Origin of the sequence: Anaerococcus degeneri, assembly GCF_017874475.1 — a bacterium.
Taxonomy (GTDB): Bacteria; Bacillota; Clostridia; order Tissierellales; family Peptoniphilaceae; genus Anaerococcus; species Anaerococcus degeneri.
The window spans coordinates 115,343-173,013 of the sequence record NZ_JAGGLO010000003.1; the positions used below are offsets into that span (position 1 = coordinate 115,343).

The following is a 57,671-nucleotide window of genomic DNA, read 5'->3' on the forward strand; positions in this document are numbered from 1 at the left end:
AAGCAAATATCCAATTACCTAAAGATCCTTGTATAACTTCATTTAAACTCATTACCCCTGTCATGGACAACAAAAGAAAGCTAAGAAAAACCGGCCAAATTGTATCTACTATTGAAAGTAATAAAACCGTTCCTATGAAAACTCCTATAACTTTCATCCCCATTGATGTGATTGGCTCAACAGGAGGTAATATCCAAAATATAAATATTACTAAAAGGCAAATAAAAGTTTTTACTAAATATTTTATATCCCATTTAAAACTTTCTTTTTTATTAATCATAATATCACCTATTTTTTGTAATTACCATTTTCTAGTAATAATGCTATACCTTGTCCTCCTCCTATACAAGCACTCACAACTGCATATCTTAAGTTTGGATTTTCTTTAAATTCATATAAGGCTGTTGTTATAATTCTAGCACCTGTCATTCCTAATGGATGTCCTAAAGCTACCGCTCCACCATGTATATTGAAATTGTTTTTATAGTAATCGCTATCTAAATATATCTCTAATTCTTTTAAACATCCTAATGTTTGACCAGAAAAAGCTTCATTTATTTCAAGCATTCCAATATCTTGTTTTAAATCTAAATTGTTTCTTTTTAGAAGGTTATTTATTGCTGGTACTGGACCCATCCCCATGTAGGCTGGATCTACGCCAGCAATTTCATAGTCGACTAATTTTCCCATTACCTCTAATCCATGCTCTTTTGCATAAGATAAGGTTGTTAAAATTTCGAAAGCTGCCCCATCGTTAAGGCCAGAAGCGTTTCCTGCAGTCACTGTGCCATCTTTTTCAAACACAGGTCTAAGTTTTGCAAGTTTTTCTAAAGTTGTATCAGGCTTAGGATGTCCATCCTTGTCTACAATATGAGTTTCTTTTCTGGATTTAACTTCTACTGGTACAATCTCTTTGGCAAATCTTCCAGACTCCATAGCTTTCTTGGATTTCATTTGACTTTCATAAGCAAACAAGTCTTGATCTTCTCTTGAAATTTCATACTTTCTTACTACATTTTCGGCAGTATTACCCATATGATTAATCCCAGAATTTGCTCCAGACGCTGTTCTATGGCCTTCATCATTTGCGTCAATTAATCTTGAATCTCCCATCCTAAAGCCTTTAAATCTAGCTTCTTCTGGCAACATATATGGTGCCCTAGATAAAGATTCAGCTCCGCCTACAGCAATTACCTTTTTATTGCCTCTTAATAATTCTAATGCACCAGATACAGCCGATTGCATACCAGAACCACAAATCCTGTTTACTGTCATACCTGTCGCTTCGAATTTAACCCCTGCGTCTATTCCTATTATATTACCCAAATTATTTGTTGTTTGTGAACCTGTAACATGACCAACTATAACTTCATCAATATCAGTAATATCTATATTAGCCCTTTTTACTGCCTCTTTTAGGGCGATTACGCCTAGTTCTTGCACTTTAACAGTTTTTAAATCTCCTAAATAAGCTCCAACTGGTGTTCTGGCTGCGCCTACAAATACTACTTCATCTTTTAAAAATTCTAACATTATTATTCTCCTTAGTCTACTATCATTTCTTCTAAATTATCGCTGATTACTACATCAGCTTCGACTTCACTAATTATTTCTTCTACTGAAAAATTTGGATTATAAGCGGTTAACAAAAGCTTTCCATTATCAACATTAAACACAGCTTTTTCTGTTACAATCATTGTCGCAGCTTTTTGTGCTGTAAGTGGCAGTTTACATTCTTTTAAAATTTTTGCCCTACCATTATTAGTGTGGTAGCTTGCTATAATAACTTCTTTTGCACCAATACATAGGTCCATAGCTCCCCCCATACCCACGACTAACTTGCCTGGTATAGTGTAATTGGCTATATTCCCATATTGATCTACTTCCATAGTTCCCAATACAGTAGCCGCCAAGTGTCCACCTCTAATAATCCCAAATGAAATTGATGAGTCAAAGAAGGAAGCACCTTTTTTGTATTTTGTTGGAAATCCTGATGAACTTATAACGCCAGGAATATAGGCTGGATCATCGTATCCAATATCACCTATGGCTCCAATCATTCCATTTTCAGAATGAATATTTATATTTTGTTCATCCGTTACAAATTTTGATACTAGTGTAGGAAGACCAACTCCTAGGTTTACATAAGAATTATTTTTTAATCTAACAGCAATATTTTTTGCAATAATTTCTTTCATTTCTTGCTTACTTAATTCCATCATCTCCGCCCCCTTTTACAATATAATCAATAAAGATTCCTGGGATTTTGACATCATTAGGCTCAATTTCTCCATTTTCAACTATTTCATCAGCCTGCACAATAGTTATATCAGCAGCTGTTGTCATCATTGCTGAGTGAGAAGTTGCTGAACCAAAAAATATCACATTCCCCATTTTATCTGCTTTTCTAGCCCTAACTATACAAACATCAGCTCTTAGAGGTTTTTCAAGTAGGTAATCTTTACCATCCACATTTATAATTTCCTTACCTTCTGCTATATCAGTACCTATCCCTGTAGGTGTTAGAACCCCACCTAAACCAAAACCGCCTGCGCGAATTCTCTCAACAAGAGTACCTTGAGGAACAAACTCAACCTCAATTTCTCCTTTATTAAACTGATCAACCGTAAATTTATTCATTCCGATGTGGGAAACGATTGCCTTTTTGATGCAATGATTTGGTGTTAGTATCCCAACATGTTCGCCTGGTATATTTAGATCTCCCGTATCATTGCAAATCAAAGTCAAATCTTTTATCCCCTCTTTTACTATTCCTTGGATAATTTCATTTGGTGCTTCAGACCCAGCAAATCCACCTATCATAAGGGTTGAACCAGATTTAATCATAGAAACAGCTTCATTCATAGAAATAATTTTGCTACCATCCATATAAGTAACCTCCTTCTTATAAAATTATTATTTTCTTTTTGATATAATAATTGTATAATGTATGGTAAAATAAAACCACGATATAATAGTTATGAAAACCATAACCTAGCTTTATGCAAAAGGAGGTATAAATGGATATTAACCAAATGAAATACATAATATGTATAGCTGAAAATAATTTTAATATCACTAAGGCTGCTGATAAGCTATATGTAAGTCAGCCAGCTCTTAGCAAAACAATAAAGACTCTTGAGGAAAATTTAGGCATAGATATCTTCAAACGTAAAAAAGGTAGACTGGTTGATTTTAGTGATATTGGAAAAATACTATATCAAAATGCCTTAGAAATTATAGACCTTGAAAATAAAATTCAAAAATCAATACTAGAATACAAGAAGAAATCAAAATCTTACATATCTATTGGGATACTCTCAGTATTTATGCCTATTGTATATAAGCAAATAAACTCTATACTTAATAAGTACTTCCAAGACGAAGATCTTATGATAGATATAGTTGAATACAATTATTGGGACCTTATAAAAAAATTTGAAGATGGACAAATTGATATTATTATAACTATAAGTACTTTTTAAGAAAATGAAAATATTATCAATAAAAATATTGTAAATAGTTCTTATGTGGCAATATACGATAAAAATAAATATGAATTTGATGATAAAATAAAATACTCAGACTTAAACAATAAAAACCTCATATATCCGTCTACCCTAAGCAAATCAAAGTTATTGATAGATGAAATGCTTGATAAGTCAGAAGTAGTCAGCAAAAGAAAAATCCATCTTATGGATCCCCACGCTGTATTAGAGACTTTGCTAAATACAGAATTTATTGCAATTTTGCCAGAATTTTTTTATACTTTACTCTATCAAAAATATGGACAATCATTAAAAACAAGTAATTTCACAAATCCAATATCTTGGCAAATGGATATAAGTGCAAATAAAGAAAATATTAAATCAAATGAAAAATTTAATAATATTTTTAATGAACTTTACAGAAATTTAAAAACCTTGTAAGCATCCTGCTTATTAAATTAAAACAGTGCATTTTCATAATTTTGATTTGATTAGTTGAAAATAATAATACTAGCTTGACAAAAAAGGTCTGTTGCAAAATGAATAAATCGTCCCCATATCATCATAGGATCTCCATGAGCCGACGGACTATTTTCTCGTGAAGTTTCGCCTCCATTAGCCGGCGGGTCACATGTGGCATGTCTGCAATAAGAGGCATACTATGAGAGAGCCCTATGATGATGGGACGATAATTATTCACAATTTGTAAAACACCCTTTTTTTCTTACCTTATAAAAATATTCAAATCCAATTCATAAGAAAGAATCTTAAGTAATTCCATGCCCCTTACGGAATTTCCTGTTTTATCTAGTCTTGGTGAATATACTCCTATGCCGCATAGGCCTGGGACTATGCCGAGTATTGCCCCACTTACTCCTGATTTTGATGGGATGCCTACGTCCATTAGGTAGCGGCCGGAGTTTTCGTACATACCGCAAGATGACATTTGGCTTACTATGATAGATACTATTGATTCTGGGATTAAATCCCTGGTTTCATAAAGACCAAAACCTTTATTGGCAAGTACTGCCCCGAAGTGGGAGAGGTCCACGACATTTGTTCCTATGGAACAAGATCTTATATAAAGGTCCAAAATCTCATTTGGATCTTCATTAAAAATATCCTTTGATTTTAGATAATAGGCTATGGCCTTGTTTCTGTCAGATGTTTCCATCTCTGACTTATAAATATCTTCCATAAGCCTTGCCTTATCTGTCCCTGAAATCATCTTATAAAAATCAAGTATCCTCTGAAATTTATCTTCCGCATCCCTTCCCCTTATCATAGAGGAAGTTGTGATTGCACCTGCATTTATAAATGGATTTGCTGGTTTATCTGTAATTGGCACAAGTGAATTAAACTCAAACTTGGTTGGCTCGCTGCCGACCTTTGAATAAACTTCTCCTATGGTATTATCGTGGAGGGCAACTAGGAGGTCCAAGATTTTAGAAATCGACTGGATTGAAAATTCTTTGTCAATCTCTCCATAGCTGTAGGTATCCCCAGTTGTAGATGTGATGGCAAGGGCAAAAGTCTCAGGGTCCACATTTAACAATTCAGGTATATAAGAAGCCACTTCACCTTGGCCAATAAATTTTTCACTCTTAACAATAGATTGCCTAATTCTCCTATCAATTTCATTTCTATCAAAAAACATAAAGTCACTCTCCTAAATAATTATCACTTACTATTATCCTACTCTATTTTCAATTTATATTAATTTACTTAAGATTGCTATATTATCACAAATACTTATCATTCTCATTCATATCTATAACTAAATCAAACTTATCTTTGTAATCACCTATATCATGGCTTACATAAATAAAAGTTAAGTCTTTATCATTTAAAAAGTAATTTAATATATAGTTTCTTAAATCTTTCTGAACTTGGTTTAGACCTTCGTCAATAACTAATATCTGCTTGTCCCTTACAAGTGCCCTTAATAAGGCAATTCTTTGTTTTTCTCCTCCTGAAAGAGATTGAGATGTTTGATCTGTTTTTGAAATTTCATCATAGTGGACTAAGTCAAAATACTCTTTAAAATCGTTAAAATCTATTGGAGAATAAAGACAAATGTTATTTTCAGGACTCATATTAAAAATATATTGATTTTGGTTAATTATTGAAAAATAATTGCTCAGATACATATAATCCAAATCTTTTATACTATATCCATTAAAATATACCTCTCCCTCAAAATCTTTAATATTGCCTGTCAAAATTCTCAAAAGTGTGGATTTTCCACTACCATTATTTCCCTTTATCAATACTTTATCAGCCTTATTTATTTTAATATCTCTTAAATTGATATTTAAATTGTCAGGATAGGAAAACTTAAGATTTTCAATTTCTATATTATTAAAATCCTCAGCATTATTTAATTTTTTTATCTCTTTAACTTTTTCTATTTTTTTGCCATATCTTTTATCTATTGTCTTATAAGCCACTCTACCTGAATTTAGAGTATTTATAGAAGTAATCAACCTGATTAATGGGCTTATAATTATATCAGAAAACTGTATAGCCGCTATGAAGGCGCCGACAGTCATCTTGCTATTATATATAGACATGGATCCATAGGCTATAAGAATAAATAAACCCATGTATGAAACAAGGCCTATACATATCTCTAGAAGACTTTCAAACTTTCCTAATTTCATTTCTGACCATAATTTTTTACTCAAACTCTTATTTACTTCATTCTTGAAAGCGGATGTTGCTAGCATATTCTTTATTACATTTATACCTAAAGTGTAATCTAATACCTTGCTATTGAAATATTTGTTAAACTCAATATTATTAGTCTTGTATTCTTCAATCTTATTCCTAAAAAAATAAGGTATTAATAAAGTCATTATATTAGGCGCTAGAATTAATACAATGAGCACAAAGTCTAAATTAATTATGGCAAAACTATAGATGAAAATATTAATCAAAAGAATTATTATGTCTAATTTATTAATGTAATAATCATTAATAAAATCTTCAATATTTGTATTAATATCAACATTTATACTTGCTAAAATAGTCGTGGTTTTTCACTAATGATTCGTCACTGTCCACATAGTCTATAATTTGACTTATCATAAGTTTTTTTATACTTACTTGTAATTTTATCATGAATATTTTAATGCCATATTCAGATAAAATAATTCCTATGATAGCTAGACCGTATAAAAGTATATAGGTTTTTATTGTTGAAAAGTTTTTATAATTATCTATTATATTTTTTATCAAATATGGCTGAATAGAAGCTACAACAGCTAAAAAGATTGATAAAATAATATAAATAAGTGAAATTAGTTTAGTTTTTCTATTTTTATAAGTCATAATTCCTCTGCTTGTCTATTTGTAAATTGCTATCAAGCTGTCATGGAGTATTTTACAAAAGGTTAATATATTTAGCTACTCCTATTAATGTACTTTATGAGGATAAATGATACAATATTGGGTATAAATTATAGGAAATAAATCATGAAAGGAGCTTTTTATGAGAATTATTGATATATTAGAAAATGAGGCTTGGGTTAGGTCTTATCCATTTATAGATGACTTTGTAAAATCAGACTACTTTGAGATCTTGAAGGATTCTTACAAGAGATTAAATACCCATATCCTTTTTGATTCCCATATTCACGGCCAGGACCACATTGAAAGGGTGATTTTCTTTGCCCATCTTTTGGCTTTCCATTATAAACTTGACCAGAGGGATACAGATGTCCTAAGAAATGCTGCTAGTCTTCACGATACAAAAAGGGTCAACGATGGTTGGGATACAGAACACGGTCACAGGGCTGCCTTAGAATCAATTTCTTATTCCTATGCAGATAAGGCTGACGATAGGGTTATCCAAGCTGTTATTGCTGCACATTCTACAGATGATAAAATAATGGATGAGACAATTAGGGAATTTATAAAAGATACTGACGACTTTGAAAGGACAAAGAGACTTGCCAAGCTTTTTAAAGATGCAGATGGACTTGATAGGGTAAGGATTAACCACCTTGACCCGGCTTATTTGAGAAATGACTTTTCAAAGGACTTGGTTGACTTTGCCTATGACCTATATGACCGCTTTTAGCTATTGACTTTTTCTCCAAAAAATTATAAAATTGTAGTGTATAAGGAGAATTATATGCTAAAAAGACCAAAAGCATATCTCGCTGGTATATTTTTAGGCCTGGGCCTCTTATTTCCAAAGACCGCTCTTGCGGATTCTGTAATGATAAATAAAGAAGTCACCGATTCTTCAAACTTCTATACCGAAGAAAATGGCGGACTTAGCCCAAATGCAAGTATCGATACTACCGACCTATATAATATGGTTAGCGAGGATAATTTTTATTATAAAATAGAATATGAGGGAAAAATTGGTTATGTAGAAAAAAATCATTTCTACAAACTAAACCACACCAGCCTTGTCAGGGATGCGAATATAAAAAAAGATCCTTCTGATGATGCTGATGACCTCACTTCCTATAAGCTTAAAAAAGGAACTAAGGTCACTATCCTTGAATTTATAAATATAGATGATTTTGTAAAAGTTTCCTATGAGCAAAATCGCTTTGACAATAAATTTATAAACCTAGCCGACAGGGTGACTAAGGCCAAGAAGGGGTTTGTAGAAACCCTAACCCTTGACCCAGTTCCTGTTGAAACCATTGGAAGAGATGACATAAGAACTGTTACCGTTGACGATGAAGTGGCAAATGCAGAAGAAAAAATCGGTTACGTCCACTTTAAGGACCTAGCCCTTTCTTACAGGGACCAAGAAATCATTGATAAATTTTATGACTATTATAATTTGCTAAATGCGTCAATGACCTACAGGCAAACCCCTATCTTTGACCAGGGTCCAGTTTATAACCTAAGCAATGGTGAGACCTACGAAGCAACCAGCGATTTACCAGAAATAACTGTCCACATGACAGGTTCTCAAACTGGTATCGACCTATATTCTTATGCAGTTAAGTTTTTGGGCAATCCTTATGTTTTCGGTGGCGAAGACCTTTATAATGGAATTGACTGCTCAGGCTTTACCATGAGAGTTTACCAAACAATTGGCATTAGCCTTCCACACTTTGCCCAAAGCCAGCAAAGGTATGGTATTGAAGTGCCATTTGGCCAAGAAAAGGCCGGAGACTTGGTATTCTTTGGAACAAGCCTATACAACATAACCCACGTTGGTATAGCTGATGGCTACGGCAACATGGTCCACGCCTCATCTCCAAGGACAGGCATAATCATAAGCCCAATTAGAAACCCAATCTCAATTAAAAGAATAGTGAACTAAAAAAATTGCTGAACGAGGGAATTTCCTGAGTCAGCAATTTTTTATTTATTATTAGTTATTTGAATTGTCAGCTTCTTTATTAAAGACAGAAATTATAGAATTAAAAACATCCTTTAGGAAGTTTATAAACTTATCAAGTAGGCCTGAGTCTTTTGCATCTTGGGCAATTTTTTCAAAATTTTCCTTGTTGTCTTTAGCAAATTTATCTATAGAATCCTTGTTATCTTCATAAAATTTACCAGCTTTGCTTCCAATATCTTTAGCAAGTTTAAAAAGATTGTCCTTTACTTCCTTGCTATCGATGGCGGAAGTATTTTGGTAAGAAGAAAAATAATTTACCAAGACATTAATATTATTTTCTGAAAGGACCTTGTCCATATCTACATTTTTAAGGGCATTTATTACATATGTCCCTATTTGTTCTTCTGAAGCGGTCTCGCCATTTTTTTCCTTATATTCAGCTAGGTTTTGCTTTACTTCAATCACAGCTGCATCTAGTTTTTTGCTATCAAATTCAGGATTGCCTTCGTTTTCCTTTGAGACTTCTATCACTGTCTTTAGCTCATCTTGGGCGGTTTTTGTCCTTTCTGGGTCAAGATTTTCTCCATGGAGTTCTTCTGATTTATAAACACCAACAAGGGCAGATTCGCCAGTAACAGGTTTTGGACTTGCAACGCAAATTTCCGCATCGGTAATACCTGCAGTAATGGCTGCATTTGTGTATTGGGCTTCGGTAATTTGGTTGATGTTGCCAGGAGTCTTGATCATAACCCTGATACCAGAACCTTTTTCAAGCCTTTTTACAACTATGGATGAAATCATGTTATAATCATCAGTTCCATAGCCAAGATATTTTTTAAGATCAGCACCGTTTACAGTACCAACATTTAGTTCACTTGCATCAATTCCTACAGCATTGTCTACAATTTTTCTTTGTTGGTCATTTAAGGCGACACCATAAATTACATCGTCCTTATTTTTATCAAAACCTGCCGCAAAGGCAAGATTTGATAGGATTAGTGAAAAGGCCAAACATAAGCCAAATATTTTCTTTTTCATTTATTTTAGTCCTTCTATTTTTTCTACAATTGGATTTAACATTTCATTATTAATCTCAGTTGCCATTCCTGCATCAATTTTAGATGCAATTGTTGGGTCAATTGGAAGTTTTACTAATGTATCTACTCCGTATTTTTTAGCAACTTCTTCTATATTTGACTTGCCAAAAATTTCGTGCTTACTTCCACAATCAGGGCATTCAAAGTAGGACATATTTTCAACTATGCCTATAATATTTTTGCCCATCATCTTGGCCATCTTTAATGATTTTTCTACAACCATCTCAACAAGGCCTTGAGGAGTCGCCACAGCCACAACCCCGTCAATTGGAAGGGATTGGAAGACTGTAAGAGGCACGTCTGCGGTTCCTGGAGGCATATCTACAACCATGTAGTCAATTTTCCCCCAGTCAACATCTGTATAAAATTGCTTGATGACCCCTGTCACAATTGATGCCCTCCAAATAACTGGATCAGTTTTTTTAGGCAAAATCATGTTGGTTGAAATAATCTTAATTCCATTACAAGCCTTGGCAGGATCCATAATTCCCTCTGCTGTACCACTGACAGCTTCATCAATACCAAAGGCTTCGGCAATTGATGGACCAGTGATGTCTGCATCAAATAGGCCCACTTCATAGCCTTTGTTTTTAAGGCTTACAGCAAGTTGGCTTGCCACAGAAGACTTGCCTACCCCTCCCTTACCACTCATAACAGCGATAATCTTTCCGATTTGAGTGCCTGGTTGGGTTTCTATTTTAAATTTATCAAAATTCATTTTTTTATTTTCCATTTTATCTCCTAATTCATTTTTATTTTAAAAAGACAGAAAGCATAATAACTATGCTCTCTTAATTATATGATATTTACCTTAAATTTCCATTAAAATTTTTGTAAGCTTTGGAGTTTTCGTCCTTGGCAAAATCATAAAATTTCATTATTTTTAATAATTTACCAAAATAGCTTGACAAGAATTTAATTGAGGTGTAAACTTATCCTAACGACGAAGATAAGAAGAGTAACTAAAGAGACTGATTCAAGAGAGTCCCGGCTGGTGTGAGGGGATATCAAAGACTTTAGCGAATAAAGGCTTGGAGTCTTCTCGGGGAATTGATCCGAGAACGAGTTTTGCACGTTATAGCAAAGGAGTATGATTGTACTTTTAGAGGTGTATTTTGTGAAAAATACATAAATTAAGGTGGTAACGCGATTTTCGCCCTTATTATCCAGTATGGATAGTAAGGGCTTTTTTAAATCTACAATCAAATAAATTTATGAAAGGAATATTATGAAAAGACTTGTTAATTTCTTACTTGCAATTATTTTCTTATTTCCAATTGGAAATTCTTATGCAAGCGAAGACGTACTTAGGGTTGGTATGGAGGTTAACTACGCTCCTTACAACTTCTCAGAAACAGATGATTCAAACGGAGGCTATCCTGTAGCCAATTCACCAGGCGAATTTGCAAATGGTTACGATGTGAGATTTGCAAAAAATATTGCAGATAAACTTGGCAAAAAACTAGAAATCTACAAAATCGAATGGGACGGACTTATCCCTGCCCTAACCAGTGGCAAGATTGATGCCATCCTTGCAGGTATGAGCCCTACAGACGAAAGACGCCAGCAAATCGACTTTTCCCTTCCATATTACAGGGCAAAGATGGTTATGGTTGTACCAAAAGATTCAAAATATATAAACGCAAAGTCAATCAACGATTTTGATGGAGCAAAGATAACTGGCCAGCTAGGCACCTTCCACGCTGACATGGTCGACCAAATGGCGGGAGTTATCAAGCAAGAACCAATGGATTCATTCCCAACTATGATTGCCGCTACAAACGCCGGAACCATCGATGGTTATGTTTCAGAAGAAGCCGGAGCAGAATCAGCTATTTCTTCAAATCCAAACCTCACCTATATCAAATTTGACGACGAAAATAACTTTAAAACTTCAGATTCTGATACAACAATAGCGGTTGGTCTTGTAAAGGGCTCACCATTGACAGAGGAAATCAACAATTACCTAAAAGACCTTGATATTGACAAGGTCCAAGATGAGATAATGACTGAAATGGTAGAAATCACTACCAAGGACGAAGCACCAAAGACCTTCATTACAGAAGTTAAGGAAATCTGGGGCAAGTATTCTTCCCTATTCTTAAAGGGTGTTGTAAATACACTTTTCATTGCGATTTTATCAACCATCCTAGGTTTTATAATCGGCCTACTTGTTGCTATTATTAGAAGAATAGATGTAAACAAAAGGACAAATCCTGTTGGATATTACTTCCATAGACTTGTAAATGTCTTGCTATCAGTCTATGTCGAAGTCTTTAGGGGTACACCAATGATGGTTCAATCCGTGATCATCTTCTACGGCCTAAAACAATATTTCGACATCGACCTATCAACCATGTTTGCGGCGATTTTAATCGTATCAATCAACACTGGAGCCTACCTATCAGAAGTAGTCCGTGGTGGTATCAATGCGGTAGATAGCGGACAGTTTGAGGCTTGCAAGGCCATTGGTCTTACAAACTGGCAGGCAATGACTGGTATCATCCTCCCACAAACAATTAGGACCATCCTTCCATCTCTTGGAAATGAATTTGTAATTAATATCAAGGATACATCAGTTCTTAACGTAATCTCTGTTACAGAATTATTCTTCATGTCTAAGTCTGTTGCAGGATCAACCTACCAATATTTCCCAACCTACCTAATCACAGCAGTGATTTACCTAGTCCTCACCTTCACCATTACTAGGATCCTACTCCTACTTGAAAGAAGGTTTAACGATAGGGACTTTATATTAGAATCATCAACAGGAGCAATAAATGTCAATACTCAAGGTAAATAATTTAGAAAAAAAATTCGGCGATAACCTAGTCTTAAAGGATATAAATATGGAAGTTGAAAAGGGCGAAGTAGTCACAATCATAGGCTCATCAGGTTCTGGTAAGTCCACCCTTCTTCGCTGCCTAAACCTCTTAGAAGAGCCAACAAGTGGAGAAATTATCTATGAGGGCGAAAATATCCTAGACCATTCCTTTGACAGGAGAAAATATAGGTCCAAGGTGGGCATGGTTTTCCAAAACTTTAACCTCTTTGCCAACAAGAATATCCTAGAAAATTGTATGGTTGGCCAAGAAAAAGTCCTCGGCAAATCTAAGGAAGAAGCCAAGGCCACAGCCATAAAATATCTCGAATCTGTAGGCATGGCCCAATACGTAAATGCTAAACCAAGCCAGATTTCTGGTGGCCAACAACAAAGGGTCGCCATAGCCCGTGCCCTTTGCATGGACCCAGATGTCCTTTTATTCGACGAACCAACATCCGCCCTTGACCCAGAGACAGTTGGAGAAGTGCTTGAAGTTATGACCAAGCTTGCCAAATCTGGTATGACCATGGTTGTAGTAACCCACGAGATGGACTTTGCAAGAGATGTCTCAGACAGGGTACTTTTCATGGATAAGGGTATAATCCTAGAAAGCAGTTCTGCTAAAGAAATGTTTGAAAACCCTAAACATGAAAGGACACAAGAATTTTTAAAGAGATTCTTAAACAACTAATGATAATAAATTTTAAAAATAAAGTCCACCTATTTGGTGGCAAGAAAAAAAATATAAGATCAAATATTAGGGTAGATAAGCCAGGGATTTTCTCTGCTTATCTACTTTTTAGTGGGAGTAAAAAAGACCTTCTAGTGATTGGAGTTAGTGATGAATAATACCCTCGTACTCATGGTTCTAAACCTTATTGGCAAGCTCTTTTCCTTTTTTAGGGAGATGGTTTTTTCCTACTTTTATGGGACAAGTGCCATCACAGATGCCTTTAACACATCGACAACAGCAGCGACCTTGATTTTTTCAGTCATCACCTATGCCCTATCAAAGACCTATATTCCAAGCTTTTCAAAGATAAGTAAGGAAAAGGGCGAGGAGGCTGGAGATGAATTTACCAATAAACTCTTAAATTTTTCCCTATTTTTGTGCACCACCATCATGATCATAGGCCTAGTCTTTGCGCCTTATATAGTAAAGATGTTTGCTATCGGCTATGATGGAGAAAAACTAAAAATCGCTTCGCTTTTTATGAGGGCGGTGATTTTAACCATGTATCCAAATATTTATGCGGCTATCTTTTCATCCTACCTACAAATCAAGGGTGATTTCATAACCCCAGCCCTACCCCTCCTTATCCTAAATATAATTTTAGGAATCACAGTGGCGGTTTCAAAGGGCAATATTTACATCATGGCAGCAGGAATTTTCCTAGCCTATTTTGTCCAGTTTGCAGTATTTCCAAAAAAAATTAAGGAGAGTGGTTTTAAGAGAAAAAGGGCCAAGGCAAAAATTGATGAAGACATCAGAACCTTGATTAAATTATCAATTCCTACTATTTTTTCTATGGCAGCAGTTTATATTTCAACCATAGTTGACCAGTCCTTTGCCTCAATCGTTGCAAATGACGGGGGTGTGTCAGTTATAAACTATTCGCTAAAGATTTTAAGAATTGTATCATCGACCTTCATAGTGCCATTTCAAATCACAGCCTATCCTATAATTGGAAAGCTCGCTGCAGAAGGCAATTTCGACGAGGTAAAACACATCACCTCAAAGACCATGGTCAAGATTATGATTTTATTTATACCATCCCTTGTGGGCCTCATGGTTTTATCAAGACCAATCATTTCCTTTGTCTACATGCGTGGAGCCTTTGGCTATGAAGATATGGTAAGAACTGCCGATGTGCTTTTCTATTATACAATTTATCTTATAGGACCTGCGGTTGCGGACCTTTTGTACTTGTCATTTTTCTCTGTGCAAAATACCAAAATACCTACCATAATCTCCTTTATCCAGCTATCTGTAAACGTCTTTTTGGACTTTGCCCTAAGTAGAAAATACGGCCTAGTGGGACTTGCCCTAGCGACAACCCTAAGCCAGTTTGTCCTAGTAGGACTCGCAAGCTTTATGTATGTCAAACACTTTGGCAAACTCGATAATGCCTATATAATTAAAAATATTGGCAAAATAGGATTAGGAGGTGTGGTCCTAGGATTTGTAGCTTACTATACCTACAAACTAAGACCATCAAACCTCTGGCTCTTAGTCACAATCCTCCTTGCCTCACTAGTATATCTAGCCATCATCTTGGCCCTAAAAGTGGACGGCCTTGATGAGATAAAAGAGAAATTTACAAAGAAAATCAAAAAATTCAGATAGGAAAAAGCCCCGAAGTGGGGCTTCTTCTTATAATTTCTTATCCTTCATCAACTCCAAGGTCACCAAAAATGACTTGTAAAACCTATCTATAGGCAAAAATTCTTTGTTGGAGTGGAAGTTGTGGGCGCCGGTGAAGTAGTTTGGTGTGAAGATTCCAACCTTAGATAGGTAGGACCCGTCGGTACCTCCTCGCATCGGGATTATTTTAGGCTCGATTTCAAGCTGGTCAAAAATTTCTTTCAATCTCTCTACCGCAACTTTATTTTCATCATTCATAGAATCGGCTATATTATCGTAAACGTCTTCGATTTGGATTTCTATGTCTGCTTTTTTGTATCTTTCCTTTAAGAGGTCGGTTATTTTATATAAATAAGCCTTACTTGCCTCAAATTTCTCCCTATCGTGGTTTCTTATATTAAAATCAAGGCTTAAATTCAAAACATCTGAATGAATATCGGTCACCCAAACATAGCCCTCCCTATTTTCTGTATTTTCTGGCATTTTCGCCCTGTCAAGCATGGAAATAAAATCGTGGGCAATCATTATTGGATTTACTAAATTACCCTTGGCACTCATTGGATGGGCTGGAACTCCCTTTATTTTCAAAGTCCCGCTTGCAGCGTTAAAGGTTTCGTAAATGAGTTCTCCAAGTTCGCAACAATCTATGGTGTAGGCATAATCTACCTTAAACTTGTCAAAATCAATCTTCCTAGATCCTCTAAGGCCAATTTCCTCATCAGGGACAAAGGCAATGTGGATCTCTGCGTGGTCAATATCGGGATTTTCCTTAAGATACCAGAGAGTAGTCATAATATTTGCAATAGCCGCCTTATTATCAGCCCCAAGTACTGATGTACCATCTGTAAAAATTATGTCATCGCCAATATAGGCTAGGACTTCTGGATTCTCCTTTGTAGAAAAAAACACATCCTCATTTAGTCTTATGTCAGAACCGTCATAGGATTTTATGATTTGCGGATGAATCTTATCAGACAAACCAACATCCACAGTATCAAGATGGGCAACCCAACCAAGAGATTTTTGACCCTCTCCCCTCCTAGGAAGCCTTGCTTGAACGACCCCAAAATCATTGATAGATATATCTACTAATCCCAATTCTTTTAGATCCAAACCAAGGACCTTGCCTAATTCTAACTGTCCAATAGACGAAGGCACTTCCTTATTTTTATCATCAGACTGGCTAGGAATACCAAGATATTTCAAAAAATATTCCACTAGTTTTTCTTTAATAATTTTTTCTTCCATAATTTCCTCGATTTAAGTAATATGCAAAAAACCACAGCCAAGCTGTGATTTTTGCCTTTTTTATTTTGATTTTCTATAGGCCAATATCTAGGCTCTGAACTTTTTTGTCGTAGTCTATATAATATAGTTTACCCTTATAAACCCTAAATCCGTAGGATTCTAGGTCTTTTTCCACAACCTCTCCTGTCAGATAATTTATTATATCCATCTTGAATAGGTAATCAGCGTTGTCGAATTTGACTGGCTCTTGGATTATTAGATTTTGTCCAATTAGGGTCATCCTTTTTTCATCATTAATAGTGTATTTCTTGTCTTTTATTTCAATTTCATCGTCATTTGATTTAAATATTTCATATATGGCTTTGCCATCTTCAAAGTGTTTGGATGACAAGAAGAAATTTGCCTTAGTGTTTTCTTCTACAAGTTCTGCTTTTTGGTCATAGCCCTTTTCTAGGTCAAGTTTGTAGAGGTTACTCTTTTGATCATCTTCCATTTTTGTAAATAAAATTTCCTTATCGCTTATTCCCTGGCCTAGCAAACTTTCATTTCCTTTTGTATGGGTTGCCTTGAAAACTTCTAGCTTTCCAGTTTTAAGATCTACTAGACCAATGCCGGATTTTTCTGGTATGAAATTACTATTTTTCTTCATATCATAGTTTTCGTAATACTGGTACCTGCCATAAATTTTATCATCTATCATGGCTAATGGATAGAAAGTCTCACCTTCCTTAAAGTCATACATAAGTGTTAGGTCTTGGCCGTTGATTTTATTTATAGAAAATTTCTGGTCTATTACTGAGCCTGCAACAAAAATATTGTTTGAAAATGGAACATAGTCCATAAAGTAGTCTTCGCCATAATCTTCTAGGTCAGTTAAAACATTTTTAACTTCTCCATCTTTTACTGTTACTAAAGAATAGTAGGAGAAGAAATAATCATCTGCTGTGAGGGCTTTTTTATCTTCTTTATCGGCCTTCTTTTGGTCTTTTTTCTTGGATTTTTTATCTTTTTTAGGTTGTTTTTCGTCTGATTTTTCTTCTTTTGAGTCTTCTTTTTTATTTGAAGATTCTACAGGAATTACTTCTTTCTTGATTTTATCGTCCGGATAGGTCCTATTTATGTCTTGGTCTTCTTCATTTTGGGCACGATTTTCGTCTGTTTGGGTTTCTTCTTCTGGTTCTTCCTCAATATTTTCAGAAACTTCTTTTTGGTTTAAGGCATCTTTCACCCTTGGGTCATCTAAATCTTTCTCATCACAAGCCACAAGGCTTAGTGCCAAGAGGGTTAATATAATAGTTTTTTTCATTAGTTACTCCTTAAAGCTTCTATGGCTGATAGTTTGGTTGCACGTCTGGCTGGGATATAGCCAGCTAAAACCCCAACTAGGGATGAAAATCCAACTCCCACTATAGCTAAAAGTGGGCTAATGGCAATCATATTTCCACCTTGTCCGCCTACATCAAATATCATTCCTCCGTCCAAAAATCCATTTAATACTTTCCCTACAACTAGAGATATAATTAGGCCTATCACACCTCCAAAAAATCCAATAAAGCCAGATTCTATTAGAAACATTCCCCTAATATCATTGATAGAGGCTCCGATTACCTTCATCACACCAATTTCCTTTTGTCTTTCATAAATTGACATAAGCATTGTATTTATTATACCAATGGCGGATACGATAAAGGCCACAGATCCGATGCCTCCAAGGATTAGGGTCACTTGCATGGTTTGCTTTTTGATATTTTCGGCAGATCCTACTTCTGATTGAGTGTTGTAGCCGAGTTTTTTGATGTCATTTTCGATTCTTTCTAGATTATTTACATCATCGACTATTACCCTAAGATTGTCATACTTGATTTTGTCTGATTTCGCCACTATTGGTTGGCCTTTTTCATCATAGGACATATCTAGTTGAGGCGATTGGAGTTTACTATCTTCTTTTTTGAGATTTTTATAGAAAGTCTCATTAGCATAAGACGACCAGCCCTTGAGTATGGCCTTAGAATTGAGCTTACCAACCGGTTTTATTTTGACATCAACAAATGTCGGCTTATTTTCTTGATCCTTATTTTCATTTTCATTGCCAAAATGAACCCCATCATCGGATTCATCCTTATATCCTAGACGCAAATAATAATCGTGGCTACCATAGTCAAAATCTCCCTCCATTGGCATTGAAGTCCAGCCACCGTCAGGCATCCTTTTGATTTTTTGCACATTTGCATTTTGTCCAAGGACAATTCCATCCTTATCTGATGGCGAAAGCCCCTTGCCCCATTCAAACATATCGCTTGTTAAGAGCTTGAAAACATCATCCGGTACTACTTCAAAAGAAGTATTTAGGACATAATCGTCACCCTTATCGACCATCACCTCGCCCCAAAATTCCTTTGAAGGGACAACCGCCCTTACTCCCTTGACTTTTTTGAGCTTGTTTATGTCTGTATCCTTAACGTCCATATTTGCCGCAGGATTATCGCCTACAATTGTAATTGATGTTAAGCCGCCAAAGGATTCAATCATTTCCTTTTGGGAGTTTGATATTCCTGTGGCAAAGGCGAGCATGAGTATGATTGATGTGGCGCCGATTACTACTGAAAGAACTGTCAAAATAGTCCTTGATTTTCTACGAGATAGGTTTCTTAGGGCCATTAAGATCCTGTCACTAATCTTCATCGTCTATCAACAACTCCTCGTCTTCTTTTTTCGCTTTTTTCTTTTTGTAAAGAATCGCTGCAAGGATTAGGATTACAATCAATCCAACCCAAACAAAAGGTGATGTAAGAACTGAACCCCCACCCATATTAGGGTCTTCTGTTCCCATTTCTCCTGTCATTTCTCCATTCATGTCAGCTCCCATATCTTCTGGCATGCCTTCCATGACTTCTTTCTTAAAGTCCTTGGTTTGGGTGTGGACCTTGCCTGTAGAATCTTCATAAGATACCATAATTTGGCCCTCAATTTCGCCAGTCCTTGTCGGTGTGGCTGTAAAAGAGAAAGTCTCTTGGGTGCCGGTGTTGAAATTACCTATAAATTTCCTGTCATTTTCGATTTTAATTCCCTTGCCGATTACATCGCACATGAAGGTATTTAGATTATCCTTGCCAGTATTGTAAATATTTATCGACATTTCAGTTGGGTTTCCAACCATTAGCTCGTCAGTTTTTACTTCACTCATAGTCACTCCCGCCCTTTGGACAACAGGGATGCCTATGGCTTCTGTAGTTTTGTATTGGTTGCCATCTGCGTCTTCGTATTCGATTGAAAGATTGATTACGTAATTACCTGCAACTGCATTTGGCAAAACATTCATGGTGATGTGTTTGTTGGCTGTATTCCAAGGATATAAAGCTGCCACATAAAAAGAATTTGATTGGTTAACTGGAGAAAAAACCGACCCGTCTGAAACCATAGCATTATTACCACCTGAATTTTGTGGTTGGGCTCCGAGGTTTTGCTCGATAGTAGCCTTTAGATTATAGATTGCGTTTTTTGAGTTTGTATTATAAAGACCGAATGAAAGGTCAAAGTTCTTGCCAGCCTGGGCTATTTGTGGGTTTAGCTGGTAGTAGGAGACCATTATCTTTGGTTGGTTTTTAACGTTTGTTGACGCTTCCACTTGGTTGTTTTCGTTTTCGTTCATCTATAATACCTCGTCTATACTTAGTTTTTCGTGGACCTTATCAAGTTTGCCATCTCTCATAAAGAGGGTCCTGTCGGCAAATTCTGTCATTTCTTCATCGTGGGTTACCATTATGAAGGTCTGGTCATTTTCTGTAATTATATCTTTTATTAATTGCATGATTTCAAAGGATGTCTTTGTATCAAGGTTTCCTGTTGGCTCATCTGCAAAAATTATAGAAGGTCTGCCAACAAAGGCTCTGGCTATTGAGACTCTTTGCTGCTGACCACCTGATAATTCGTTTGGCTTATTATTCATCCTGTGGGAAAGTCCAACTGCTTCTAGGATTTTCTCCGCTTCTTTTTTTCTCTCACTTGCAGGAACTCCCTTAAAGGTTAGTGGCAAGGCCACATTTTCCCAGGCAGACAGATAAGGCAAAAGGTTATAAGACTGAAAAACAAAACCAATATTTAGGTTCCTAAATTTGGTAATTTGAGCTTCGCTAAGCTTTGTTAAATCTATATTTCCATAAGAAATTGTCCCCTTGGTCGGTCTTTCAAGGCCAGCCAGCATATTTAAAAGGGTCGATTTGCCAGATCCAGATGTGCCAAGAAGGGCTATAAATTCGCCCTTGTTGATGTCGATATTTATCCCATCCAAGGCCTTAATTACAGTCCCTCCTAGCTTATAATATTTTTTTAAATTTCTAACTTCTATTAGACTCATTTTCTTCTCTCTTGTAATGTGGGTTTAGATTTTTCATATAAAGGTCATATTGGTCTTGGTCAATGACTACATCTAGTTCTCCCACAGTTTCAAGAACATTATCTTCAGTGAATTTTTTCTTGAAATTATAAAGTCCGTCTGAGCCGTCTGTTTCAAAAATTCCGCCCATATCGTAATATCTTATATTATTTTCTATACAATATTTGATCTCTTCAAAATTAAGCTGGTAATTTTGACCCATTGTCTTGTACTCATCATTTGACCCACCATAAAGGGATGTCGCCCTATTTCCGTAGCAAAGCAGAAGGGATGAGCAAACAGGCATATCTTGGTAATAGCATACTGAAAGTCTTATTTGGTCTTTAAATAATTCGTATAATTTTTTAAAATACCCATAAGGTCTGTAACCAATATTTGCCCTAATGGCTGTTTTTTCTATTTCTTCATAGAGTATATCAATACCTTCTTCATCTAAAGATTTTGTAAAAATCCCATCTCTATAAGATTTTCTAAGATGTTTTCTAGTATTTTTACTAAAGCTTGATAGGATTTCTTCCTCGCTCCTGCCATTTATATCAAGGACCATATTAAGCAAGGGTTGGCTAGACCTTTTCTTATCTCGTCTAAAAATAAGACCTGCATTATTAAATGATTTTTCCATGTCAGCATCATAAGGCAAGTATGGGTCTATCCTTAGCAAAAATCCATCATTTTCCCTGGCAAAATCACTTGCTTCTTCTATTAATTTGATGAAATCTTCGAGATTTTTAGGGTCGCAAACTGGACCTCTTGGCCCATAGAAGAAGTTTTTGCCTACTTTTTGATCTTTTATATAGATAACAGACAAGGCGGCTTTTATCTCGCCAGCTTCTTCTATATAAAAATAGACACTTTCCCAATTGCTTTTAAGATCAGCCCACCTCATATCCTGTTGGAAGTGGCCATAGGGGGAATTTTTCACAAAGTTATTATATTTTTCTACTAAAATTTTATTTTCTTTATCTAATATCATTTGTCTTCCATTCTCGTTTTAAATGTTTGGTCTACAGTCTAACACTTAATACTATTTTATCATAGGATCTTCTTACTGACAATAGTTCTCGTTTAATTATATCCTGACACTTGTTAAATTCGCCTTAATTTTTTTGTTTTGAAAGAAAAAAAGACCTGGATAAGCCAAGTCAAATTTAAAAATAAGATATTTTTTCCTTACCATCTCTAAAATCCCAAAATACTTCCTTGTATTCTCCTTCATAGATTTTTAGTATATGGTCCATGGACATTGACTTTGGATTTGTGTTTTTAAATTCTTCATAGTCCATCCAAAAAAGCCTGCCTTCCCTATTTTTTTCTACCAAATTTCCCTCAAAATCGCTAGTTTCATAGATCAGACCAACGTCTTTTCCCTCATCTGAAATCCAGGTGATGATACCAATAAGTTTTGGGTTTTTTATATCAAGATTTGTTTCTTCCTTGGCCTCTCTTATGACGGAATCTTCAAAAGATTCGCCGATTTCTACCTTGCCACCAGGAAAGGTGAGCCCTTCCCAGCCATATTTCTTAACCTTATCTAAAACTAAGACTTGACCAGTTTTTTTATTATAAATTTTTACCATATTCATTAAAACAATTTTCATATTATCTCCTAAGAAAATTATATGGCAAAGAAAAAAGCCCGCAAGTCCTTGCGAGCCTTACTTCCTTTTATCTATAGTCTTTCTAGACTAATTTTGATTTCCTTATCGTTAAGTTCGATTGGATTTACATCCAAGTTTGTTTTTTCTAACTTATCGGCAAGGGTTTCTTTTTTGATTTCTTCTGCAAACTTATCTAAAGATTTAGCAAGGTCATCACCAGCTTCGTAGGAAATATTTATCCTATCGGTTACCTCAAAGCCAGAATCCTTTCTTAGGTTTTGGATTTTTGAGATAAATTCTCTAGCATAACCTTCGTCTTTTAGGTCCTCGGTGATTTCTGTATCGAGGATTACAAAGACATTGCCGTCAATTTCAACATCAAAGCCTTCCTTGGCAGTAATTCTTATATCTAGGTAGTCCTTGGTAACTTCAAATTCTTCCCCGCCGATTTCTACCTTAACAGGTCCCTCATTTACCTGGTTGATGAAAGACTTGGCATCAGTTTGTCCAAGGTATTTTGCAAAGTCATTTACCTTTGATTGGAAAATCCTACCTACAACTCTAAAGTCTGGTTTTAGGAAATAATCCATAAAGTCTGATAGGTCGTCTTCAAAGTCAACTTCCTTGACATTTAGTTCTTCTTTTATTAGTGGAAGAAGCTTTTCAAGCCTATCTTTGTAAGAACCGTCAACGATTATCTTTGAAAGTGGTTGGCGTACCTTGATTGCTTCCTTTTCTCTTGAAGCACGGCCAAGATTTACTATCTTTCTTACAAGGTCCATATCAGCTTCTAATTTTGTATCAATTAGGCTTTCATTTACTTGAGGTAAAAGTTCTGTGTGAACAGTTTTCTCTCCAGTTAATTTTTGGAAAATTTCCTCAGCTAAAAATGGTGTAATTGGTGCAATTAGCTTAGTTAAAGCTACAAGGACATCGTAAGTTGTTTTGTAAACAGATTTCTTAGAATCAGTTAATTCTTGTGACCAAAATCTCTTTCTATTACGTCTGATATACCAATTTGATAAATCTTCTACAACAAAGTCAGAAATTTCATGAACTACCTTGTTGTATTCAAATTGTTCCATTTCTTCGTAGTATGACTTGATTAGGGAATTTAGTCTTGAGTATAACCAACGATCAATCCCATCTACTTTTACTCCATCAAAAGACTTGATATCAGCTAAGGTTAGGTCATCTGTGCCTGCATAGAGGCTAAAGAAGTTATAGACGTTTTCAAAGGTCCTAAAGAAGTTGTTTTTAACTTCAACTAGGCCTTTTTCGTCAAACTTTGTTTGCATCCAAGCTGGAGATACGTAGAGAGAATAAAATCTCACAGCATCTGCCCCATACTTGTCGAAAAGTTCGAATGGGTCTAGGGTATTACCTCTAGATTTTGACATTTTTTGGCCGTTTTTATCAACAACTAGGTCGTTTACAAGGACATTTTTATATGGAGCCCTGCCCATGGTTATAGTTGAAATCGCCATCAATGAGTAGAACCAACCCCTAGTTTGATCAATTCCTTCGCAGATAAAGTCTGCTGGGAAATATCCTTCTTCAAAAAGTTCTTTGTTTTCAAATGGGTAGTGAAGTTGGGCAAAAGGCATGGCGCCTGAGTCAAACCAAACGTCTAATACATCTGGAACCCTGGTCATAGTGCCCCCGCACTTGTCACACTTGATGTGGACATTGTCTACATATGGTCTGTGGAGTTCTATATCTTCTGAAATATCTTCGATTGCACGTTCTTTAAGTTCAGCTCGGCTTGCAATTGTATCTGTGTGGCCGCATTCACATCTCCAGATATTTAGAGGTGTTCCCCAATACCTAGATCTTGAAATTGCCCAGTCTTTGACATTTTCTAGCCAGTTTCCAAACCTCTTATCCCCGATAGTTTGTGGGAACCAAGATACTGTTTGGTTATTTTCTACCATATTTCCTGAGAATTTAGACATTTCTATATACCAAGATGGTCTTGCGTAATAAATTAGTGGTGTATGGCATCTCCAGCAGTGTGGATAGTTGTGTTCCATGGTTTCTTTGGCAAAAACCTTGCCTTCTTCTTGTAAATGTCTCCAGATTGCTTCGTTAGTGTCGAAAACAAATTCACCCTTCCATGGTGTTTCTGTAAACCTACCTTCAAGGTCAACTGGTTGGATAAAGTCTAGGTCGTATTTTCTACAAGCTTGGTAGTCGTCCTCACCAAAGGCAGGAGCGATATGAACTATACCTGTACCATCTTCCGCAGAAACATAATCAGCAAGAATAACCTTAAAGGCCTTTCCTGGTTGGGTCTTTACATATGGCATCAATTGCTCATATTCCAATAGTTCTAGGTCAGCACCCTTCATTTCCTCGATAAGATCATAGTCTCTCTTATCCATGAGTTTCGCCATCAAAGATTTTGCCATGTAATAATAGGACTCATCTTCTTTGTCAAACACTTTTACATAGTCAAGTTCTGGATTTACAGCAAGGGCAAGGTTTGATGGCAAGGTCCATGGAGTTGTGGTCCATGCTAGGAAATATTCATTGTCAGAATCTTTCTTTTTAAACCTAACTGTAAGGGTGATTGTCTTTTCAAATTCATAACCTTGGGCAACTTCGTGGCTGGCAAGACCAGTACCACATCTTGGACAATATGGCATAACCTTGGCACCTTCGTAGATATAGCCCTTTTTGAAGGCTTGGTCTAATAGCCACCACTCAGTTTCTATGTAATTATTATCCATAGTAACATATGGGTGGTCCATATCATAAAGGAAAGCCATCCTATCTGACATGTCTCTCCACATATCAGAATATTTCCAAACTGACTCCTTACATAGGTGGTTGAATTTTTCTATACCGTATTGTTCTATATCATTTTTGTCATGGAAGCCTAGTTGCTTTTCAACTTCGATTTCTACTGGGAGTCCGTGGGTGTCCCAACCAGCTTTTTTAAGAACCTTATAGCCCTTCATATTTTTATAACGGCTGGTCATATCCTTTAGGGTCCTTGCTATAACGTGGTGGATACCTGGCTTGCCGTTGGCAGTTGGAGGTCCGTCATAGATTACGTATTCATCTGCATTTTCACGTGTCTTAAAGGTTTCCTCTAAAAGGTCAATTTCATTCCAATAGTCTTTTAATTTGGCTTCTCTTGCCTTTACATCTTTGGAAATTACTTCTTCAAATTTCAAATCGCACATAATTTTTCCTTCCTAATAAAAAAGGACCATCCATACAGACGGTCCACTTATTTCCTAGTTTGCTCTTAAGGCTTGGCATTCCTGATAGGCTAATATTTTTCACCTGTCAAACAATAAAGTGATTTTCATTTATAAAGCCCCTAGCATTCTCACCAACCATGCCTCTCTGAAAGTTTTTTATAAATTACTCTTCTTTATATAGTCAATATTCTTCCTCTAATGTACTATTTTACCCGATTTTTGTCAAATATGTCTTATAATCTTAAACTTTTCTAAAGTGAAAATATCAAAATCGTCCACATTAGCGAGATCTTTTGCATCTTCAAACATTTGATAATCTGTCTCGTAGTCTTCCCTAAAAACCATACCAGGATTGTTGGCATAGGAAAGTAGGAGGCCTGAATAGACCCCAAAATCTTCGATATTTTCGATTTGCTCTACCTTATTTATTTCCAAAACCTGGATATAAATATCATCTAAATCTGATAATTTAAGGGCAAAGGCATTGTCAAATACACCTAGATTTACAACTTCATAGATAATATCTAAGGCAATATTGGCCCTGGTTGGATAAATTGAACCTGATCTTTCAAGTCTATCGCCCTTGGTTATTTGAACTAAAACTCCGTTGTGGTTACTTTTGAATTCTTCGTCGTACTTATCAAGGTATTTGCCAGTTTCTAGATAATACCTCAAGGATTCATAGGCTAGGTCTACAAACTTATCCCTAAGCATTTAAAAGCTCCTCTATGTCTTTTGCAATATTAGCAGGTTTTTTCATAGAATCGTATCTTTTAACTGGGACTCCGTTTTTTCCTATCAAAAACTTGGTAAAATTCCACCTGATATTCTTAGATAATTTGCCGGAAATTTGATCTTTAAGATAGGTATAAAGTGGTGCTTCGTTTTCTCCATTAACATCGATCTTATCAAATCGATCAAAACTTGTACCAAAATTTAGGGCACAGAAATTATTAATCTCTTCTATTGTACCTGGAGCTTGACCTGCAAATTGGTTGCAAGGAAAATCTAGGATTTCAAAACCCCTATCCTTATATTTTTTATAAAGTTCTTCCAAGCCGTCATATTGCTTGGTAAAACCGCACTTGGTCGCAGTATTTACTATCAAAAGGACCTTGCCCTTATATTTTTCTAGGCTTACATCCTCGCCTTTATCATTTTTAACTGTAAAATCATAAATTGTTGTCATAATTTCTCCTCAGTCTTTCTTCTATTATTGTACGGTTTTTTTGCTTAAAATCAGGTATCTTGCCAAAGTTCTCGATAAAAAAGACCCTTGCCTGGGCAAAGGTCAATTTTATTAGGATATTGAATAAAATATCGGCCATTGATTCACTAATTACGACCCTCTTTTCTTCCAAATTATTTTTCAAAGCTCGAGTGTTTTCTTTTCCAGGCACCGCTGCGAAACATCCATACAAGGATGTTTCTCGCTCATACAAAGCCAGCCTGATTTTTCAAAACAAGGCTGGGTATGAATTGCAAATCGCTTCGCTACTTTTACCCAATCCTTCTTTCAAATTATTTTTCAAGGTTTGATATTTTTATTTTTCGTACACCGCTGCGAAACATCCATACAAGGATGTTTCTCGCTCATACAAAACCCCACTTGTTTTTTTAAAACAAGTGGGGCAATAAATCGCAAAGCGCTGCGCTACTTTGCGACCCAGTATGCTGGGTTACTTATCCCACGCTGGTAACCAAGCTCCCTTTGTTATTCTTTCGAAGTCTGCCTTTGTTTCATCTGTTTGGTAGTATTTTATGAATTCTTTGTAGGCTTCGTTGTTTTCGTCTTCTTTTCTTGCTGCTATTAGGTTGATGTATTGTTTTACTGATTCGCTCTTTGGATCTTCTACGTAGATTCCTTCGTTCTTATCTAAACCAGCATCTAGGGCGAAGGTGTCGTTTACTACTGCGCAGTCTACGTCATCAAGACTTCTTGCAGTTTGTGATGCGTCCATTTCTACAATTTCAAGATTTTTAGGATTTTCTGTAATTTTATCTAGACCGATGATGTCTCCAGCTTCGCCGTCAACTTTGATTAGGCCAGCGTCTTGAAGTAGGAATAGGGCTCTTGAGCCATTTGATGGGTCATTTGGTATAGCTATTTTTGCTCCTTCTTTTATTTCATCAAGATTTTTAACCTTGTGAGAATATAGGGTTATTGGTGCAAGCATTGTATCTCCTATAGATACAAGGTCGCTTCCCTTATCATCATTAAATTCTTTTAGGAATTTATAATGTTGGTAAGCATTTAAGTCAATATCTCCTGCTAAAAGAGCTTCGTTTGGTTGGTTATAGTCTGCAAACTTTACTAATTCAACAGTATTGCCTGTACCTGCTTCATATCTTTTGATTACTTCTTCTAATACTTCGTTGTATTCACCAACAACACCTATTTTGATGTGAACTGGATCAGTTGATTTTGCAACATCTCCTGTATCCTTGCTTTCTGTCTTTGCTTCTCCTTTTGGAGTTTCTTCCTTTTTGTCCGCTCCGCTTCCACATGCTGTTAAAGTCACTATTAAGCCTAGTGCTAGGGCTATTTTGCTTGTTAATCTCATTCTTTTCTCCTTTTTTATTAAGCTACATTCCAACAAATTTATTTGAAATCTCCTTTGAGATGATTTCCTTAATGACTTGTCTTTCTAATTAGGTAATTAGCTATACCTTGGATAAGGTAGACAATAATTAAAATTAGTATTACTGATACTATTACGACATCGTCTTTGTATCTTTGGTAGCCCATGGCTATGGCTAAATCGCCTATACCACCAGCACCAACTGTGCCCGCCATTGCGGTAAGTCCCAATAGGGAAATTAGGGTTATAGATGATGCCCTTATCAAACTTGGAAGGCCTTCTCTGAGGTAGACCCTAATGATAATTTCAGTAGGGCTTAGTCCCATAGCTTCTGCCGCTTCAACCTTTCCCCCATCCACATCTGCTAGGGCCTGTTCGACCTGTCTTGCAAAAAATGGGACTGTTGAAAATGTGAGAGGAACTATGGCTGCTGTAGCTCCTATCCTTGTTCCTACTATGACCTTGGTAAGGGGAGCTATAAGGGCTAGTAAGATTACAAAAGGGATGGCCCTAAAAAGGTTGGTTAATTTATCTAAAATACTATAAACCGCCTTATTTTCTAATATCCTATCCTTGTCTGTAACTACCATTATTACACCCAAGATTAGGCCAAGTAGGCCTGCAAAAATTGCAGATACAATTAGCATATAAAGTGTTGCCTTAAAATCACTTACAATCCTATCTTTTATAGTTAGGGAATAATCAAAAAATCCCATCCTTACCTCCTAATATTTCTAAGTTTGTGCCCTTATCTTTTAGATAAGTACTAACTTCTACCAACTTATCGTCATCGCCCTTAAAGCTTACGATCAAGTTGCCGACTGGTGTTCCATTGATAAATTCTATATTACCTGCTAGGATATTGGTCCTAACTCCAAATTTTTCGTATAATTCATTGATAATTGGTTCTGTGGTTGATTGGCCCAGATATGATAATTTTGCTAGGACCTCATCATCCTTTAGGATTCCAACGTTGGACTTAACTTCCTCAATTGTTTCAGCAATATTTGTAGAAGTCTCAACAAATTCCCTAGTGAGTTTATTTTTTGGATTTGAAAATATATCCAAGGTCGACCCAGATTCTATAACCTTGCCATCTTGCATGACTGCACATTTATTGCAAAGGTCTTTGACCACGTCCATTTGGTGGGTAATTATTACTACGGTTAGCTTTAATTTATCATTTAAGTCCTTAAGCAATTTTAAGATTTGCTTAGTTGTCTTTGGGTCTAGGGCACTTGTGGCCTCATCACAAAGTAAGATCTCTGGTTCTGAAGCAAGTGCCCTTGCTATGGCGCACCTTTGTTGCTGGCCACCTGATAATTCGCTTGGATAGGAATCAGCCTTATCCTTGATTCCTACTGTATCTAAAAGGTCTAGGGCCTTTTGCCTTTTTTCTTCCTTGGTCAAGGACTTATCTTTTTTTATGGGAAATATTACATTATCTATAACTGTAAGGTTGTTTAAGAGGTTAAAGTGTTGGAAAATCATGCCAATCTTTTTTCTCCTTGCCCTTAAGTCCTTATTTGATAAGTCTAGGAGGTTTTCTCCGTCAATTAGGGCCTCGCCACTGGTTGGCCTTTGGAGGAGGTTTATGGTCCTAACAAGTGTTGACTTGCCAGCTCCGGAAAAGCCTACAATTCCAAAGGTGTCTTGTTCTTTAATTGTCAAACTAACATCATCTACTGCTTTGAATCCATCAAAGTCTACTGTTATATTTTTTAATTCTATCATTTATCGCTCTCTTTCAAAAAATCTATAGCAAACTTAATTGCAAGGCCTAGGCCGCAGTCAATTCCCCTTTCGTCCAGGTCAAATTTCCCTGTGTGAAGGTCAGATGCCTGACCTTTTTCTTCATTTCTAGTACCGAAGTTTATAAAAATACTTGGGCAAAGTTTAGAATACCCATAAAAGGATTCTGAAATCCAAAGCTTTGGACTATCAACAATAGGATTTTCAAATAAGCTATCAAGACTTGCCTTAACTTGCTTTGCCAAGTTTTCATCATTTATAACCGGCTCTGCCACTATTCTTGTATAATCGTTAAAGACTACAGAACAGCCGTGGGTCTTGGCGGTAAGGTCTGCTACATTTTTCACTAGGTCTAATGCCTTTTTACCTTCCTCTAGGTCGAAAAATCTTAAAGTTCCCTTCACATTTGCCCTATCGCAAATGACATTGGCAGCCTGTCCGCCATTTATAGCTCCGATTCCAAGGCTAACTGGCTTTTCCAAATCTAACTGGTTATTCCAAGCAGAATTTAAGGCTGTTATGATATGGGCAGTGGCTATCAGAGGATTTACTGCCTTATCAGGCCTTGAACCGTGACCGCCTTTGCCGATTACATCAAAGTCTACTCCGGCACAACCCGCATAGGCAGGACCTTCTATTATGGAAAATTTACCTACATCTAGGCTTGGACTTTGGTGGTTGCCGTAAACTCCATCAAGACCCTTATCTTTCAAATGATCTAGCATTGGGCCAATACCTGCCCCAGTTTCTTCTGCTTCTTCAAAAATGAAGTAGATTTTCCCGTCTATTTCATCTGCCAAATCCTTTAGGATTTTCCCAGCCATAAGGGCTATGGTCATGTGGCTATCGTGGCCACAAGCGTGGGATACGCCTGGATTTTTAGATACCACCTTCTTTTTCTCTTTGAGATTGTAAGGATCTTCCTCGATTGCAAGAGCGTCAAGGTCAGTCCTTATACCAAGAGTCTTTCCAGGCCTGCCTGTGTCAAGTAGGGCTGTAAAACCAGTTGAACCAGGCACATCTTCTACAACAAAGCCAAACTCTTCACACTTTTCCTTTAAATACTGACTTGTTTCAAACTCCATACTTGATAATTCTGGATTTTCATGCAAGTATCTACGGATATTTACAATATCATATTTATTAAGTTTTATTTCTCCCTTTATCTTTTCAACTAAAGTCATTTCTTCCTCGATTTCATAAAAAAATAACGTCCCATATTCCACATAGGAATATAAGGACGTTTAAATCGCGTTACCACCTTATTTTATGCTTGGTCACCCAAACATACACTCATCAAGTACAAACATACTCTAATTCTATAACGGGAATTCCCGTATGGATCTCATATCGACCCATCCCATCCAAGGCCATCTTCATCTAGCCGCCTCTTTGCTCCTTTTCACCAACTGGAGCTCTCTAAAAAAGATTCTTCTAAACTACTCTTCTTGTCAAATGGTTTTGTAAAACTTTTATCTCGTTGATAATGGTATAGTACCACTTAAAAATTTTTCTGTCAAATATATTGCCAAAATAATTTAAAATTATTCGGGAAGGCTGATTTTTTCAAGGATTTTATTCATCTTAGCAATAGCAATCCCATAATTTGTCATAGGAGTCCCGGCTTCTTTTGCCTTGGCCACCCTATTTAAGACATGGGTCCTATTAAACATACATGACCCGCAGGCTATGATTAGGTCATATTTTTCGTAAGCTATAGGATCATTGCCCCTAACAAAATCTATGTTTATATCTGGGTGAGTTTTCTTTATAAGCCTTGGAATCTTAACACTTCCTATATCTTCATCGATTGGCGGATGGCTGCAGGCTTCGGCTATCAAAATATTTTTTATATCCTCATCCAAAACATTGGCTGACTTTACAAAATATTCTAAATCGCCCTTAAAGGCAGAAAATAAAACCGAAAAACTAGTAAGTTTCACTTCATTTGGCTTTTTTTCGTAAACTTCTTTAAAAGCCTGGCTATCGGTAATAATTAGGTCGATTTTATTTAGGCTTTTAATTGTTGTTTCAAAATTTCTGAGGTCAGTGCAAATGGCACTGGCACCCTTATCGATAATTTCCCTTATGGTCATAACCTGAGGTTTTATAATCCTATCCTTGGGAGCTGCTGCATCTTGTGGCATAACAAGGACAACCATGTCGCCTTTTTTAACCAAATTTTTTGTAATGCTTAGGTCTTCTTTTTTGTAAAGAGCTTTTATTTTAGAAAAAATTTCATCCCTTGATTTTGTAGATGAAAGGTCAACTCCTATTGGGTTCTTATTGGCAAAATCATTTAAAATTTGATTTCCCTCACAAGTATCCATCTTCATTGCAAGAAAAATTACCGGTTTGTTTTTAAACTCAGTAATGATTTCCAAATCATCTTCTGGACTTAGGACATAGAGAAAAATATCAACCTTATCAATTTCCGCCAATGTCTTTTGGTACCTTTCCTTGCCAAGCTGAGTTTCATCTGCCGTACCTGCTGTGTCGATAAAAACAACTGGCCCGAAATCTGTAATTTCCATTGCCTTTCTAATCGGGTCTGTGGTTGTTCCTTCTATCGGTGAAACTATAGCCACATCTTGGCTTGTTAGGTAGTTTAGAAGTGTGGACTTGCCGGAGTTAGTCTTGCCGAAAATCCCTATGTGGACCCTTTCGCTATGGCCAGTCTTAGATATAGATGTCACGTTGACCCTCTTCTACACGCTTAATATTTTCCCTAGTTTCCTCTCTTACATCTGGGTTTGGGATGTTTTCTAATTCTCTTTTTATTAACTCATCTGCATGGGCTGCGGTTTTTTCACTAGCATAGTCAACTGCGTATTCTTTGAGGGTTACAAGGGCGTTTGGATGACAAATATTGCCTATTCCGTGTTTCTTGACCATGCCCATAAAGACCTCGCCAGTCCTGCCTTTTCTATAACAAGCAGTGCAGAATGATGGAACGTGGTCCTTTTCGATTAGCCAGTTTACGACCTCGTCAAGTGTCCTATTATCAGCAAGCTCAAATTGGTCGCTTCCCTTAGTTTCGTGGTCTGTATAGCCACCAACAGATGTCTTTGATCCACCGGAAAGCTGGCTGATTCCAAGGTCTAAGAGCCTATTTCTCATAGCCTCTGACTCACGAGTTGAGACAATCATACCTGTATAAGGTGCGGCAATCCTGATGCAAGCAACAAGTTTTGCAAACATATCATCTGATAAGGAGTTATCAAAATCACCTGGGTCTATATCGTCAGCTGGCTGGATTCTTGGTACAGAAATTGTGTGAGGCCCAACATTAAAACGTGCTTCCATGTGTTCTGCGTGCATAAGTTGGCCGATAAATTCATATTCATAAGAATCAAGTCCATAAAGAACGCCCATGCCTACATCATCAATTCCGCCTTCCATAGCCCTGTCCATGGATTCTGTGTGGTAGGCATAGTTTGATTTTGGACCGAACTTGTGGAGGGCTTCGTAGTTTTCCTTGTTGTAGGTTTCTTGGAAGAGGATATAGGTGCCGATTTCAGCTTCCTTTAATTTCCTATAATTTTCCACAGTAGTCGCTGCGATATTGACATTCACACGTCTAATCGCCCCATTTTTGTGTTTAATATTGTAAATTGTGTGGATAGACTCTAGTATGTAGTCGATTGGGTTATTTATTGGGTCTTCTCCAGCTTCAAGGGCAAGTCTCTTATGACCGAGGTCTTGGAGGGCAATTACCTGTTCTCTAATTTCTTCTTGGCTGAGTTTTTTCCTTGGAATAGTCCTATTTTGACCATGGTAAGGGCAATATACGCAACCATTTACGCAGTAATTAGACAAGTAAAGTGGAGCAAAGAGCACAATCCTATTTGCATAAAATTTGTGTTTCAATTCCTTGGCAAGTATAAAAATTTCTTCGTTTAAGTCATCTTCCTTGCAAGATAAGAGCACAAAAGCTTCTCTGTGGCTAAGGCCCTTAGCCTTTCTAGCCTTTTCCAAAATCTCTGTGATTAATTTTCTATTATAGGCATTTTTCCTGCCATAATCAAGTGTTTCTAGTATTTCTTCGTGATTTATAAATTCTTCTGCATGTATACTAGCAGGATTGTATTTAGTCATTCTTTCCTTCTTTCATATTCTTTTCTAATCTATTTATAATTATAATACTTTTTTGGTCAAATTTAAAATAAAATTGGGATAAACTTAGATTTACTCTAAAATAGATAGTAAAATTTTTTTATAATGAGGTATGATAATAATGTTATCATCGGCCCTTAGGGTGAAGGGAGGTGATTCTATGAAAGAATTGTTCAACTTCATTCTCGCTGTCATGGTACAAGTAGTTGGTAACTGCTTGTACAAATGGCTAGATAACGAGATTAATAAAAGAGATGATAATTAGCCTAAGAAAAAAAGACGAGTCTGCCGCTCGTCTTTTTTTGATTCCATGATTTTGTTCAACTCCATGGTTAATATCATTATACCTATTAATCTTATATTTTCAATACCTTATTAATTTGAAAAGATGAGTTGGTGGCTAGTCTTTTCCTGATTTCATGAAAATGTTCAACCTCATAAGAACATAATGCCTAATAATGTAGCCACTAAAAAAATTTAATTCTTATTCCCCAAAATCCGACACATCTCCTCTTTCGTCCACAACCCTGTATCCGAAGGAGGCGATTTCTTTTTCGAGCTGTTTTTTTGCCTCTGCCGCCTCAAGACCTGTGTTTAGCTTGTTATCGTAAAGGTTATAGGCTTTTTTGGCTTCCTGGGGACTTAGGTTTGGCATAAGAACATTGGCCCCAGCCTTTAGTCCCAATTCCCTGCCCCTTGGATTAACTGTACCCAGGGCTGTGGTTGAAGGTATTAGAGCGTAGGGAAAGACAATCCTCAATATTGAAACAAGCCTCAATGTCTTTGTAAAGGACCCATTCTCAAAATCCTTAAAGGGTGTATCGTGGCTTACTAAATATGGCCCAATTCCAACCATATCCGGCTCTAGCCTTTCAAGAAACCTTATATCTTCAATGAGGTCATCCGTCTTTTGGTAGGGACTTTCAACCATGAAGCCTCCCCCTACCTGGTAACCAATTTTTTTTAGATTATAAAGACACTCTTGCCTATTAGCAAGCCTCATTTGCTCTGGATGGAGCTTATCGTAATGGTCTGGGTTTGAGCTTTCTTCCCTTAAGAGATACCTATCAGCGCCGGCGTCAAAAAAAGCCTTGTAGTCTTCGTAAGACCTCTCTCCCAGAGAAAGGGTTATGGCAACATCTGGGTAAATCGACTTTATAGATTTTATCACGTCCACCATAAATTCCTTAGTAAACTTAGGGTCTTCCCCGCCCTGCATAACAAAGGTCCTAAAGCCCAGCTCATATCCAAAATTAGCCGCACTCAGGATTTGGTCTTTGCCCAGCCTATAACGGTCCACATGGGTATTTGATTTTCTTATTCCACAATAGAAGCAATCATTTTTGCATATATTAGAAACTTCAATAAGACCCCTGAGATAGACCTTATCGCCGTAAATTTCCCTACGAATCTTATCTGCCTTCTCGGATAAGAATTCTGTCATAGACTCATCTTCTATCCATTTTTTAAGTGTATTCCTGTCTATGTGATTGATTTCTCTTTTAATCATAGCCCCTTCTTTATAAAAAAATTAGGAGGTCGTCTGACCTCCTTCGGGTTTGGTAAAATAAATTCACTTATAATATACTCAAAACTTGGCTTTATGCAATATTATTTTTCATTTCTTAAGAGTTTATAGGGGAATTTATAGTAGCGAGGCCTTGGTAAATAGGATATTATAGGCTTTTCCAAGTTTTTTTCAAACTCATCCTGCCATGCCCTTAAAATCTCAAGTCGTTCTTTTCTTTTAGGGCTTTGTGGAATATTTCTCAAAGCCTCCCTTTCTTCAAGTCCCAGATACTTATCCTTAATCAAATTATCTAATAGGATTAGCAATTTTTCATAAATATCCAGGTCACGCTTCTTTAAATAAGCCTTGATAAATTCTTGGTCCCTCTCACTCACATTTGCCCTTCCATGGTAAGATTCAAAATCATCGGTCACAAAACCATGGCCTAGAGCAATCCTTGCTGGATAAAAATAAGATTCAAATCTCAATATCCTGTAGCCTTCCATCATATGGGCCAAATCGTTATAGCCATAGGCCTTGCCAATATCGTGAAGACAACCGACTGCATAGGCAATTTCTGGATCAAGGCCAATTTCCTTAGCGATTTTTTCGCAAGTTTTCCCTATGACGTGGCTGTGGATTATCCATTCGCCGGGATTTTCCCTAAAGGCTTCATCAAGCATGCACCTTACCTTATCCTTGTTTGGTATATTTCCATATCCTTCCTTATACATATTCCACCATCCCATATGCGTGGTCAATTTCTGACCCTATTTTAAAATCAATCTTCTTCGGGCTCTCCTTATAAAAAAACCCAACTTTTTCCTCATTTTTTATCTGATTTTTGTAAATCATTTTTATATAGGAAATCTTTCCCTCATCAAGGCCTGGAATTTCCTTGATATAATCAAAATAAACCCCATTATTTACATGGTGGTTTTTATCAAAGTCTGCCCTTCTAATTGAAATTTCCTTGGATTTTTCAAAATTCCCTATCTTTTTATAATTCCTTTCAGTGTAAAATTCAGGACTTTCCCCATAGGCTTCCAAGACATTATTGTCAATGATTGCCGCCCTTTGTTTATCCTGGTCAAAGAGGATAAAAGTCCCCTTGGCCTTTGCCAAAATTTCACCATTGCCTTCAACAATAAAGTTTCTGTAAGCGAAAAATCTCTTCATGTGGGTAGGAATTGTTGATATTTGAATTTCAAATCCTTCTTTTATCGGCTTTAAGATTTCAATATCCCAGGAATAAAGTAACCAAACCTTATCATCCATAACCTTTTGGTTTTTTTCTACCCTTTCCGCCTGGATGGTTGATATATCAACCATAAGGCTAGTAAGACTTCTCATGGTAATATGGCAATTTTCCCCGCAAAACATTGGGCCAATCTCATAAATTTTCGAATCTTTCATAAGACTCCTCACATAAAAAGGGCAGGAGCCTGCCCTCATTTTTATTTAATCTCTTTTAGTAACTCAGCCAAGGCCTTTAAAAATTGTGGATCCTTATTAAAGTTATTTTCACTTAGGTCTAAGTCCTTATTGCTGTTTTCCACTTCAAGGTCTGGCTTAACACCAATCTTGTTAATCTTGTTGCCACTTGGTGTCTTGTATTCGCTAATGGTAATCTTAGCCCCAGCCCCGTTTTCAAGTGGGAAGAGTTTTTGAACAATACCCTTACCAAAGGACTTGGTACCGACAATCTTAGCCCTGCCCCTGTCTTTTAGGGCGCCAGCTAAAATCTCTGATGCAGATGCAGAGTTTTCATTAATTAGAACTGTCATTGGTATATCATCCATATTAGCATCAGATTTTTCTGTAATAACATTGCCATTTTTATCTTCAGTAGTCACTATAACTCCCTCATCAAGGAAGGTATCAGCTATATTTAGGCAAACATCAAGGGCCCCACCTGGGTTATTTCTCAAATCAAGGACCAAACCGTCAATATCATCATTTTTAAGTTTTGAATATTGAGCCTTGAAATCATCCCAAGTTATATCATCAAAGGCAGAAAGCCTTAAGTAGCCTATATTTTTGCCACCAAGGTTTAAAGTTTTTGTATAAACTGTATCAACAGTCACATCACGTCTTTCTACAAGCATTGGAATTTCCTCGCCCTTTGGGTTTTTCTCACTCACCCTCAAAACTTCAATCTTAACCTTAGTACCTGGTTCGCCCCTTATAAGGGAAACAGCCTTTTCAAGCTCGCTGGCAGAAAAATTAGTACCTTCAACAGACTTGATAAAGTCCCCAGCCTTCATACCAGCTTCCTTAGCTGGAGAATCTTCAAACACTTGGACAACCTTAATCAAGCCTTCCTTAGAAGCAGAAACTGTAACTCCAATTCCCTTATATCTTCCATCGAGGTTTTCCATGAGTTTTGTATATTCATCCTTTGGATAATATGATGTATAAGGATCGCCAAGATTGGCAAACATACCCTTAAGAGCCCCATTATAAAGGTCTTCGTCCTTATAATCAAAAAGGAAGTTTTTATCAATAAGACCCTTTAAAGAATCCATCTCACTAATCAATTCTTTATCTTTTGCCCCCATGTTATGGCCCAAATCAACATTAGAACCAAGCATGAAGCCAGCAAAACCTATCGCCCCAACAAGAACGACGGCCAAAATTATTTTTCCAAATCTTTTCATTAAGTATTAATCCTTTCCAAATGGGACCTAATCCCACTTATACTAATTATATATATTATATCACAATAAATTCCAAATTGTAATAAAAAATAAGGCCCTTGACCAATAATAAATAATTAAGGGTCTTTTTGGGTAAAAATCAAATAAGGGCAAAGGAAGGATAGAAAATGCAAATTACAGAAATTTATAAAAATATTTACCAGGCGGTTTTCCCCCTCACAGGTAATCCCCTCAAATCAATAAATATCTATGTCATAAAATCAGAAGACTCGTCCATGATAATAGACACCGGCTTTAACAATCCTGAAAATAGGGCCAATATGGAAGAATTGATCCAAAGGCTAGACCTAAATCTTCCCAAAACCAAACTCTTCCTAACCCACCTCCACTCTGACCACGTAGGCCTTGCCAAATGGCTAGATGATAAGGGAATTGGAGATATTTATATATCAGAAAAAGACGGAAAAATGGTCGAAAATGGGATAAACAAAGAAGACTTCCAATGGCAAAACATAATAAAAAACGCCCACTTCCAAGGATTGGGACCAGAAAAATTAAAAATCGAAGACCACCCAGGCTATAAAAATAGACCAAAAAAAGCCTTTCCCCACACAAAGATCAAACCAGGCTGGGAAATTTCCATAGGTGACTATAAGTTCATCGCAATCGACGAAGAAGGCCACACACCAGGTATGCTAGGTCTTCATGAAAAAGACGCCAAAATTTTATTCTGTGGCGACCACATCCTAGGAAAAATAACCCCAAACATCACCTACTGGGGCGATGAATTTGGCGATAGCCTAGGGATATATTTAGAAAACATCAAAAAAGTCAAAGACCTAGACATAAAACGCCTCTACTCTGCCCACAGGTTTTTAGTAGAAGATACAAACGCCAGAATCGATGAACTTTTAAACCACCACCAAGAAAGGCTTGCCGATTGCCTAAAAATTATAGAAAAACTAGGAAAGGCCAACACAACGCAAATCACCCAACAAATGCAATGGGACATCAAGGCCAAGGACCGGAATTCATTCCCAGCCAGTCAAAAATGGTTCGCCACAGGAGAAGCCGCCGCCCACCTCAAACACCTGGTAAAAATAGGAAAAATCAGAGAAGAAGTAATAGATGGGGTTGGTTATTATTCCATAATATAATATAAGATAAGATAAGCAAACAAAAAACTCGCCACAATCATGCTGGCGAGTCTTTTATTTTATTTCCAAAAATCTAATCTTTCTCCATCAAGGCCTATATTTGCTGCCACAAATACTGGGTCTTTGTCGGATTTTCTTTGTTTTCTGTAGTCTTCTAGGGCACTTAGGGCGTATTTTCCTAGGGCAAATATTGAGAAGATATTTATTATTGCCATGATTCCCATTAGGAGGTCTGCCAAATCCCAGGCGAATTTCATTTCCATTCCTGCTCCTAAAAATATCATTAATATAGCTATTATCCTAAATACTAGCATGAAATTTTTAGATGGGACCTCCTTTTTTAGGTAGGCTAGGCAGGAATCACAATAATAGAGATTTCCTAAAAGGGTTGTGAAGGCGAAAAGTCCCAGGCAAATAGTGATGAATATATATCCAAAAGGTCCGATGACTGTTGCTAGGGCTTCTTGGACATAGCCTGCACCCGCAAGTTCTTCAACTGGGGCAATGCCTGATACTAGGGCCATGAAGGCTGTCGCTGTGCAAATTACCAAGGTGTCTATAAATACCGAAATCATTTGAACAAGGCCTTGCTTGACTGGATGGCTTACCACTGCGCTTGCTGCTGCATTTGGCGCAGAACCCATACCAGCCTCGTTAGAATAAAGTCCCCTCTTGATTCCTTCAACCATGGCTGACCCTGCCACGCCACCAAAGATTGCCCTAAAATTAAAGGCATCATCAATTATTAGTTTAAACATTGGCCCAAGGTTTTTGATATTAATGCCAATCATAAAAATAGACATAAATACGTAAATCAAACCCATTATAGGAACAATTACCGAAGTGTATTTTATAATTCTCTTGCCACCGCCAAGTATACAATATCCGGCAATGATGGCTAGGACTCCCCCGATTATCCATGGAGTGATGCCTTTCTGGTAAAATCCGTAGGCCTTAAAGGAATCTTGGAGGTTGAAAGACGCAAGCATGTTAAAACCTACTGCATAGGTCAAAATAAGGGCAATGGCAAAAACCACGCCGAGTTTTCTTGATCCCAGACCTTCTTCTATATAGTAGGAAGGACCACCGTAGGATGACCCATCCTTGGCTTTTTTCTTAAAAATCTGAGCCAAAGTCGATTCTATAAAGGCTGAAGCTCCGCCAATTACAGCGATAATCCACATCCAGAAAACCGCTCCTGGTCCACCCAGGCAAATGGCATTAGAAACACCAACAATATTTCCAGTTCCTACCCTAGATGCGGTAGACACCATGAGGGCCTGGAAGCTTGAAACATCATCCTTGCCAGCTGGTTTTTCACCAATAACCTTAACTGCATCAGAAAATAAACTAAACTGGATAAAACCAGTCCTAATTGTAAAATAAAATCCACAGGCTAATAGGATAATTATTAATATCGGATAATATAAATATCCATTAACCGTCGATAAAAGGCTCTTAAAAATTTCCATAAAATCTCCTTTATTTTTGTAACTATCAAATCAAATCCATAACTTATCTGAATTTTCATTATTAAAGTACACATTGTATCAATACATCATCTTATCACACTAAAGTGTAGCTTTCATTAATTTACTTTAAAAAATGTTTTTTGTCAATTAATTTTTATTTATAAACATTTATAATATTTCATTCTTGAATGGATACTGCGAACGTGACTTAACAACAAAGATAGGAAGCTTAACTTTAAGATCGCCTAGAACAAGATATGATAAATATTGTGCTAGTAAATTTTACACAATATTATGAAATTCACTTACTCTTATTTTAAAAAAATAATAATTATAATTCTTTAATTTGGGTATATTCTTATTAAGAAAGGTTGGTATATATGAAAAAAATAATCAATGAAAAAGAAAAAATTATAGGTCAAATGCTAAGGGGTCTTCAAAAAGCAAATGAAGACAAGGTCGAAATAAACGAAGAGTTAAAAATCGTTTATAGGAAAAATCTTCCTATTAAGGGAAAAGTTGGTTTGATTTCTGGTGGTGGTAGTGGACATGAACCAGCTCACGCAGGCTATGTTGGTGATGGAATGCTTGATTGTGCAATTTGTGGAGAAATTTTCACATCTCCTACTCCTGACCAAGTTTTAGAAGCTATAAAACTTGCTGATTCTGGTGAAGGCGTATTTATGGTAATTAAAAATTATACTGGTGATGTCATGAACTTTGAAATGGCAAAGGATATGGCAGAAATGGAAGGAATAAAAGTAGATTATATAATTGTAAATGATGATGTTGCAGTTGAAGATTCAACTTATACAACAGGTAGAAGGGGAATTGCTGGAACTGTTTTTGTTCACAAAGTTTTAGGTGCTATGGCAAGAAGCGGAAAAAGCTTGGAAGAAATGAAAGCTATGGCAGAAAAAATTGTGAAAAATATAAAATCTATGGGTATGGCTGTTAAGCCTTGTATAAATCCAATTTCTGGTAAAGAAAGTTTTGAATTATCTGAAGAGGATATGGAAATCGGAATAGGAATTCATGGTGAACCAGGTATAAGACAAGAAAAAATAAAATCTGCTGATGAGATTTCAAAAGAACTTTTGGATTACATTCTAAAAGATTTTGAAAATCTTGATGGAGAATTTGTTTTAATGGTAAATGGAATGGGTCAAACAACTGAAATGGAATTATTTGTTGTAAATAATTTTGTTTATGATTATTTGAAAGAAAAAAATATAAGTATCAAAAAAACTTACCTAGGTAATTTTATGACAAGTATGGATATGGCAGGATTTTCTTTGACCTTATTTAAAGTTGATGAGGAAATATTAAAATTATTAGAAGAAGATGTAGATGTTGTTAGGGGATAATATGGATATAGATAAAATAAAAAATAAGATAATAAATTTATCAAACACCATAATAGAAAATGAAGAATATTTGACAGACCTTGATAGGGCAATTGGTGATGGTGACCATGGATTTAATATGGCAAAAGGTTTTAACAAAGTAAAAGATGCCATGAATGATGATTATAAAGATTTAAAAACTTTATTCAATAAAATCGCTATGACCTTAATTTCAAATGTTGGAGGGGCAAGTGGTCCCTTATATGGAACATTTTTTATGAAATTTGCCCAATCCTTGGATGGAGAAATTAACTTAAGTAAAACTTTATTTGCTAAGGCTTTTTCTGATGGAGTTGATGGGGTTATTATGAGGGGAAAAGCTCAAGTTGGGGATAAAACCATGGTCGATGTACTTTCTCCAGTTTCAGAAGCTTTGAAAAATGATTCTACTTTTGAAGAAATCGTAAAAATTGCAAAAGAAAATATGGAAAAAACTAAAGATATAAAAGCTCTCAAGGGTAGGGCTGCCTATCTTGGTGAAAGATCAATAGGACATATTGATCCTGGTGCATATTCTTCTTATTTATGCATAAAAAGTGTACTCGGAGATTTAGATGATTAATATTTTATTAGCAAGTCACAGTAAAAAGTTAGCGGAAGGTTTAAAAGAAATTCTAGTCCAAATGGCACCAAATGTAAATATTTTAACAAGTGGTGGTGACAAAGATGGAGATATTGGATCAAATTTCGAAGAGATAAATGAAATAATTAATGAATATGCAAAAGATGATGGCTTAATTATATTTTTTGATTTAGGATCATCAATGCTTAATTGTCAAATGGCAATAGATATGCTAGATGAAGAAAAAAAATCCAAAGTTTACCTTGCAGGAACCCCACTTATTGAAACTAGTGTTCAAGTAGCAGTTAATGCATCAACAGGGGAAACTTTGGATGAAATAATTTCTTATTTAGAAACTTATCCTGTAAATAAACTAAATAATTTTAACTAAGCTTAAATAATATATTTCATATTTATTAAAAGTGGTGGATTTTCTTAAAGATTTAACAATGTCTTTGGGTGATTCACCATTTTTTTGATTTGTAATTTTTTTCTTTATACATAGAATATGTAAATTTTCTGATTTTATTATTTCTAAAATAAGGACAAATTCTCCTTTAAAAACCACTAATTTTTTCTACACTGTAAAGTATTGATTTGTAGCTATTTATAGAGTATGGGACGTAAAAGGGGCTGTTGCAAATTGTGGATAACTATCGTCCCATCAACAGAGGGTTCTCTTAGAAAATTTTTTATATAGCCTGCCGGCTCATGGAGGCGTTTAGCCTGTCGGCATGTGAGACTTTTCTAAGAGGTTCCTCTGGTGATATTGGGACGATTTATTCATTCTGAAACATCCCCTTTTTATAGTTTATATAATTTTTATTCCTCACCCAAGTCCAAAATCCCCTCTGGGGCGGATTCTTTGCCGACGTATTCTATCCTGGTTCTAAGCCTTTCCTTGGCTCCGCTTTCCTTAAATGACTGATCAGTTTCCTTAATTAGGTAGGGACCTTCCTCTAGATTTTTCATTTTTATCTTTTCCTTAACCTTAGACTTATTTTTCTCATACATGGCAGAGGTCATCTGATCATAGGCCTTGCCGTCAAAAAACAATTGGGATTTTTCTGAATATTTTGGTTCGCTTCCAAATTTTTTGCTAATTTCTTCAAAGCTCATCTCATCACAATCCTTGGCAAGCCTCATTATATCCCAAGGCCCCATCCCATCTTCCTTGACCTTCCAATAGGCGACCTGCCTATTGCTTGCCTTCACCATTTCTTCATCACTTTTAATTTTTACTCCTAAGTCTATTTCATAGCCGCCATTCTTATTGGCATAGGATTTTGCAAGGAAAACACCTGCAAAAACTAAACCTAGGATACCTAAAATAAGAACTTTTTTATTAAATTTCATCTTCATTCTTTCCTCCTTTTTTCCTAGTTTAACATTTCCCATGTAAAATTTAGATTAAAAAAAAGCCCATAACCTATATTTTTTAAAAAATTTAGCCTATGAGCTTTTAAATATTATTTTTCAAATCCAGCTTTCAATCTTTTCCCAAACCTAAGACCTGTGTAGATTATTGCAAGGACGCCGACAATGGCACCTATTAGGGTGGCAGTCTTGCTGATTTTTACAAGGCCATTTCCTTCCTTTGCGTCATTGGCACTTGCGACAAATTCTCCAGAAGGAAGCTTAAATTCTTCTGCAGGTCCTGATTCGTCCCTAATTGCATTTACCAAAAGCCTGTCTGGTCTTGGTGGCAAAAATGGACTACAGGTGAGAAGGGTAATCATATCAAGATCTCCCCTTGGAGCAAGCTTGGCCCAATCATATGGCCCAATAATTTCCTTATCGCTTACCACATAGCGCATGGTTTCGTTGGCCCTTTCTATATAAATATAGTCCCCACTTTCAAGTTCGTCCAAATATAAAAACATGGTATCACCCCACCAGCCCCTGTGGCCGGCTATGGCTGATCTTGTGCCCTTGCCCCCAACAGGAATAGCAGTTCCTGCCACCTGGGCAACTCCCTTTGAGATGTGTTCAAGAGTCGCATCTAGATATAGGGGCAAATATTTATCCAACTTTGGTATAGAAAGATAGGCAAAAGGTGTATTGGTTGTCCTAAACATCTCGTACTTATTTTCGTAATCTTCGGTTGTGAATGGGTCTTCCACACTAATATCAGCATCCTTGATCATTTCATTGTAAGCTGCTGCATTTTTGTTTTCTTCTTCTATCTCTTCTGCAGACTTTTTAGCCTCGATTTTCTCAAAGGATTTTTTCTCATTTTTGGCCCTCAAATCGTGATAAGACCTCAAAACCAAAGGGCTGGTCAAAAGGACTAGGCCTAGCAATATTAATATATATCCCCAAAAGGATTTTTTAGTTAATTTGATTTCTTTCTTCAATTTCTCTCAGCTCCTTGCTTAGATTGTCAGTCCTCTTCTTTTCCCTAAATAAGGTCAACAAAAGGATAATTATAATCGGTATGAGTACCAAAACCATCCTGAAAAAGTCAAACCTTGCCCTTGGAGTGTTTGCAACACCATCATCGATGGCTTCCTGGTAAGGAATCCTCACCCCACGGACCAAAAGCCTGTGGGAGTTGATCATATAAGGTGTACAGGTAAGTAGGGTCGCATAGTCCTTTCTTTCAACTACAAGGACCGGCTCAAAATCCGAAGGCTCTACAACCTGGATTTTATCAACCTTGTAGGCTATAGTTTCCTTGATATTTGTAATATAAAATATATCTCCATAGGCAAGTTGGTCAAGATTTCTAAAAAGTTTGGCATTTGGTAGGCCCCTGTGGGCTGTAATAACTGTATGGGTAGAATCTCCACCAATAGGAAGGGATGTACCCTCCAAGTGGCCAGCACCCTTCTGCAAAACATCCTCACTCGAACCTGCTCTTATTGGAATATCAACCTTTATCTTAGGAATCCTAATATGGCCAACCATCTCTTCAACTTCAAGCATCCTAGCATATTCAGCACGACCCGCTTTTTCCATATCGGTATAAGGGTCGGCAAGTCTAGATGGGTCAAGGGTACGGTTATAAGCCGCAGCCAGCGCCATCCTCTTATCGAGGTCTTCTGGCGCAAGGTCTTTTGCAGCCTTTGTGAAGGTAATAACCTCGTCTTCCGCCTTGATTTCGTAATACTTCTGACTTATCAAAGGATAGGAAAATATCAAAAGTCCCAGGGTGAAAATCGCCATGAAGATTAGTCTAGACCTCATCTGCCTAGACATAATCGTCATCCTCATCAGCTAAATTATCAAACAAGTCACCTTGGCCAGTATTTGCCCTAGGCTTCATGAATCCGCCCTTGGTAAATTCGCTAATCTTCTTGAAATACTCCTTATTATCCCTTCTTAATTTCAAAATAAGGATAATTAATAAAATAATTAGGCCAAGAGCAGCAAAGAATAATGTTCTGAATATCCAGTTATTCCTGCTTTCCCTGATTAATTCCTCATCAACCGCTGGTACATAAGGCACTCTGTGGCCCCTTACAATTAGCCTGTGGGTATTGATCATAATTGGTGTACAGGTCAAAAGAGTCGCATAATCGTGGCCCGGACTAATCATTAGGTCCTCAAAATTTGAAGGCTCAATTACCTTGATTTGGTCAACCTGGTAGGCAATAATCCCCTCAATATTTTCAATATAAAACTTATCACCAATTTCAAGTTGGTTTAAGTGGGTGAAAAGTGTCGCCTCAGGCAGACCTGAGTGGGCAGTCAAAACAGTGTGGCTGGAGTTACCACCGATTGGAAGGGAAGTTCCCTCCAAATGGCCAACACCCTTTTGCAAAATATCCTCACTTGTACCTGCATAAATCGGTAGCTTTTGGTTAATCTTTGGTATATCAACAGTCCCAATCATCTCCTCAACTTCAAGCATACGGGCGTATTCCTTACGGCCCTCCTCTTGTTGTTTCCTAGTATATGGGTCTGATGCAATCTTGCCAGAAAGCGAATCATTAAAGGCCTTAGCCAGGTTAATTCTCCTGTCGATTTCCTTGGTATCAAGCTTTTTGGCCCCAGTTGAGAAAGTCTCAACCTGTTCATTTGATTCAATCCTATAATAAAATCTCGAAATCAAAGGATAAATCATAACCAAAAATCCAAGCAAGAAAATCAGCCTAAAGACCCAACGTGATTTCTTTTTATTAACTTTTTTTTCCTTAGGTTTTTTCTTCGCCATATAAATCCTTTATGTAAAAAAGGGCAAAAAGCCCCAAGCTTCAATAATATTTTACTTTAAGATTTCAAATCTCAAATTAAACCTAAAATCTAAAAATAAGGACCCCTCAAATGAAGGATCCTTCATATCTTATATTCTTTGCATCCTCTCGCCGCTATTAACAAGTTTGATACCCATCATAAGGAGAATCAAACCAACTATAGCCATAACCACGATTCTAATATCGCCAGTCTTAACAAGCGGGCTCTTTACAATCCTAGTAATATCGCTAGGTGTGTATTTTGTTGTAATGGTGTTAGTCTTACTAACAATAGTCCTTGGAGTATAAGGCTCATTTACAATCTTCTTTGCAGGAAGGGAAGAACTCGCCGCATCCACAGTAAATGGAGTAAGCTCGTTTGTGATAGTGTGATTTTTTGGAGCTTCAACTTCCTTAAGGGCATATTCTCCATATTCAAGCCCATCAATCGCAAACTCCCCATTATCCTTAGAAGTAAGCTTCACTTCCTTGCCATTAACAAGGAATTTTTCAAAATTAAATCCAACCTTCTTCATCAAAATAAACTTAGCACCCCCAAGCCTATTTTCATTTTTTGTAGAATCTATTTTCACAAAGTTAAACCCACCTGTTGGAGTCTTAGGATTTGGTTTTTCTGGTTTGTTCTTAACAACCAAGATCTTAACCTTGCCATCCTTATCTACTGAATTGAAGTTTTTAATAGTAAAATCAATTTTTACATCAGACAAGATATAACCTTTTGGTGCCTTAACTTCTTTGAAAGTGTACTCACCATCTTTAAGATTTGTAATATTAATAATACCCTTATCCTTGGTAACTAATTCATCTTTGCCATTAGGGTCTTCTTCGTAACCAGCATTAGTTTTCTTAAACTTAAGCTTAGTTCCGTCTTTCTTATATACTTCGAAAACCGCCCCGTCAAGAGCCTTGTTTTCATCACTTTCGTCTACCTTTTTAAGAATAGGAGTCGAATGATTCTCAACTGTGTCGGAATCGCCTGGCTTCATTTTCTTAGAGGTCTTATTCACATTATCTTTATCAGGATATCCAGGCGCAGGTTTTATTTCCTTGAAATAATATATACCTTCTGGCACACTCTCTACAACAAGCTCCCCATTTTCCCAAGTTTCAAGCACAGTTGTGTTGCCCTTTTCATCATAAAGATACTTGCCCCTAGAACCACTCACTTTCACAAGCTCAGATTTTTCCTTATCCCCATCTTTAACCTTCTTATAAAGTTCAAATTGAGCATGGCTGAGCTTGACATCTTTGTTATTAGAATCAACTTTTATAAGCTTAAGTGAATCTGTAGGAGTTGGCATAGTTTCCTTAGCCTCTATCCTATAAACCTTCTTGCCATTCACATCCTTAACAGTTTTAGCAGAAATGTGAACCACAAAGGTGTTAATTGCTTTGTTGGCAATCTTCTTAGACTCATCAGTCTCCTTGATAAGGTAATAACCCTCCTCAAGGTCCTTAATTGTAATATTTTCTTCAGTCAATTTAGCAAGTTCAGGATCATCGCCCTTATTAAGTTTAATCTCATCAACAAGCTTACCATCATAAAGAAGTTTGCTCTTTTCAGATAAGACACCATCCTTGTCAAAAAGCTTTTTTTCCTTAAGCTTATCTTCAGCATCCTTAATAGAAACTTCCTTCTCGCCTGATTTATGAAGGCTTTGAGCCAAGTCAAACATTTCCTTATCGGTCAAACCCTTATCAGCCTTAAGCTTATAAACCTTAACCTGCCTGCCCGACGACTTAATAATCCCGCCTTCTTTAACTTCTTTTTTTAACTTGTCCATTTCATTGATTTTAATCCCAATATCAATGCTATACTTCCCATTCTCCTTAGCCAAAGCACCGCCGCAAGGAAGGAAAATCCCCACAACCATGACCAAAGCCAATAGAAAAGATATGTACTTAGTCTTAAGTATATTTTTCATAATTCCTCCAAGAATCCAAAAACCAAGGCAAAATCAAAAGCCAAGGAAAACCACACAAAACTTGCGTTTTATTATAGTTTTTTGCAATATATTTGATTTTAAAAATAAATATAATAAATTTCTTCTAGTTATAACTATTATATCACAAAAGCTTTGAAAATACTATGATAAATAACCAATAAGTCAAGTTTTTTGGATAAAAAATAAAAATAATCCCAAGTATTAATAGTAATAGAAAATAGAATTCAATTATTGAAAATAAATATAAAAACCAATTTTACTATTTCTATAAATTAAAATTTATTTTAAAAATTCTGTAAAGAAAAGATTCTCATATTTTTATAACCATACCTTTTAAGTTAATCACACAAAATCTCATTCCAAAGATAATAATAGAGACCTCTCGTCGCTCCGCTCTGTCGAGGTGGGTGGATGTAAATACTCTGTCAACGCAAATAAAAAAACACCACCACCCGTCTCGAACGACTGGAAGGAGTGAGAGACCTCTATCGTTCCCTACATCATGGGTTCCGTAAATGCATCGTTATTATCTACATAAAATAAGATCCTAATAAGATATCCCGATGCATCCACAAAATCCCATTCCAAAGATAATAATAGAGACCTCTCGTCGCTCCGCTCTGTCGAGGTGGGATGCTTTATATACTCTGTCAACATGCTTAGAAACCCACCACCCGTCTCGACCGGAGGTAAGCCCGTCGGCTCGTGGAGACGAGAGACCTCTATCGTTCCCTACATCATAGGTTCCGTAAATACACCGTTATTATCTATATAAAATAAGATCCCTATAAATACATCCCGATGCATCCACAAAATCCCATTCCAAAGATAATAATAGAGACCTCTCGTCGCTCCGCTCTGTCGAGGTGGGAGTATTTTTTCTCTCTCTTGTGTTTGTAAGACATAGACTTTCAAAAGTCCCCTAAATTCTTTTTATACATTTTTACATATAATAATTAATATATATGAAAACCCAAGAAAAACTCAAACTCACCACCCGTCTCGAACGACTGGAAGGAGTGAGAGACCTCTATAGTTCCCTACATCATGGGTTCCGTAAATACACCGTTATCACCTATATAAAATAAGATCCCTATAAGATATCCCGATGCATCCACAAAATCTCATTCCAAAAATAATAATAGAGACCTCTCGTCGCTCCGCTCTGTCGAGGTGGGAGGATTTTTTCTCTCTCTTGTGTTTTAAGACATAGACTTTCAAAAGTCCCCTAAATTCTTTTTTATACATTTTTTACATATAATAATTAATATATGAAAACCCAAGAAAAACTCAAACCCTCAACCCAGCTCGAGGAGGACACCTGTTACGATGAAGATTGGTGATCCGTTACCTACTTTTTTATCCTAATATCATTATCAAATTAATTTAGCAACTCAAAACGCAAATATTATGTCATTAATAGTGCAATTTTGCTAGTAGTTATCATTATCTATCGGTTGGGGCAATCTATAGTATTTATAAAATGTTTAAAAATTTCTTGTGTATAAAAAAATATCAGTCAATTTGGTATAGAAAAAGAGGAGATTTTTTCTCCTCTTTTCTTGTATAACTCAATCCACGTACTGGCGATTGAGTTTATTTTTAATTCTAAAATCTATTAAGCTTCAACAGCTTGAGATTTTTTGTAGGCTACGAAAGCGCGTGTTATTAACAAGGCCGTCTCCTTCGGGAGATTCCGCCGCCTCGTATAGAACACTCTGGATTTTGGAGAGCAAGTCCTCACCAAGCCCCCCTATCCTTATCTATCGGAGCGAGACATCTCTATCGTTCTCTATGGAAATAGTTCTGTACCTACACCGTTGTTATATTTATCACATGATAACCTAGCAAAAATATCCCAGAGTTCTACTAAATCCCTCTATAAAAACAAATATAAAGACCTCTCAATTTAGTTTATCTCGAGCGAAGTCAAGAGGATGTTGATATGTATCTCAATTGTTAACATTATATCAAAACGTACGCCATATCTAACGAAGGCGATAAGCCCGTCGGCTCGTGTCTTTCCTTGACCCAAATTATTTAGTAATTTAATGGAAAACTTGTTGTTTATATGATGTGCTATAGCTGAGAGCATCCCACTAACAACCATGATGATATCTATTAACATTAGAATTCCATATAAGTTGTACATTAGGATGAAATAGTAAATATTGTATTATTAAAATTTACGCAATATTATGTACTTGATTTGACTTATCTGTTACTTAAATAGTATAATTATAAAAACGATTTCAATATAATTGATAATTTTTAAAACATAAAGGAGTTAAAATGAATTTATTTATAGACTCAAATATATGGTTATCTTTATATGACTTTTCTGATGACAATCTATCTCAATTTGAAAAATTAAAAACATACAAAGACCACAAAATTAAATTATTTATTCCTCAACAAGTAGTTGATGAGGTATACCGCAATAGGGATAATAAATTAAATTCAACATATAAAAATTTTCAGCTAAAAATACCAAAATTCCCAAATTTTACTAAACCATATCCAGAATATAATGAATTTAAGGATAAAATGGAAGATTTAGATAAAAAGTTTAATGAATGGAAAGATAATATTCACAAGGATATTATAAACAATAATCTTAGTGCAGATAAAACCATAGAAGAATTTTTTAATCAAGATACCATATTAGAATGTAGCGATGATATAATTAAAAAAGCATATAATAGATTTACCAAGGGTAATCCTCCAGGGAAAAACAATAGCTTTGGTGATGCAATCAATTGGGAAACTCTATTAAAATATGGACCAAATGAAGACCTCTATTTTATTACTTCTGATAAAGACTTCGTATCGGATCTATCAAAAAATGAATTTAACTATTTATTAAAAAAAGAATGGAATAACAATAAAGGTGGTAATATAATATTCTATAGTTCATTGTATTCGTTTTTCAAAGATAAATTAGAGGATATAGAGCTAGAGATAAGTGATGCAAAAGGACAATTAATCAATAATTTGCTAAACAGCGAAAGTTTTGCATATACTCATATAGTGATTAAAAATTTAAATGAATATTCTGACTGGAGTTATGAAGAAGTATACGATCTTTGTAATTGTGTTCTACAAAACGATCAGGTAGGTCGTATTTTATTAGACTATGATGTAAGAGATTTTTATGAAACAATTCTTAAATCACAAAATGATGACATTTTGTATACATATCCTTTTGAAGATGTAGCCAATAGAATAGGTGTTTACCCTGATAATCATTTTGGAGAAACACCAATGACCGTAAATGAACAACCATATGAACATTTTGACTATTAATATAATATTTAAATGTTTGAGTAATAGTTTTTTATATAATCAATATAAATTTAAATATAAGAAAGAGGAGATTTTTTCTCCTCTTTTCTTGTATAACTCAATCCACGTACTGGCGATTGAGTTTATTTTTAATTTTAAAATCTATTAAGCTTCAACAGCTTGAGATTTTTTGTAGGCTACGAATGCGCCTATCATGATTGCAGCACCTGCAACTATGAAGATTAGAGAACCAATTCCACCTGTTTGTGGGATGGTTACTTTCTTGTTGATGATTTGTTTTGCGTTATCGTTTGTTTGATCTTTATCTTCAATTCCGAAGTCTATATTAGACATTTTTTGGCTAGTTACTTTTCCATCTTTTCCGATTTCAAAATCAAACTCAAGTGTTGCTTTATCAGCATCTACATAGTCTTTTGGAGCTTTAACTTCGACTAGGGAGTATTTGCCTGGTGCAAGACCAGCGATTTCAAATTGACCTAGTTCATTTGATGTTAGTTTTAGGACTCCGTCAGCTTTTTTAGAATCAGCTGTGAAGCCGTCCATGCTTTGTAGGGTTGCATTCCATGCAGCATCTCTTGCTTTTTCAAGTCTTGCTACTTCTGCCTTTGCAGTTGCTTCTGTAGTAAATTCCTTACCACCAATTATGGCTTTATTAGTATCAGAAATATTTCCTTTTTTAACTGCGGCATTGTAATCTTTAACAGCACTAACGAATGCAGTTTGTGCAGCTTCATATTCTGTACGTGTAGCTTTTGTACCTTCTACTAGGAATTTATTTTTTTCATTTTTAACTACAAATTCTGCACCTGGAAGTCTTTCGCCTTCAACGTTTGTTTTAACGAATTTTACACCGTAAGTTACAACTTTTGGTTCAGATGGGTTAAGTGGTGTTGGGTTATTATCTTTTTTGTTTTCAATTTTGATTTGACCATCAGTTCCCTTTGTGAACTTAGCTGTTTCGTTCATGTTGTTGGCTTCTTCTATCTTGTATTCAAGATTTTTATCTAGACCTGTGAATTTGAAAGTCCATACATTATTACTATCTGTTTTTGTTGTTGGGCCTTGTGGTTTTTCGTTACCAATTGCTTGATATCCAGCTTCTGCAGTATAAGTTGTTGTTGTTCCAGATGCAGTTGTTTCAAACTTAACAGTACCAATTTTTTTGCCTGTGTTTGCATTTATAAGTGTAAATGTAGCCCATTCTCCAGCTTTTGGAACACCATCAGCCCATGTTTTTTCTACTTCTAATTCGCCATTCTCTTTTGGTTTTGTTGGAATAGGAGTATTTCCATGTCCTGGGTTGTTACCATAGTGGAAGGTAATGTCGTTTGATTCAGGAACTTTTACTACTGACTTATCATTTACTTTTGCAGTGTATTTAAGTGTTATAGTTTGTTTTTCAGCTTTATCATTTAATAATTTTAGACCTGCTGGTAAGAATTCTAATACAAAACCTTTTTCATCTTGAGTTAATTTATAGTCTGTATTAGCAGTAAGTTTGACAACATCATTTCCTTTTTTAAGTTCGATTGTTAGGTCTTGATTGTAAGTTAGACCTTCGGTCATCTTATCGTCCCATTTTGCTGTTGCCCATTTAGTTTGAGCTGGGATTTCTGTAACTACTTTGTAAGGAACTGTTTCTCCTACGCTCTTAGCAGCTATTCCTTTTTCTCTATCATTTGTATCTGTTATGATTTCAACGTCTTTTTTGTTATCTTCTGTGCTATTAATTAGTTCGGTTTCTTTTATACCTTTTGCATTAACAATCTCGCCAGTTTTATTATCTTCTTTATCGAAGTTTTTGTCGATTTTTGGTTTTTCTTGGGTGTTCTTTGGATAAACATGAGCATCCTTTACAACGCCATTTTCATTTACAAGTGGAAGTGTGATTTCAACTGGTACAGCCTTCATATCTGTAAGGGTTTCGCCTTTATCACCTTTGTATGATGATAGGCTATGGATTTCAACTATTTTATAAGTAGTTGGCTTATCTTGATTTAATACCTTTGTATTAAACTGATAGCCATCTTCAGTAGTTTCTCCACCTAATACTTGATTTTTAAATCCTTTTTCATCGAATGTTTTTGAGGTTAAATCTTGGTATTTAGCATCTAGGAAAGTGCCATCTGATTTTTTGATGAATTTCCAATTTTCTACTAATTTCCCTTTATTTGCTTCCTCTAATTTTGATACATCAGTAATACCATCTTGGATTACCTTTCCTTCAGCATCTACAAACACTCCAGAGTCATTAGTTTTGTATTTGTGTTCTTCGTCTAATTTTTGCCAAGCAAAATAAGCTCCTGCGATTTCTTTAGCAACTGCGTCAGTTCCTGCATTAGTTCCTGCAAAGAAATCTTTTACATTAGTAATTTTATTACCAACGTACTCCTCATTATTTTTTCCTTTTGTACCTGCAGTAAAGCCAGCAAAAGTAGTTTTATCCATTAGGATTTTGTGTAGTGTTACACTGTCGGTTGTTTTAACTTCGTCAGCCTTAGCACTTGTAAATGGTGCTACGAGGATTCCGAAGACCATTGCGAATGCGGTCAATAATGACAAAATTTTCTTTTTCATTTTGTTCTCCTTTATATTTTTTGTCTTGTCGCTGTGGGTGACAGGGTGTGTACTAACTATCATTGGATTTCCCTGAGTTTGAGGGGCATCGAGTTTGTGGGATTCTTTCTCTCGACTTCGCTCGAGACAGGCTCCTTTTCGCTCAGAATGACACTCAAGTATACACCTTCGTATGAGGGGTCCTGAGTTTGTGAGGTCTCTCCTCCGCCTTTGGCGTCGTTCGAGACGGCGCTCGATGTTTAACCCTAGAAGTATAACACATTGTCTATTTCAGAAAGGCTGCGACTTGCCTTTCGTGCTGGTGGGGCCAGCTGCTTATAGGGGGCGTCCTTTTGGGATATACCAGCGGGGCGGCCTATAAATGGTTCTTTTTCTATTGTCTAAGGGTCTATTCCCTTTTAGCTTTGCCTTAGGCTCTTGCCTATAAAGCCAAGCTTTCCTTTTCTTTACTATATCATAAATCGAGGATTTGTAACATTCTTTCTAGCTCAAATGAGCTTGCCAGTCCCATCGCCCAGTACTTGCGGCAATGGATTTGGCTTTATAATCATAGGCAAGAGCCTAATAATTATTGGTTTTGAGTATAACTCTTCGTTCATTCTGGTCCAGCGGTTATGAGGTCCCTCGTCGGTCGCTTCGCTCCTTCTGTCGACGGTAGTTTTCGGATTCAGGCTTCGCCTAACGGCTTGCCTTCATCTCGAAAAGCCTCGATTAAGGAATTTCATCAGTTCACTTATCTCGCTTCGCTGCGAGTGCTCCGCACGGGTCCTCTCCGAGCCGGACGGGCTTGATCACTGTGACAATTCCATTAGGGACGGCGCTGATTATTAGTTTTGAGTATTACTCTTCGTTCATTCTGGTCCAGCGTTTATAAGGTCCCTCGTCGGTCGCTTCGCTCCTTCTGTCGGGACGACGCATTTTCTCTCTCGCTTCGCTGCGAGTGCTCCGCATGGGGACTCTTCCCGAGTCCCTTTGGGTTTTCTCTAGCTATTTGCTTCAATGGATTCTCTACGTTTGTGATAGATATAAGCTCCACCTATCATAACTGCAAGACCTCCGATTGTGAAGCCTATCCACGTACCAGGTCCACCTGTGAATGGGTATTCACCCTTCTTATTTTCGATTTTAATTGGATCTGTTGATTTAATTTCTGGTAAGCTATCAAACTTTTTAGTTCCAGAATATACATTATCTCCTCCGCTTGCGAAGCTTGCTTCCACGGTAATATCTTTATTTTCGGAGATTAACTGGTTGGCATTTTTATCTTTGATATCTAGTTTAATATTTCTATTTACCTCAGTATTCCATGAAGTTTCTTCTTTTATTTCTAAAACTATAGAGTCATCAGACTTGATATCTGTTGTTCCAGTTGTATCAGAACCAGCTTTGATTGATGCAATGGCTTTATTTAAATCAATTACCAAATCTTGATTATTAGTAAAATTGAAAGTAGGTACATATCCTGTTTTTTGAACTTCTTGTCCTTTTGCTTTTAGATAAACCTTGACTGTTCCACCTGAATTAAATCCAGACAGAGTTATTGTCGCTTTTGGATTTCCTCCTTCAGATTTTAAATAATTCACCATCTTATTATCCGGATTTATGATTAAGGTATATTCATCATTATGTTCTGGATAATCAGTAGTACTATTAATAGTTGTACTTCTATTCAAACTCATAGATAGGTTAGCCTGAACTAGTTCATAAAGCTTTCCTTCCTTGTAAACAAATTCTTTGACGTAGTCTCTTGGCCTTATATAACCCTTAGGTGCTTTTTCTTCTTTAAGAGCGTAGTAGCCATTTTCATAGAAGGTAAACTCAATCTTACCATCATCGCCTGTAATAAACTTATCTTCTTTTACAGGTGTGAATCCTGTTGGGATGTCTTCTCCTTCTTTAACAGCAAGTCTTTCAGTTTTACCATCTACTGTTTTTTCATAAAGTTTTAGTTTAGTGTATTCTGTATCTTCTTTTTTAGCTTTATACCAAACTTCAAACTCAGCACCTTCAAGTGGTTTTTTATCACCTGCATCGACTTTAACAAAGCTTATCTTTTGCTCTTTCTTATTTACTATCTCAATAGGTTTTATACCATCTTCTGCTGTACCACCTACTGGGTTATTAGCATTATCTTTTCTTATGATTCTACCATTTTCATCTACATCAAATTCTGCTACTGGATCTTTTGCCTTTTTATATCCAGTTGGGGCAGTGATTTCAATAACCCTGTAGCTACCTGGTTTGAGCTTAGTATATTCAAATACTCCGTCATCACCAGTAGTTTTATCTCTAGATGTGTCTACATTCCAATTTTCCCCAACTTTATATTTAAGTTGGAATGTAGCGCCTTTTAGAGCCTTTCCATCTTGGTCAACTTTTTTGAATTTGATTTTGTTTTCTGGGTTGACTGCTTGAATTACTAAGTTTGCTTTTGCAGTAGCTTCATTTCTAAAGAAGTATTGTTTATCCCATCTTGTTACATAACGGTCAGGATTATCTATCATTTGAAGTTTACCATGACCAACATAGGACGACTTATCTTTTCCACTTACTTTTCCTGTAACTTTTAACAGATAAGTAGAATTTGAATTTAATCCACCTGTAAAAGTAATACTTTCTTCTTGGCCTGCAGCGAGATATGATCTAGACCTTATTTGAACAGGTGCTGGAAGTTTTTTGTCATCTTCATTTACACCAAATGATAATGGCAATAAGTCATTGACATTTACTTTGCTACCATCAAGAGAGTAGTAATCAATATTCAAGTTTTCTATATCTTGGTTTGAATAGTAGTAGAATTTTGATCTTGGTGTTGTGCTCCTATCCCTATTTACATAGTAGTAATGAACAAATTCGCCCGTATCAGGATTATATTTAATAATCT

Annotated in this window: 51 protein-coding genes and 2 other annotated features (2 of these 53 running past the window's edge); of the genes, 13 read left to right on the forward strand and 38 right to left on the reverse strand. The window is 36.3% G+C overall.

Annotation, left to right across the window (positions count from 1 at the left end; genetic code table 11):
• The 4 genes in view from J2Z38_RS04820 to J2Z38_RS04835 are tightly spaced (at most 11 nt apart) and all read right to left on the reverse strand, a layout consistent with a single transcriptional unit that may run on beyond the window.
• Positions 1 to 280, reverse strand: partial view of an SLC13 family permease gene (locus J2Z38_RS04820; RefSeq protein WP_209773030.1) — the beginning only. Its footprint begins 1,187 nt before the window's first position; 280 of the gene's 1,467 nt are visible here — the first part of the coding sequence; its start codon is at positions 278 to 280; the stop codon falls past the left edge of the window.
• An 8-nt stretch (positions 281 to 288) separates the two neighbouring features.
• Complete coding sequence (locus J2Z38_RS04825) at positions 289 to 1,533, reverse strand: thiolase family protein (protein WP_209773032.1); 1,245 nt, start codon at positions 1,531 to 1,533, stop codon at positions 289 to 291.
• Between the two features lie 11 nt (positions 1,534 to 1,544).
• Positions 1,545 to 2,222: a CoA-transferase gene (locus tag J2Z38_RS04830; protein ID WP_225304618.1), complete on the reverse strand. Its 678-nt coding sequence runs from the start codon at positions 2,220 to 2,222 to the stop codon at positions 1,545 to 1,547.
• Positions 2,206 to 2,889: a CoA transferase subunit A gene (locus tag J2Z38_RS04835; protein ID WP_209773034.1), complete on the reverse strand. Its 684-nt coding sequence runs from the start codon at positions 2,887 to 2,889 to the stop codon at positions 2,206 to 2,208. Before J2Z38_RS04835 ends, J2Z38_RS04830 begins: the two co-directional genes overlap by 17 nt.
• Positions 2,890 to 3,020: 131 nt before the next feature.
• Between J2Z38_RS04835 and J2Z38_RS04840 the strand changes: the two genes are divergently transcribed.
• Both J2Z38_RS04840 and J2Z38_RS04845 read left to right on the forward strand, forming a co-directional pair.
• Positions 3,021 to 3,485: a LysR family transcriptional regulator gene (locus tag J2Z38_RS04840; protein WP_209773035.1), complete on the forward strand. Its 465-nt coding sequence runs from the start codon at positions 3,021 to 3,023 to the stop codon at positions 3,483 to 3,485.
• A 45-nt stretch (positions 3,486 to 3,530) separates the two neighbouring features.
• A complete protein-coding gene (locus J2Z38_RS04845) occupies positions 3,531 to 3,929 on the forward strand; it encodes a hypothetical protein (protein WP_209773037.1) in 399 nt (132 codons plus the stop codon).
• Positions 3,930 to 4,212: 283 nt separating this feature from the next.
• Here the strand turns inward: J2Z38_RS04845 and glsA are convergent, their stop codons facing one another.
• The 3 genes from glsA to J2Z38_RS04860 form a co-directional block, all read right to left on the reverse strand.
• A complete protein-coding gene (glsA, locus tag J2Z38_RS04850; RefSeq protein WP_209773039.1) occupies positions 4,213 to 5,145 on the reverse strand; it encodes a glutaminase A in 933 nt (310 codons plus the stop codon).
• 85 nt (positions 5,146 to 5,230) lie between these two features.
• Positions 5,231 to 6,517 carry an ATP-binding cassette domain-containing protein gene (locus J2Z38_RS10705; RefSeq protein ID WP_225304682.1) on the reverse strand — a complete coding sequence of 429 codons (1,287 nt, stop codon included), beginning with the start codon at positions 6,515 to 6,517 and terminating at the stop codon, positions 5,231 to 5,233.
• Entirely contained in the window at positions 6,495 to 6,821 is a 327-nt protein-coding gene (locus J2Z38_RS04860; protein ID WP_209773044.1) for a hypothetical protein, read from the reverse strand. The genes J2Z38_RS10705 and J2Z38_RS04860 overlap by 23 nt, the downstream gene beginning before the upstream one ends.
• Positions 6,822 to 6,981: 160 nt before the next feature.
• On the opposite strand from J2Z38_RS04860, the gene J2Z38_RS04865 reads away from it, so the two are divergent.
• Both J2Z38_RS04865 and J2Z38_RS04870 read left to right on the forward strand, forming a co-directional pair.
• On the forward strand, positions 6,982 to 7,572 hold the full coding sequence (locus tag J2Z38_RS04865) for an HD domain-containing protein (RefSeq protein ID WP_209773046.1): 591 nt from the start codon (positions 6,982 to 6,984) through the stop codon (positions 7,570 to 7,572).
• Between the two features lie 54 nt (positions 7,573 to 7,626).
• Complete coding sequence (locus tag J2Z38_RS04870; protein ID WP_225304619.1) at positions 7,627 to 8,784, forward strand: C40 family peptidase; 1,158 nt, start codon at positions 7,627 to 7,629, stop codon at positions 8,782 to 8,784.
• A gap of 51 nt (positions 8,785 to 8,835) precedes the next feature.
• Here J2Z38_RS04870 and J2Z38_RS04875 read toward each other — a convergent pair whose 3' ends face one another.
• Positions 8,836 to 9,843 (reverse strand): DUF1002 domain-containing protein, encoded by a 1,008-nt coding sequence (locus J2Z38_RS04875; protein ID WP_209773048.1) that lies wholly within the window; start codon positions 9,841 to 9,843, stop codon positions 8,836 to 8,838.
• On the reverse strand, positions 9,844 to 10,635 hold the full coding sequence (locus J2Z38_RS04880) for an Mrp/NBP35 family ATP-binding protein (protein ID WP_209773050.1): 792 nt from the start codon (positions 10,633 to 10,635) through the stop codon (positions 9,844 to 9,846). It lies immediately after the preceding gene.
• Positions 10,636 to 10,839: 204 nt separating this feature from the next.
• Positions 10,840 to 11,066 (forward strand) — a binding site (T-box leader).
• Between the two features lie 64 nt (positions 11,067 to 11,130).
• Here J2Z38_RS04880 and J2Z38_RS04885 point away from each other — a divergent pair.
• The 4 genes from J2Z38_RS04885 to murJ are packed head-to-tail and all read left to right on the forward strand — an operon-like array spanning position 11,131 to position 15,073.
• A complete protein-coding gene (locus tag J2Z38_RS04885; protein ID WP_209773052.1) occupies positions 11,131 to 12,705 on the forward strand; it encodes an ABC transporter substrate-binding protein/permease in 1,575 nt (524 codons plus the stop codon).
• Complete coding sequence (locus J2Z38_RS04890; RefSeq protein WP_233463487.1) at positions 12,683 to 13,417, forward strand: amino acid ABC transporter ATP-binding protein; 735 nt, start codon at positions 12,683 to 12,685, stop codon at positions 13,415 to 13,417. The genes J2Z38_RS04885 and J2Z38_RS04890 overlap by 23 nt, the downstream gene beginning before the upstream one ends.
• On the forward strand, positions 13,417 to 13,575 hold the full coding sequence (locus tag J2Z38_RS04895; protein WP_209773054.1) for a hypothetical protein: 159 nt from the start codon (positions 13,417 to 13,419) through the stop codon (positions 13,573 to 13,575). The genes J2Z38_RS04890 and J2Z38_RS04895 overlap by 1 nt, the downstream gene beginning before the upstream one ends.
• On the forward strand, positions 13,568 to 15,073 hold the full coding sequence (murJ, locus tag J2Z38_RS04900; RefSeq protein WP_209773056.1) for a murein biosynthesis integral membrane protein MurJ: 1,506 nt from the start codon (positions 13,568 to 13,570) through the stop codon (positions 15,071 to 15,073). Before J2Z38_RS04895 ends, murJ begins: the two co-directional genes overlap by 8 nt.
• A gap of 27 nt (positions 15,074 to 15,100) precedes the next feature.
• Here murJ and pepT read toward each other — a convergent pair whose 3' ends face one another.
• The 21 genes from pepT to J2Z38_RS05005 form a co-directional block, all read right to left on the reverse strand.
• Complete coding sequence (gene pepT / locus J2Z38_RS04905; protein WP_209773059.1) at positions 15,101 to 16,339, reverse strand: peptidase T; 1,239 nt, start codon at positions 16,337 to 16,339, stop codon at positions 15,101 to 15,103.
• Between the two features lie 73 nt (positions 16,340 to 16,412).
• Complete coding sequence (locus J2Z38_RS04910) at positions 16,413 to 17,645, reverse strand: hypothetical protein (protein ID WP_209773061.1); 1,233 nt, start codon at positions 17,643 to 17,645, stop codon at positions 16,413 to 16,415.
• Positions 17,645 to 19,021 (reverse strand): ABC transporter permease, encoded by a 1,377-nt coding sequence (locus J2Z38_RS04915; RefSeq protein ID WP_209773063.1) that lies wholly within the window; start codon positions 19,019 to 19,021, stop codon positions 17,645 to 17,647. The genes J2Z38_RS04910 and J2Z38_RS04915 overlap by 1 nt, the downstream gene beginning before the upstream one ends.
• Complete coding sequence (locus J2Z38_RS04920; RefSeq protein WP_209773065.1) at positions 19,011 to 19,988, reverse strand: COG1361 S-layer family protein; 978 nt, start codon at positions 19,986 to 19,988, stop codon at positions 19,011 to 19,013. The genes J2Z38_RS04915 and J2Z38_RS04920 overlap by 11 nt, the downstream gene beginning before the upstream one ends.
• Positions 19,989 to 20,693, reverse strand: coding sequence for an ABC transporter ATP-binding protein (locus J2Z38_RS04925; protein WP_209773067.1), 705 nt, complete (start codon positions 20,691 to 20,693; stop codon positions 19,989 to 19,991).
• Positions 20,674 to 21,705, reverse strand: a complete 1,032-nt coding sequence (locus tag J2Z38_RS04930; protein ID WP_209773069.1) for a lipid II:glycine glycyltransferase FemX — start codon at positions 21,703 to 21,705, stop codon at positions 20,674 to 20,676. The genes J2Z38_RS04925 and J2Z38_RS04930 overlap by 20 nt, the downstream gene beginning before the upstream one ends.
• A 175-nt stretch (positions 21,706 to 21,880) precedes the next feature.
• Positions 21,881 to 22,330: an 8-oxo-dGTP diphosphatase gene (locus J2Z38_RS04935; protein WP_209773072.1), complete on the reverse strand. Its 450-nt coding sequence runs from the start codon at positions 22,328 to 22,330 to the stop codon at positions 21,881 to 21,883.
• A gap of 71 nt (positions 22,331 to 22,401) precedes the next feature.
• Positions 22,402 to 25,521, reverse strand: coding sequence for an isoleucine--tRNA ligase (ileS, locus tag J2Z38_RS04940; RefSeq protein ID WP_209773080.1), 3,120 nt, complete (start codon positions 25,519 to 25,521; stop codon positions 22,402 to 22,404).
• Between the two features lie 243 nt (positions 25,522 to 25,764).
• A complete protein-coding gene (locus tag J2Z38_RS04945) occupies positions 25,765 to 26,256 on the reverse strand; it encodes a hypothetical protein (protein WP_209773083.1) in 492 nt (163 codons plus the stop codon).
• A complete protein-coding gene (locus tag J2Z38_RS04950; RefSeq protein WP_209773088.1) occupies positions 26,249 to 26,731 on the reverse strand; it encodes a glutathione peroxidase in 483 nt (160 codons plus the stop codon). Before J2Z38_RS04950 ends, J2Z38_RS04945 begins: the two co-directional genes overlap by 8 nt.
• Entirely contained in the window at positions 26,715 to 26,942 is a 228-nt protein-coding gene (locus J2Z38_RS04955; RefSeq protein ID WP_209773091.1) for a hypothetical protein, read from the reverse strand. The genes J2Z38_RS04950 and J2Z38_RS04955 overlap by 17 nt, the downstream gene beginning before the upstream one ends.
• Before the next feature lie 279 nt (positions 26,943 to 27,221).
• The gene (locus J2Z38_RS04960; protein ID WP_209773094.1) at positions 27,222 to 28,106 is read right to left on the reverse strand and encodes a MetQ/NlpA family ABC transporter substrate-binding protein; all 885 of its coding nucleotides are present in this window, start codon (positions 28,104 to 28,106) and stop codon (positions 27,222 to 27,224) included.
• A 68-nt stretch (positions 28,107 to 28,174) separates the two neighbouring features.
• Positions 28,175 to 28,840, reverse strand: coding sequence for a methionine ABC transporter permease (locus J2Z38_RS04965; RefSeq protein ID WP_209773097.1), 666 nt, complete (start codon positions 28,838 to 28,840; stop codon positions 28,175 to 28,177).
• Positions 28,827 to 29,858, reverse strand: a complete 1,032-nt coding sequence (locus J2Z38_RS04970) for a methionine ABC transporter ATP-binding protein (protein WP_209773099.1) — start codon at positions 29,856 to 29,858, stop codon at positions 28,827 to 28,829. Before J2Z38_RS04970 ends, J2Z38_RS04965 begins: the two co-directional genes overlap by 14 nt.
• Complete coding sequence (locus J2Z38_RS04975; protein ID WP_225304620.1) at positions 29,855 to 31,060, reverse strand: M20 metallopeptidase family protein; 1,206 nt, start codon at positions 31,058 to 31,060, stop codon at positions 29,855 to 29,857. The genes J2Z38_RS04970 and J2Z38_RS04975 overlap by 4 nt, the downstream gene beginning before the upstream one ends.
• A 49-nt stretch (positions 31,061 to 31,109) precedes the next feature.
• Positions 31,110 to 31,340, reverse strand: a binding site (T-box leader).
• A gap of 80 nt (positions 31,341 to 31,420) precedes the next feature.
• Entirely contained in the window at positions 31,421 to 32,572 is a 1,152-nt protein-coding gene (gene hydF / locus J2Z38_RS04980) for a [FeFe] hydrogenase H-cluster maturation GTPase HydF (RefSeq protein ID WP_209773105.1), read from the reverse strand.
• Positions 32,556 to 33,974, reverse strand: coding sequence for a [FeFe] hydrogenase H-cluster radical SAM maturase HydG (gene hydG, locus J2Z38_RS04985; protein WP_209773108.1), 1,419 nt, complete (start codon positions 33,972 to 33,974; stop codon positions 32,556 to 32,558). The genes hydF and hydG overlap by 17 nt, the downstream gene beginning before the upstream one ends.
• Positions 33,975 to 34,476: 502 nt before the next feature.
• Positions 34,477 to 35,502, reverse strand: a complete 1,026-nt coding sequence (gene hydE / locus J2Z38_RS04990; RefSeq protein ID WP_209773111.1) for a [FeFe] hydrogenase H-cluster radical SAM maturase HydE — start codon at positions 35,500 to 35,502, stop codon at positions 34,477 to 34,479.
• 101 nt (positions 35,503 to 35,603) lie between these two features.
• A complete protein-coding gene (locus J2Z38_RS04995) occupies positions 35,604 to 36,236 on the reverse strand; it encodes an HD domain-containing protein (RefSeq protein WP_209773113.1) in 633 nt (210 codons plus the stop codon).
• A complete protein-coding gene (locus tag J2Z38_RS05000; protein ID WP_209773115.1) occupies positions 36,229 to 36,918 on the reverse strand; it encodes an acyl-[acyl-carrier-protein] thioesterase in 690 nt (229 codons plus the stop codon). The genes J2Z38_RS04995 and J2Z38_RS05000 overlap by 8 nt, the downstream gene beginning before the upstream one ends.
• Before the next feature lie 41 nt (positions 36,919 to 36,959).
• Positions 36,960 to 38,162, reverse strand: coding sequence for a S41 family peptidase (locus J2Z38_RS05005; protein WP_209773121.1), 1,203 nt, complete (start codon positions 38,160 to 38,162; stop codon positions 36,960 to 36,962).
• A gap of 167 nt (positions 38,163 to 38,329) precedes the next feature.
• Here J2Z38_RS05005 and J2Z38_RS05010 point away from each other — a divergent pair, with 167 nt between their 5' ends.
• Positions 38,330 to 39,319, forward strand: a complete 990-nt coding sequence (locus J2Z38_RS05010; RefSeq protein ID WP_209773126.1) for an MBL fold metallo-hydrolase — start codon at positions 38,330 to 38,332, stop codon at positions 39,317 to 39,319.
• A 59-nt stretch (positions 39,320 to 39,378) separates the two neighbouring features.
• On the opposite strand, the gene J2Z38_RS05015 is transcribed toward J2Z38_RS05010, so the two are convergent.
• Positions 39,379 to 40,791 carry an alanine/glycine:cation symporter family protein gene (locus J2Z38_RS05015; protein ID WP_209773128.1) on the reverse strand — a complete coding sequence of 471 codons (1,413 nt, stop codon included), beginning with the start codon at positions 40,789 to 40,791 and terminating at the stop codon, positions 39,379 to 39,381.
• Between the two features lie 380 nt (positions 40,792 to 41,171).
• Here J2Z38_RS05015 and dhaK point away from each other — a divergent pair, with 380 nt between their 5' ends.
• Genes dhaK through dhaM form a run of 3 tightly spaced genes read left to right on the forward strand, consistent with a single transcriptional unit; the run spans position 41,172 to position 43,150 of the window.
• Entirely contained in the window at positions 41,172 to 42,158 is a 987-nt protein-coding gene (gene dhaK / locus J2Z38_RS05020; protein WP_209773132.1) for a dihydroxyacetone kinase subunit DhaK, read from the forward strand.
• Position 42,159: 1 nt separating this feature from the next.
• On the forward strand, positions 42,160 to 42,759 hold the full coding sequence (dhaL, locus tag J2Z38_RS05025) for a dihydroxyacetone kinase subunit DhaL (RefSeq protein WP_209773134.1): 600 nt from the start codon (positions 42,160 to 42,162) through the stop codon (positions 42,757 to 42,759).
• A complete protein-coding gene (gene dhaM / locus J2Z38_RS05030; protein ID WP_209773137.1) occupies positions 42,752 to 43,150 on the forward strand; it encodes a dihydroxyacetone kinase phosphoryl donor subunit DhaM in 399 nt (132 codons plus the stop codon). The genes dhaL and dhaM overlap by 8 nt, the downstream gene beginning before the upstream one ends.
• A 431-nt stretch (positions 43,151 to 43,581) precedes the next feature.
• Here the strand turns inward: dhaM and J2Z38_RS05035 are convergent, their stop codons facing one another.
• From J2Z38_RS05035 to J2Z38_RS05055, 5 genes are all read right to left on the reverse strand, one after another.
• Positions 43,582 to 44,121 (reverse strand): hypothetical protein, encoded by a 540-nt coding sequence (locus J2Z38_RS05035; RefSeq protein WP_209773140.1) that lies wholly within the window; start codon positions 44,119 to 44,121, stop codon positions 43,582 to 43,584.
• A gap of 107 nt (positions 44,122 to 44,228) precedes the next feature.
• Entirely contained in the window at positions 44,229 to 45,116 is an 888-nt protein-coding gene (locus J2Z38_RS05040; protein WP_209773144.1) for a class C sortase, read from the reverse strand.
• Positions 45,091 to 45,960 (reverse strand): class C sortase, encoded by an 870-nt coding sequence (locus J2Z38_RS05045; protein ID WP_318527694.1) that lies wholly within the window; start codon positions 45,958 to 45,960, stop codon positions 45,091 to 45,093. The genes J2Z38_RS05040 and J2Z38_RS05045 overlap by 26 nt, the downstream gene beginning before the upstream one ends.
• The gene (locus J2Z38_RS05050) at positions 45,953 to 46,918 is read right to left on the reverse strand and encodes a class C sortase (protein WP_209773147.1); all 966 of its coding nucleotides are present in this window, start codon (positions 46,916 to 46,918) and stop codon (positions 45,953 to 45,955) included. The genes J2Z38_RS05045 and J2Z38_RS05050 overlap by 8 nt, the downstream gene beginning before the upstream one ends.
• Positions 46,919 to 47,047: 129 nt before the next feature.
• Entirely contained in the window at positions 47,048 to 48,883 is a 1,836-nt protein-coding gene (locus J2Z38_RS05055) for an MSCRAMM family protein (protein WP_209773148.1), read from the reverse strand.
• Between the two features lie 2,313 nt (positions 48,884 to 51,196).
• Here J2Z38_RS05055 and J2Z38_RS05060 point away from each other — a divergent pair.
• The gene (locus J2Z38_RS05060) at positions 51,197 to 52,210 is read left to right on the forward strand and encodes a PIN domain-containing protein (RefSeq protein ID WP_209773149.1); all 1,014 of its coding nucleotides are present in this window, start codon (positions 51,197 to 51,199) and stop codon (positions 52,208 to 52,210) included.
• A gap of 144 nt (positions 52,211 to 52,354) precedes the next feature.
• On the opposite strand, the gene J2Z38_RS05065 is transcribed toward J2Z38_RS05060, so the two are convergent.
• Both J2Z38_RS05065 and J2Z38_RS05070 read right to left on the reverse strand, forming a co-directional pair.
• Positions 52,355 to 54,787 carry a pilin N-terminal domain-containing protein gene (locus J2Z38_RS05065; protein ID WP_209773153.1) on the reverse strand — a complete coding sequence of 811 codons (2,433 nt, stop codon included), beginning with the start codon at positions 54,785 to 54,787 and terminating at the stop codon, positions 52,355 to 52,357.
• Between the two features lie 983 nt (positions 54,788 to 55,770).
• On the reverse strand, positions 55,771 to 57,671 hold the 3' portion of the coding sequence (locus J2Z38_RS05070) for a SpaA isopeptide-forming pilin-related protein (RefSeq protein ID WP_225304621.1). Its footprint extends 12,379 nt past the window's final position; only the last 1,901 of its 14,280 coding nucleotides appear in the window; the start codon falls outside the window, past its right edge; it ends in the stop codon at positions 55,771 to 55,773.

Excerpts from the sequence above, each read along its gene's own strand:
- J2Z38_RS04825 (WP_209773032.1), bottom strand. The coding sequence starts at position 1,533 with ATGTTAGAATTTTTAAAAGATGAAGTAGTATTTGTAGGCGCAGCCAGA.
- J2Z38_RS04830 (WP_225304618.1), bottom strand. The coding sequence starts at position 2,222 with ATGATGGAATTAAGTAAGCAAGAAATGAAAGAAATTATTGCAAAAAAT.
- J2Z38_RS04835 (WP_209773034.1), bottom strand. The coding sequence starts at position 2,889 with ATGGATGGTAGCAAAATTATTTCTATGAATGAAGCTGTTTCTATGATT.
- J2Z38_RS04840 (WP_209773035.1), top strand. The coding sequence starts at position 3,021 with ATGGATATTAACCAAATGAAATACATAATATGTATAGCTGAAAATAAT.
- glsA (WP_209773039.1), bottom strand. The coding sequence starts at position 5,145 with ATGTTTTTTGATAGAAATGAAATTGATAGGAGAATTAGGCAATCTATT.
- J2Z38_RS04860 (WP_209773044.1), bottom strand. The coding sequence starts at position 6,821 with ATGACTTATAAAAATAGAAAAACTAAACTAATTTCACTTATTTATATT.
- J2Z38_RS04865 (WP_209773046.1), top strand. The coding sequence starts at position 6,982 with ATGAGAATTATTGATATATTAGAAAATGAGGCTTGGGTTAGGTCTTAT.
- J2Z38_RS04870 (WP_225304619.1), top strand. The coding sequence starts at position 7,627 with ATGCTAAAAAGACCAAAAGCATATCTCGCTGGTATATTTTTAGGCCTG.
- J2Z38_RS04875 (WP_209773048.1), bottom strand. The coding sequence starts at position 9,843 with ATGAAAAAGAAAATATTTGGCTTATGTTTGGCCTTTTCACTAATCCTA.
- J2Z38_RS04880 (WP_209773050.1), bottom strand. The coding sequence starts at position 10,635 with ATGGAAAATAAAAAAATGAATTTTGATAAATTTAAAATAGAAACCCAA.
- J2Z38_RS04885 (WP_209773052.1), top strand. The coding sequence starts at position 11,131 with ATGAAAAGACTTGTTAATTTCTTACTTGCAATTATTTTCTTATTTCCA.
- J2Z38_RS04890 (WP_233463487.1), top strand. The coding sequence starts at position 12,683 with ATGTCAATACTCAAGGTAAATAATTTAGAAAAAAAATTCGGCGATAAC.
- J2Z38_RS04895 (WP_209773054.1), top strand. The coding sequence starts at position 13,417 with ATGATAATAAATTTTAAAAATAAAGTCCACCTATTTGGTGGCAAGAAA.
- murJ (WP_209773056.1), top strand. The coding sequence starts at position 13,568 with ATGAATAATACCCTCGTACTCATGGTTCTAAACCTTATTGGCAAGCTC.
- pepT (WP_209773059.1), bottom strand. The coding sequence starts at position 16,339 with ATGGAAGAAAAAATTATTAAAGAAAAACTAGTGGAATATTTTTTGAAA.
- J2Z38_RS04910 (WP_209773061.1), bottom strand. The coding sequence starts at position 17,645 with ATGAAAAAAACTATTATATTAACCCTCTTGGCACTAAGCCTTGTGGCT.
- J2Z38_RS04915 (WP_209773063.1), bottom strand. The coding sequence starts at position 19,021 with ATGAAGATTAGTGACAGGATCTTAATGGCCCTAAGAAACCTATCTCGT.
- J2Z38_RS04920 (WP_209773065.1), bottom strand. The coding sequence starts at position 19,988 with ATGAACGAAAACGAAAACAACCAAGTGGAAGCGTCAACAAACGTTAAA.
- J2Z38_RS04925 (WP_209773067.1), bottom strand. The coding sequence starts at position 20,693 with ATGAGTCTAATAGAAGTTAGAAATTTAAAAAAATATTATAAGCTAGGA.
- J2Z38_RS04930 (WP_209773069.1), bottom strand. The coding sequence starts at position 21,705 with ATGATATTAGATAAAGAAAATAAAATTTTAGTAGAAAAATATAATAAC.
- J2Z38_RS04935 (WP_209773072.1), bottom strand. The coding sequence starts at position 22,330 with ATGAAAATTGTTTTAATGAATATGGTAAAAATTTATAATAAAAAAACT.
- ileS (WP_209773080.1), bottom strand. The coding sequence starts at position 25,521 with ATGTGCGATTTGAAATTTGAAGAAGTAATTTCCAAAGATGTAAAGGCA.
- J2Z38_RS04945 (WP_209773083.1), bottom strand. The coding sequence starts at position 26,256 with ATGCTTAGGGATAAGTTTGTAGACCTAGCCTATGAATCCTTGAGGTAT.
- J2Z38_RS04950 (WP_209773088.1), bottom strand. The coding sequence starts at position 26,731 with ATGACAACAATTTATGATTTTACAGTTAAAAATGATAAAGGCGAGGAT.
- J2Z38_RS04960 (WP_209773094.1), bottom strand. The coding sequence starts at position 28,106 with ATGAGATTAACAAGCAAAATAGCCCTAGCACTAGGCTTAATAGTGACT.
- J2Z38_RS04965 (WP_209773097.1), bottom strand. The coding sequence starts at position 28,840 with ATGGGATTTTTTGATTATTCCCTAACTATAAAAGATAGGATTGTAAGT.
- J2Z38_RS04970 (WP_209773099.1), bottom strand. The coding sequence starts at position 29,858 with ATGATAGAATTAAAAAATATAACAGTAGACTTTGATGGATTCAAAGCA.
- J2Z38_RS04975 (WP_225304620.1), bottom strand. The coding sequence starts at position 31,060 with ATGACTTTAGTTGAAAAGATAAAGGGAGAAATAAAACTTAATAAATAT.
- hydG (WP_209773108.1), bottom strand. The coding sequence starts at position 33,974 with ATGACTAAATACAATCCTGCTAGTATACATGCAGAAGAATTTATAAAT.
- hydE (WP_209773111.1), bottom strand. The coding sequence starts at position 35,502 with ATGATTAAAAGAGAAATCAATCACATAGACAGGAATACACTTAAAAAA.
- J2Z38_RS04995 (WP_209773113.1), bottom strand. The coding sequence starts at position 36,236 with ATGTATAAGGAAGGATATGGAAATATACCAAACAAGGATAAGGTAAGG.
- J2Z38_RS05000 (WP_209773115.1), bottom strand. The coding sequence starts at position 36,918 with ATGAAAGATTCGAAAATTTATGAGATTGGCCCAATGTTTTGCGGGGAA.
- J2Z38_RS05005 (WP_209773121.1), bottom strand. The coding sequence starts at position 38,162 with ATGAAAAGATTTGGAAAAATAATTTTGGCCGTCGTTCTTGTTGGGGCG.
- J2Z38_RS05010 (WP_209773126.1), top strand. The coding sequence starts at position 38,330 with ATGCAAATTACAGAAATTTATAAAAATATTTACCAGGCGGTTTTCCCC.
- J2Z38_RS05015 (WP_209773128.1), bottom strand. The coding sequence starts at position 40,791 with ATGGAAATTTTTAAGAGCCTTTTATCGACGGTTAATGGATATTTATAT.
- dhaK (WP_209773132.1), top strand. The coding sequence starts at position 41,172 with ATGAAAAAAATAATCAATGAAAAAGAAAAAATTATAGGTCAAATGCTA.
- dhaL (WP_209773134.1), top strand. The coding sequence starts at position 42,160 with ATGGATATAGATAAAATAAAAAATAAGATAATAAATTTATCAAACACC.
- dhaM (WP_209773137.1), top strand. The coding sequence starts at position 42,752 with ATGATTAATATTTTATTAGCAAGTCACAGTAAAAAGTTAGCGGAAGGT.
- J2Z38_RS05035 (WP_209773140.1), bottom strand. The coding sequence starts at position 44,121 with ATGAAGATGAAATTTAATAAAAAAGTTCTTATTTTAGGTATCCTAGGT.
- J2Z38_RS05045 (WP_318527694.1), bottom strand. The coding sequence starts at position 45,960 with ATGTCTAGGCAGATGAGGTCTAGACTAATCTTCATGGCGATTTTCACC.
- J2Z38_RS05050 (WP_209773147.1), bottom strand. The coding sequence starts at position 46,918 with ATGGCGAAGAAAAAACCTAAGGAAAAAAAAGTTAATAAAAAGAAATCA.
- J2Z38_RS05055 (WP_209773148.1), bottom strand. The coding sequence starts at position 48,883 with ATGAAAAATATACTTAAGACTAAGTACATATCTTTTCTATTGGCTTTG.
- J2Z38_RS05060 (WP_209773149.1), top strand. The coding sequence starts at position 51,197 with ATGAATTTATTTATAGACTCAAATATATGGTTATCTTTATATGACTTT.
- J2Z38_RS05065 (WP_209773153.1), bottom strand. The coding sequence starts at position 54,787 with ATGAAAAAGAAAATTTTGTCATTATTGACCGCATTCGCAATGGTCTTC.